The following is a 56,827-nucleotide window of genomic DNA, read 5'->3' as shown; positions in this document are numbered from 1 at the left end:
CAAAGATACCAAATTCAGTGAAAGTAAAAACTGAAAATACCATAAAAAATAAAACAGAATTTCTTTGTGGGTTTGTCTTTGAAAATTCAAACAAAGTATTAGGATTAACAAAAACAGATGGGAAAACAGCATCATCAATTAATCAAGCTCTAAAAGATATGGATGGAAAGTTGGGAAAATTGAGCATAATTCCAACTCCAGAAGGAAGGTATGCAAAAAGAATGCTTCTTGCAGGGCTAGGAAAAAAAGAAGATCTGACAAACGATACCATCAGATATGTTTCAGGCAAAATTGCACAAAAAGCAAGAGAGTTAAAGTTGAGTCAATGTTCAATTATATCTCCTCCTAGTTTTGCATGCGATCCAATCTCCTCTGTTTCACAGATTGTAGAAGGCTACAAAATGGCCCTATACAAATTTGATAAATTCAAAGAAGAGAAAATAGAGAAATCACCAGATCTTACAATTATTGTTTCAAAATCTAACAACATTTCAAAGGCCATCAGAATCTCTGAAATTATTGCAGATGGAGCAATATTTACCAAAAGTATTGCAAATTTACCCCCAAACGAATGTACTCCAACAACTTTAGCAAATTTTGCAAAATATATTTCGAAAAAGAATAAAATGAAATGCACTGTAATTTCTAAACTTGAATTAAAAAAGAAAGGTTTTGGTGGAATTTCTGCTGTAGGACAAGGGAGTAAAAATGAACCTAAACTAATTATTTTAGAATATAATAATGGACGAAAAAATGAAAAGCCCATTGTTCTTGTTGGAAAAGCTGTTACATTTGATACAGGGGGAATTTCCTTAAAGCCGGGAGACAAAATGGATGAAATGAAATTTGACAAGTGTGGTGGTTGTACAGTTTTAGGAATAATGAAAGCAGTTTCAGAATTAAAATTACCAATCAATGTTGTAGGAATTATTCCCTCAGTTGAAAATATGCCAGGAGGAGAATCATACAGGCCGGGAGACATCATAAAATTGTATGGTGGTAAAACGGCCGAAATTCTAAATACTGATGCAGAAGGAAGATTGATTTTATCTGATGCGTTGTCATATGGAGAAAAACAATATTCACCAAAGGCAATAATTGATTTTGCAACTCTTACAGGTGCATGTATAGTCGCATTAGGAACTAATGTTGCGGCTATTATATCAAACAATGAAAAATTAACAAAGAAGATCAAAGATGCGTCAAAGAATACAAGTGAGGAAGTGTGGGAACTTCCACTTAATCAAAACTACATGGATATGATAAAATCAGATGTGGCAGATATGAAAAATGTGGGCATAGGAAGAGCTGCAGGAACTATAACAGCTGCTGCATTTTTGAGAAATGCAATTAATGACACACCATGGATACATTTTGATATTGCAGGTGTTGCTTGGACTCAAATAGCTACTAAAGAAAAATCATATAATCCAAAAGGAGCAACAGGTTTTGGTGTAAGATTAATCTTAGATTATTTGCAAAAATTATAAAATTAGTATCCTCTACTATTTCTATCAGGGGTTCCAACGTTTGGATTTCTCCAACCATGTTTATCCATCATGTGATTCAATAATCTAATGTCATTATCACACATTTCTCCACAAACGCTACAATTAGGCATTGAATTCATTTCAATCCAAGTTTCTAGATATTAAAAGATTGATTATAAATTAGAAAATGCCAGCACTGTTGCTTCCCAAAGGCTCTCGCATTTTAGTAGCACAACAGCGACGTCAGGTTTGACTTCCAAGTTCGGAATGGGATTGGGTCGCACCCTAACGCTATGGCCGGCTTGAAAATTAATGAAGAATTCTCATCTATTAACCTAACGCCAGATTTCAAATACGCTCAAAATAGGTATAAAACAAAGAAAATACGGGATAAAAGCATGACTCACAGAGTAGCCGTTTTAGATCAAGACCTGTGTCAACCACAAAAATGTGGTTTAGAGTGCATAAAGTATTGTCCGGTTAACAAATCAGGGGCAGAATGTATTGTTATCAATGAGGAATCAAAGAAAGCCAAGATTGATGAAGAAATCTGTAACGGATGTGGAATTTGTGTTAAAGTATGTCCTTTTGATGCAATAACTATTGTAAATCTAGCAAGTGAGTTGGCTACTGATAAAATTCACCAGTATGGGGATAATTCATTTAGATTATTCAAATTACCTACTCCAAAAAAAGGCGAAGTAGTGGGTCTACTGGGAAGAAACGGTATGGGCAAAAGTACAGTTGTCAATATTCTATCAGGAAATTTAAAACCAAACCTGGGAAGATATGAAAATCCTCCAGAATGGGATGAAATTTTAAAACATTATAGTGGTACTGAACTTAAACAACATTTTGAAAAAATTGAGCAAAAACAAATTCGCGCATCAATCAAACCACAGCAAGTTCATCATATTGCACAAGCATTTGAGGGAACAGGAAAAGAACTTCTTGATAAATATGACGAAAGAGGCGTATCAAGAGAATTAATCAAAGAATTAGGATTAGAAAATTCTATGGAACAGAGATTAAAAGAATTAAGTGGTGGAGAGTTACAAAGAATTGCAGTAGCAGCTGCTGCATCAAAAGATACAGAATTTTACTTCTTTGATGAACCATCGTCATACAATGATGTTTTTCAAAGAACAGGTGTTGCCAGAGTAATTCAGAACTTGGCAAAAATTGGAAAAAGTGTGATGGTTGTAGAGCACGATCTAACATTACTTGATTTTCTTAGTGACTATATTGAAGTTCTATATGGTGAACCAGGAGCATATGGAATTGTATCTACAATTCTATCTACAAAAATTGGGATCAATGTATTCCTTGATGGATATTTACCAAATGAGAATGTAAGATTTAGAGACAAGAAATTTTCTTTTGATGTATCATCATCTACCACAGATATTTTTGAAGAGGGAAGTACAATAGTTACATATCCAAAATTAGTAAAAAAATATCCAACATTTTTGGTAACAGTTGAAGCAGGAGAGGTAAGAAAAGGTGAAGTTTTAGGCATAATGGGTGCTAATGCTCTTGGAAAAACAACCATGATGAAGATGATAGCAGGAGTTGAAAATCCAGATTCAGGTACTGTTAATAAAAAAATCAAGATTGCATACAAACCCCAATATCTACAAAACGATATTGATGTAGAAGTAATATCAGTATTAGATAAAGCGAATGGTAATTCTGTAGAAGGGAGTATGGAGGAAGAGCAAATACTCGAACCGCTTAAAATTAAAAAACTATACAATAAATCAATCAAAAATCTTTCTGGAGGAGAATTGCAAAAAGTTGCAGTTGCATCGTGTTTATTACAAAAAGTAGATTTGTATGCGTTAGATGAACCATCAGCATTTTTAGATGTTGAAGATAGAATTGCAATTGCAAAGTTTATTCAAAAATTTGTACGTTCGTTTGGAAAATCAGCAATAATTATTGATCATGATTTACAGCTAATGGATTTAATTTCAGATTCCATAGTAATTTTTGAAGGAGAGTCAGGAGTTTCAGGAACAGCTACTACTCCAATGCGAAAGGCTGAAGCAATGAACAGATTTCTAAAATCCCTCGATATGTCATTTAGAAGAGACGAAAGAAGCCTCAGACCTCGTGTGAACAAACTAGAGAGTAGATTAGACAAGGATCAAAAATCATCAGGTAATTTCTATTACAAGCATTGACTCGAATGCTTAAAAAATCACTTGCGAGTGTGCTTTCTGAAAAAGAAAGTGAGGATTTAATCTCAGCTTTTGATCAAATTGGCGACATAATTATTGTGAGAATTCCAAAGACCTTGCTATCAAAGAAGAAAATCATTGGGGAGACCCTGCTAAATGAAGTAAAAATTGTCCGTAGTGTATATTATCAAGCATCAGATGTTGAGGGGGATTTTCGTACTCGAAATCTAGAGATAATAGCAGGAGAAGACAATACCGAAACCGAATACAAAGAATTCGGATGTAAATTTATTGTAGATGTGGAAAAAGCGTTTTTTTCACCTAGGCTTTCAACAGAAAGGGACAGAATTGCAAATTTGATTCAAGAAGGAGAAACTGTGACTAACATGTTTGCTGGAGTTGGAATGTTTTCAATAATTGCTGCAAAAAAGAAAAAATGTACAGTTTACAGTTTAGATATCAATCCGGTTGCCTCAAAACTCTGTGAAAAAAATATTGGATTAAACAAGTTAGTTGGAAAAATAATATCAATTAATGGAGATGCCTCAAATATCATTAAGGAGCAATTAGAGAACAAATCAGATAGAACCTTGATGTTATTACCAGAAAGATCTGATGAATTCTTAAAATCTGCAATTAATGCAACAAAAAGTGAGGGAATAATTCATTACTACTCACATATTCATGCAGATAAAAAATCAGACGCTGGAAAATTATCTGAAGAACATTATCTTAAAGTATCCCCGGTCAAATCAGAAATTCTAAATTCAAAAATTGTCAGGGCAGTTGGTCCTAGATACTATCAAACAGTTGTAGATGTTAAAATTTTCAAATAGTTAATCTTCAGAAGTGATTGATGCAGGAGATGGCTTGGTTGTTGCCATAACATATCCAATCCATGCAATTACTCCAAGAATACCACCTGCAATCATCAATACAGATAGTTGTAATACAATAGGACTCCATTCAGAGAGCATTAACAAATACGCATAAAGAAAAAAACCACCAATGCAAAGAACAAAAATTGTAACACCCATACCTTTACGCTTATCCATGGCGAAGAATTTTTTGAGAGTTATTTATTGGTTTGAACTAATTTAATTCAATTGCCATAAGGTATGCATCTTCGCCATCTCGATAATATGCGTTTAATTGTTGTCTAATTACAAATCCTAATTTCTCATAGAGTCTAACAGCTTCATTGTTACTACATCGAACTTCTAAATAAAATTCATCACATTTTCTTAATTTTACACCATTTACGGATTCCTCGACAAGAGCATTTCCAATTCCTCTTTTTCGGTATTCATTGAGAACTGCAATGGATACCACATGACCTTTTTTAACAAACCCTAATTTTTTAAAATTCGAAAAACCATATTCAGTTTTACACATTATATATCCCACATGTTTTCCTCCAATTTCTGCAACAATGAATGCTTCTGGAAGTTCTGCAAGTAGGCTTTCATAGAAATAATCAGAATAATGTTCTGGTAGTGTTTTCAAATTAATTTCCATCACAGAAATAAGATCGCTTGGTTCAGCTCGTCTAATATTACAATCTCCCAATTGTCTAAGAATTACTTGCATACTTTAGATTAAGAGCATCAATATTTATTTTTAAACCAAAAGACCATTTAATGGAAAGGTACGCCAATTAAGAGATGGAAGACGCCTCACAAGAAGAGATCATCTCATTAGTCAAATCTATATTCGAGGTAAGTGATTTTACAAAGACTGAATTTTCTTTAGAGTTTAGAATAGAAGACTTTGATTTTAAATTAAAGTTTGAAGATTTAGCTAGAAAATTAGAAAATATGAGTTATGCGGGAAAATTAGAAGCCAGGAATGATAGTAAATACGTAGTCATTCAGAAATTTTCACCAAGAAAACAAAGAAGATGGATGAGTTCCTCATGGACTCCCAGAATATTGTTTGCAGTTGTTATTTCATTTGTAATGATTGATGGGTATTATAGAACATCAGGAACTAATTCCATAATAGAAATTGGAGATCCTCTAGAGATGGCAGGAGTCTACACATTATCATTATTAGGAATTTTAGGGATTCATGAACTTGGCCATATTATTGCTGCAAAAATACACAGTCTAAAAACGACTTGGCCATATTTTATTCCAGGATTACCAGTAATTGGAATCCCAACATTTGGTGCGTTTATTCAATCAAGAGGATTGACAATTAATCGTGAAATTTTGTTTGATGTTGCTATTGCAGGACCCATTGCAGGATTAGTAATTGCAGTGATAGTTTCAATTTATGGTGCATACACTGCACCAGTATTAGAACAAGATATTGCAGCAGGATTATTTGCAGAATCGAAATTAATAGAATGGAATCAGGGCGAGCCATTACTCATGACTGCTAGTTTGGCTCTATTTGGAAAAGGAGGAGAGGGTCATGAGGTAATTATGACACCAGTTATGTTTGCAGCATGGATTGGATTTTTAATCACATTTTTGAATTTACTTCCAGCATGGCAATTAGATGGAGGGCATATGGCAAGAACATTGCTTGGTCCAAAACTACACAGATATGCAACTTTTGGAAGTATGGCAATCCTTGTTTTGTTAAATTATTGGTTAATGGCTTTGCTAATTCTCTTTATGAGTTCAAGAAACCCCGGAGCAACTCCACTTGATGACATCTCTCCTCTTTCTAGAAACAGAAAACTTGCATATATTGGAATTATAGGATTAGCAATTTTGTGTGCACCATTGCCATCAGATTTCTTACCTTATCTTTTACCTTAGTAAAAGTCTAGCACCGTCTAAAACGACTGAAACCTTTTGTCTTCCTCCTTGTGTTTTTAAAATATAATCCATAGAATATTTAATACCGGGCAGTGATATCATGTTTAGTTTCTTTGCATAAAATTCAGGCAATATTGAAACCAGTCCAATTTGAAAATTCTTTTGTATTTCTGAAAGAAATAACAAATCTTCCATTCCATCAATGTATTTGGTAGGATTTTTTAATTGATCCAAAGTCAATCTGTCTTCAATATATTGTTGAATTGCATCAGATCCTAAACCACCTTTGCATTCAGCCACTAAAATTGCAAGACCATCTTTTTTAATTGCATTAGAGCAATTCCAGAGGGATGATAGTGATGTCCCTAAATCAAAGTTACTGGCATCCTTACCCGTACTAATCACCATAGTTTTATGCTCCCCAACATCTTTGATTGAGTTGGATTCCAATTTTTTTGTGGAAGTAACTGTTTCAGATGGATGACCAATTGAAAAATCAAGTATGCCTTGGGAATTTGCAATTATTTCAATCCCTTGAATTTCAAAATTGTCAGTGAATTTTTTTGCTTCAGATAAACTTTCAGGATGCTGTCCAGGTACTGGCAGATTTCCTTGTCTTTTGGCATATGCAGAAAGCATAGAATCTGAACCAAATTTTTTGATTAAACGTGTTGAAATAGTCTCGTAACCGAATAACCCATCAAATTCCATCTCACCCATAAATACAAGATTTGAATTGGAAATATCGACATCATCAAATTCATTAATTGAACTTCCTTCAGGAAGTCCTGCTTTGACTAAATTTAGTATTTTTTTCTCAGCAAAAATTTTTGGAAAAGGTTTTGATTTTTGCTCACATAGGGTAAACAGAGAAGAGATTATTTTTTGGACAGATTTTGAATTATGTAAGACTACGATTTCCATAGGTTTTGACAAATCAAGAGAATTTAGTTTTTCATTGATCGCTGAATCCTCCAAAACTTTTCCATCAGAATCAATTTTTTGCTCTAAATTTTCGGCCCTTATATCTAAAACAACGTCTGTAACACCATAATTTAACCAGATTTCAGGCATAATTCATTGATAATACAAACCAAAATAAATCCAGTGTAGTTAATTTTGGTATGGAATTTGTAAAAGAGTTTGCGACCTTTTTGCATGAAAAAGGCATAATAAAATTTGGAGAATTCACTCTTGCAAGTGGGAAAAAGAGTTCTTACTATGTGGATTTAAGACTAGTTCCAAGCTATCCACATGAATTTAGAAAAATGGTAAAATATCTTGAAAATGAAATTGCTCAAAATGTTGGATTAACTAATTTTGATTCTATAGTTTCTGTTCCAACAGGAGGTTTGGTGATTGCTTCAGCATTAGCAATAGAAACGGTAAAACCTCTAATTTATGTGAGAAGCAAACCAAAAGATTATGGTACTTCAAAATCAGTAGAAGGGAAAATTCATGATGGAATGAAAGTAGTTATGATAGATGATGTCGCAACAACTGGAGGTTCAGTAGTAAATGCAATTAAATCATTAAAAGAAGTCAACATTTCAGTAAAAGATGCATATGTAATTGTCAATAGAATGGAAGGTGCAGATAAAGCATTATCTGAATTGGGAGTTAGTATGCATTCAATTCTAAATATTTTACAAATTACAGAAGCGTTGTATGAGCAAAATTTAGTAGATGAAAATGTTCTGGAAAAAGTGAAAAAGCAAATTAGCAAATGAGTATTGGCAGCTCAGACAAATGCCTTCCAATCACCATTCAGATATAACTCTGATTCTTCATTGCGGCCAATGAATTTTGGATTGGCTTATTTTAAAACTAATTGAAAAGATATGGGCCCGAAGGGCTTCGATCCCTTGGCTCACCGGTTATGAGCCGGTTACTCTACCAAGCTGAGTTACGGGCCCTAAGCAGATGAATCTAGTCTTAGGTTTAAAATGTTATGAGATTAACAGTATTCTTCATAACAACTATCAAGTAACAAATTTTGTGCAGAAATGGATTTGTCTGCAATTTCAATCAGGTTACTTGTGTCAGTTGAAGATTTTTCCAAGATATTTCTCCAGGATGCAGCATGACGGATATCAGCTTCTGTGTGAAGTGTAAAGTATTCTGTAGCATCATGACTTGTTAGTTCATAAAACTCAGCCAACCCATCAAGTTTTGTCTGACTAATTTTAGGGATTTCTTTTTCAAAAGCATACATAGCACATGCACCACCTTCAAAGGTATCCATTAGTGCAGTAAGATCAGATACTGCTTTGTTCGTTTTTGATGTTCCTGAATATGAAATTAATTCATCCTCAGAAATACCAAGTTCTCCTGCAAAGGAGATCCAGGGTTTAATATGATCAGATTCTTCTTGCTGATTTTCAATTAATTCACTAACAACTGTTTCTGGAGCGTTCTCTATAATTGGAGTCATAAATTTTGGAACAGCTTTTACAAGTTGAAAATATTCTTTTGAATAACCTGCCAAAGATACTTGGGTTAACTTACCATCAGACCACATTTGGTAAAATGGATGTTTTAGTAAACTTCTTTCTTCAATCATTTCATCAATTTTTTTAATTATACTCATAACTCAACTCCTAAATTGCCAATAAAAAAATCTTTGTTGTTTACAAAAGATTTTATGGTCAAAACACAGAATTTTCATGGGTTCCAGTGGTGTAGACCGGTCAAGCATACTGCCCTTTCAAGGCAGTGATCCCGGGTTCAAAATCTATCGATGAAAATCCCGGCTGGAGCACCAAGATTTATTTACTAATGACAAAGTTTTTTGATCAGGCAATTTTGGACAGGAAAAATATTGAAATTAATCCATTACTTGAAACCTATGGAAAATATATTGAAAAAATTGATGAAGCATTAAAAAATGAGTTGTCTCTTTATTCAGAATCAGAATTCATTGAACCTTTGAAATATTCATTAGATGGTGGAAAGCGAATTAGGCCGATAATTTTGACATTAGCAGCTGAGAGTGTAGGCAAGGTTGATGAAAATACATTGTCTGCATCTTGTGCTGTTGAATTTTTACATATGGAATCAATCATCCATGACGATATTATTGATAATGAAACAATGAGAAGACAAAAAGATCCATTTCATATAAAATATGGTTACAATACTAGTGTTCTCACAGGGGACTTTGTTTTAGGGTTAATCCTTGCAATATCTTCAAGATTAGACAATGCCAGAATTACAAAAGATTTAGCCACAACTGCCATGCTGATGAGTGAAGGAGAAATGATTGAAAACAGGTTAGAAACAAGTGAGGATGTCACTTTTGATGATTATCTCAAGGTAATTGAATACAAAACTGCAACTGCATTTGAGGTAGCAGCTAGAATAGGTGCAATTATTGCAAACGGTTCTGAAGAACAAATTGAAGCATTAACTGAATACGGAAAAAATATTGGAATTGCATATCAGATTAGAGATGATTTATTGGATTGGAAAAATGAGGACAAGTTGTTTAATTTATTGATAAAGAAAAGCTCTGATCCAAGAGATGTTTTTAATAAAATGGAAGAGTTGTTAAAGGAATATTCTGAAAAAGCAAGAGTTGGTTTAAGAAAAATTCCGGATAATGAAGCAAAAATAAATTTAGATAATTTAATAAAATTTACTTCGTTTAAGGCATAAGACCTAAACTAATTACAGGTGTTGCAAACTCTACCAATTTAATTAACGGATCTGGATATACACCAAATCCTACCAAGAAGATTGTAGAGAAGATCATAATTGCCATTATAGATTTTGGTTCTGCAACTCTTTTTTCAGTTTCACCTTCAAAGTACATTTTTCTTGTAATCCAACCATAGTAAGCAAGAGATAATGCACTGTTTAGAACTCCAGCGATTGCAAGCCATGGTGCCCACCACAAAGCAGAACTTGCATCTAATGCACTACCAAATAACATGAGTTTACTCCAGAATCCTGAAAGTGGAGGAATTCCAGCTAATGCAAACAAAGCAATTACCAATCCTAGAGCAGTGATTGGCATTCTTCTTCCAAGTCCTTTTAATTTATCAATATTAGTTACAGCAAGAGTTGTCACAATTCCAGCAATTGCAATAAAGGCTGCTCCTTTCATTACTGCATGATTCATAATCTGATACAAAGAACCTTGTAATCCAAGTGAGCTGTGTGGGGCAACAGCAAGTCCAATCAAAATGTATCCTGCATGTGCAATACTAGAATATGCTAACATTCTTGATAGATTCTTTTGCATAATTGCAGCAACATTTCCAACAGTCATGGTCATCACAGCAATGATACCAAGAGCTAATGTCCAATCAAGATTTAGAACCACCATTCCCAGAATTACAATTCTAATTGTTGCTGCAAAACCAGCTTTCTTTGTTGCTGCTGCAAGAAGTGCAGTGATTGGTGAGGGTGCACCTTCATAGGTATCAGGAAGCCATTGATGGAAAGGTACAAGTCCCATCTTGAACCCGAATCCTGCAATAAACATTCCAACAGAAAGTAATGCGAGAGGCAATAATGAAGGATCAAGTGTAGAGTAACCTTGAATCACTTCTTCGATATTTGTTGAACCAGTTAATCCATAGGAAATTGAAATTCCGTATACGATAATTGCTGATGATAATGCACCAAACAAGAAATATTTTAGAGCAGCTTCATTTGAGCTTGGATTCTTTTTCATAAATCCAACTAAAACATAAGTTGGAATACTCATGAGTTCCCATGCAACAAATAACATTACCAAATCGGTAGAGTATGCCACTAACACCATACCAATAGTGGCAAGTAAAATTAGAGAATAGTATACTGCAGGGGAATTATGTTTTCTCATGTAATTGAATGATCCAACTGTTGTGAACAACGCAACAATTAACATTGCAATTGCAAAGAATCCACCAAATGCATCATCAACTATAACATCATCAGAAAAAAGAGCAGATGGAGAAACACTTTCACTAATGAATTGATATCCAACATATCCCATAGATACAATTAATGCAGCAAATGCAATTACAGCATAAAATGAATTAGAGCCTTTTTCTTTTCTAGCAATACTGATGATCGGAAGAATGACTCCTACAGTACCCAATATTGCAATTAATACCAATGGGGTTGAGGTAATTTCTAACAAATCATCAATCTCCTACATCAACAATATCAAGACTACGAATAGTAATCCTGCTCCAAATACGAAAAGATATGATTGAGACACACCAGTTTGAGTTCCTTGCACAACTTTTGCACCCCAGCCAGCTGCTTTCTGAACTCCATCATTCATACCATAATCGATAGCCGTCTTTTCAAAGTATCTGAATACTCCTCTTGCCAACCATAATGGTGCAACAACAAAACACCAATAGATAATGGCATTTAGATACCATCTGTTTAAGATAACTTTGTGAATTGCATAAAAGAAGATATTTGAATTTACAAATCTTACAGGGTCAACCCACCTTCCAATATAGAATATGTAACCAAGTCCAATTCCCGTAGCAAATGCTACTAATGATGAACCTAATGCTACAGGATTAAGTCCTTGTAAGAACTCTGGAAGAATAGAAGCTTCTGCTGCTGTATGTTCAGAATGAATTCCAAATGAATGTTCAAGGTAATCAGTAAATACATGATGTAGACCCTCTTCTGCAGATAATCCAATAAGACCAATTCCAATTGTAAGTACTGCAAGAATTCCATAAGGAACCCACATTGATAATGAGGCTTCGTGTATATGATGTCCTTCCTCTTCCATTTTTTCAATATGCTTACTCTTCTTTCCAAAGAAGACCATTCCAATCATTCTAGTAGTATAAAATGCTGTTATTACTGCAGTTAAGACTGCAATTGCATAAAGTGGTAATGCCCATTCATTTCCTGATTCATAGACTGCTGCAAATATTGCATCTTTACTCCAAAAGCCCGTAGTGATAAATGGTGCACCCATTAAGCCAAGTCCAGCTGCCCACATGAATGCATATGTTTTCTTCATTTGTTTTCTAAGCCCACCCATATCAGTCATAAATCTAGAACCTACTATGTGCAACAAAGAACCCGCTGCCATGAATAATGAAGCTTTGAACATTGCATGAGAAATAAGATGGAAGAAACCTGCAGTGTATCCATCAACGTATTGATGAGACAATCCTGCAACACCTAAGGCCATCATCATATAACCAATTTGGGAACCAGTTGAATAAGCAAGTACTTTCTTTATTTCAGGGTTTACCATTCCTTGTGTTGCAAGTAATAATGCAGTAATCGCACCAACCCAAGCAACAATCTCAAAGAACTGGTCTGCCATAATTCCAGCAGCTCCTAATGCAAATACAAGTGGACCAATTCTTGCAACTAAGAACACTCCTGCTTTAACCATTGTTGCGGCGTGAATTAATGCAGAAACAGCAGTAGGTCCAGTCATTGCTTCTAAGAGCCATTCGTTTAGTGGGAATTGAGCTGATTTTCCTATCGCACCTCCAAAGAGTAAAACAAAGGCAGGAACTAAAAGTCCTTGAGCAGCCATTGAAGTAGCCCATTGAGTATCACTCATTAGTTCTTTAAATCCAAATGTACCTGCAAACAAAAATATCAAAAGCATCCCTGCAATCATCATTACATCACCTACTTTGGTCATGATGAATGCCTTCATACCTGCGTGTGTGGGTGCATAGTAATCTAACATTCCAAGAACAGTTCTGCCTTCAACACCAACATGATCTTTTTTCTTGTCGCGATACCAAAAGCTGATCAAAGCGTATGATGCAAGTCCAACGCCTTCCCATCCAAAGAATACTTGAAGTAAATTATCAGATAAAACAATTAATTGCATTGAACCAATAAAGAACATCATCCAGAACCAGAATCTTGTAATGTCTTTATCGCCTTTCATGTATCCAGTACTGTAAATCATAATGAGGAATGAAATCCAACCTACAACGTTTGCCATAATTATTGAAAGAGGATCTGCTAAGACACCACCTTTTAGTCCAATTGCCTCAATCCACATAACTTGATGGTGTAATTCGTGTGCCTCCAAAGCTACAGGAATCATTGTTGCTGCAGATAAAGCACTCATCAAAGCAAATGCTACTGCAACATATCCAGTTGCGTGTTTTGATAATTTTCCAATACCAGGAATTATCATTGCAGCTGCAAATGGTAATATCCAAACTAACCAAGCACTTAAGGCTCCAACTTCAAATGGTAATCCAAAAGATTCAGTTGCCATTGTCTAAACTCCTAGTACTCCATTCATGTATGGAATTATTGTTTTCAAGAAGATATCTGGATAAATTCCAACTACAATTGAGAATCCTGCTAATACCATCATTGGTGCAGTCATGTACCAACTTCCTTCTTTCACATTTTCAAGATGTTCAGGAGTTTTTCCAAAGAACACACGCTTTAGCATCCAAAGCATGTAAGACATCGTAAGAGCAGTTGCTACAAGACCCAGACCAAAAGTTACTGCTCTAAGTGTTGAGCCTTCTTCAATTGCAGTCTCTAATGCACCGTAAAACAAAATCCATTCACCCATAAATCCACTTGTTGGTGGAACACCCATTATTGTTAATGCACCAATAACTGCACAAACTGCCGTGATGGGCATCTTTCCTGCTAATCCTCCAAGTTTTGAGATACTTCTAGTTCCAACTTTAACAATAATTATTCCAGCCATCATGAAGAGAATACCTTTTCCAATGGCGTGAGTAACATACATCATCTCTGCACCAGTAAGTCCTAATGCAGACATCGAACCAATACCAAACAAAAGATAGCCCATTTGGCTGATACTTGAATATGCTAGAAGACGTTTAAGATCATCTTGCATTAATGCCATTGCACCACCATAAATCATTGTAACAAGTCCCCAAATGTGGAACCATATTGAAAGCTCTGCAAATGTTGCAGGTAAGAATTCAATAATTAATCTGAAAATACCATAAGCGCCAATTCCGATCATAGCAGGTGACAATAACGCACTGATTGGTGTTGGGGCAGAGCCGTGAACATATGGAAGCCAAATATGGAACATGAAAACTGCCAGTTTAACTCCCAGTCCAATTGCAATTGCAACTGCTGAAATCATTACTACGTCTTGAGGAATCTCAGATTCACGAATATCTGCAAAATCAAAACTTCCCAAAGATAGACCAATCATCAAAAATCCTAAGAGTAAAACAACTGCACCAGCATGAGTCCAGAATAAGAACATTAAACCGATTTTTCTTCTTGGACCATCACCCCAAAGTGCAACTAAGAAGAAACCAGGAATCAACATTACCTCAAAGAAAATATAGAATTCGATTAGATTTGTTGATAGAACAGTTCCAAGCATCCCCATTGCAAAAACAAGATACAATGCAAAGTAAAGACCAGATTTAGCATTAACATAATTTGAAAGTGATGATGATTCAACTACTGAAGTTTGAGCACCTGAAGATGAATTCATTTTATGTTCTTCTTCAAATTGTTCATGGAATTTGTGAATCATGTATGGTTTTGAATAAAGTGCCAAGATTGTAGATAACACATAGATCATTATTGCAAATGGTGATGCCAAACCATCTAGCAAGAATCCAAATTCTCCAAACTGGTCAGTCCATGGATAATGTTCCTCTACTGTTCCAGATAATGCTGCATTGATTACTAAGATTGTAGTGTAAAGTAAAATAGCAAATGTAAACCACATTGCGGGTGTTGGGCCCATTTTTCTTCCAATAATGTATGCAATTGGGGATAAGAGTAACGGCAAGAATACTGCCTGTAATAGTGCATATTCCATTATCCTTTCAAACTCCTAAAGTCTGCAATATCGACATTATGATACATTCTATATGCTACAATAATCAAAGATAATCCAACTGCCACTTCTGCTGCTGCGATTGCAATTGAGAATAATGCCAAAGTCTGACCTCCACTATGAGGTAAAAATCTACCAAATGCTACAAGATTAAGATTTGCTGCATTGATGATAATTTCAACTGCAAACAACATTCGAATAAAATTACGTTTTACTGCAAGACCGTAAATTCCTATGCCCAACAGAGCAACAGATACAAGTGTAAAATCAACTAGTTCGTTGGTCATTCTCCACATCCTCTCGTTTGGCTAAAACTAATGCACCAGTTACAGAACCAGCTAAAATCAATCCCATCAAAATCAATGCAGGCCAATAATATGTTACAAAGTCTGTACCGATATCTCTGAAATTAACTGGAGGTTCATCAGTAGTTATTGTTTTTATTCCTGAATCAAGGAATACTGCCCCTAGTGCCACCATAACTACTAACATTAACCCAATACCTGCAAATTTTCTTCTCTTATCTTCAATTTTTTTGAAAATTAATTCTCTTTTCACTAGCATAACGGTAAACAAAATCAGAACAGCAATTGAGCCAACATATACAGCTAATTGGAATAATGCAACAAATGGAGAATCAAGTAAGAAGAAAAAGCCAGCTATACCACCTAACGTTCCCATCAAAGCAATTGAGCCATAAATCAATGATCTCAATTCAAGTGCTGCGATTGCAGAACCAATTGTAATTACAGTTAATGCAAGAAACGCTGCATCAGCCATGTGATGCACCTCTATCAGTAATTTGGATTTCACTATCTTGTGCCACATATGGTTTTACAGCAAGTTGAGCAGGAGTATAGATCAACCCTTCTTTTGAAAATGAAGAAAGTTCGTAATCGTTTGTCATGTATAGAGCATAAAACGGACATGCATCAACACAGAGTCCACAAAAGACACATTTTCCATAATCAATTTGTGGCATGATGGATTTTTTATTTTGTTTTTGCTCTTCTGGAACTTTGACCATTGCAATTGCCTCTGCAACTCCTTCACATGCAATAGAACATAATTGACAACCAGTACAATGATCATGGAATAACATGTGACGACCTTTTAATCCAGCAATTCCAACACCAGTAGAAGGATCAAACTGATAACCATCACCTACAAATTTTAGTTTCTCTTCAGGATAACGAAGAGTAAATCGCTTTACTGCAATATGTTTAATTCCAGAGTTTAATGCGCGAATGATACCTGTTGCAGTTCCCATTATTGTAAACCTCCTGGTCCTAACACTCCAGCGTAAAGCAATCCTAGAGCAATAAAGATGTTAACGAATGCTAGTCCAATAAGCTTGGTCCAACCAAGACTTAACAACATATCAATTCTAATTCTTGGAAATACACCTCTTGGCAATAATATAAAAAAGATGACGCCTACAGTTTTAAGAACAAACCAAAGTGTTCCATTAAGCATTTCTTGTGTAAATACAGGTAAACCAGCAATATTAGCAGTAACAGGTCCCAGTTCAATACCATCAGAAATAATTTCTGCTGGGAATGGAGGTACTACCATTGGACCATTCCATCCACCTAGGAATAATACTACAAACAAAGCTGCAAATGCATAAAGTTTCAGGTAAGTTCCTAATTGAACAAGCCCATACATCATTCCAGATAGTTCAGTAAGCCATCCAGCGACAATTTCACTTTCTGCCTCCGGTAGATCAAATGGGATTCTTTCTAATTCTGCCAACATTGTAATGAAAAATACAATAGCCCCAACTGGTAAAAATACAATCCAAGGGAAACTTGATTGACTAGCTGCAATTTCAGATAAGTTTAGAGTTCCAGTTAGAATTACAACTCCTAACAAAGAAAGAATTAGAGGAATTTCAAATGAAACCATTTGGAACAAAGCTCTGATACCCCCAATGAATGGGAATTTACTGTTTGCAGACCATGCAGAAAGAATCGTGATGATTGGAAAAAATCCAATTACTGCAAAGACGCCTAGCAATCCCAAGTCCACATCAGCTACTACCCAACCAGGGGCAACAGGAATTAGTGCTACAAATGAAGCAGCTGCTGCAACAAACATCACTGGTGCTGCCCAGAAAATTGGCTTGTCAGCTTTTGCAGGAATAATAATTTCTTTTGAAATTAATTTTAATCCATCACCCATTAATTGTAAAATACCTTCAAATTTTCCACAGTAAAATGGACCAACTCTTAATTGTAATTTTGCAAGCATTTTTCTTTCAACAAATATGGTTCCTGCTGCAAGTAGTGCTGCAAAACCAAATCCTGGAAATGCCATTACTCTAAACATATCAGTTGCCATGAATGCTTTGATAATTGGAAGAGTTCGCGATGGATCTGCTATCCATGTTAAGGCCAAAAATGGTGTAAGTAATTCACCATTGATTACAGGCATTTCAATTCCAAATAAAATGACCTGAACTAATGGAATTCCAATTAAAACCAAAATGAAAAGTATCCAAAATACATTATCAAGAAGTGATTTGATAAATTCACTTAGTTTGAATTTTGGTGCAATTACAGACATTTATCGGTCTGCCTCCACTGGCCAATAGTTAAGACTCCAATAAACGGATGGCATGTTACCAAGTTTTTCACCTTTTAGAAGATATGGTAATGCAATTAAATTTCTAAAAGAACCAACACTCATCTTTAGTCGGTAGGGCTCAGTTTTTCCATCAGATACAATATAACATCCTAAAGAACCTCTTCCAGATTCAACTCGTTTGTAAACTGAATCTAGTCCTTTTCCTTTTGGATTAGGTTTAAGTTTAGTTCTAACAGAACCAGACTTTGGCATTTTTTGTAATGCTTGACGGATAATATTACAACTTTCAAGCATATCAAGCCATGGAACTTTTGATCTTGCATAAGAATCCCCTTCTTTCATAACGTTAGTGTGAACATCTAATTCATCATAAACATCATAAGGTTCCTTTATTCGAAGATCATAATCTACACCACTTGCACGAAGAACAGAACCGGTTGTGCCAAGTCGAATTGCATCTTCACGTGAAAGAACTCCAGTATCACGAGTTCTAGAAATCAGAATCGGGTTATCATAAAATACTGCAGCATATTCTTTGATTCGTTTTTCAAAGTAATTGACTTGACGTAGGCAAACATCCTCAAAGTTTGGTGGTAAATCATTTCTTACTCCACCTGGAACAAAATGAGCATGTGTTACTCTTGCACCAGTCATTTTTTCCATTAGATCAATTAAGAGTTCACGGTCACCTGCAGGCCACATAAACATTGTAGAATGTCCTAAGAAAATTCCATAAATGGCAAGCCAATACATTGTGTAAATACATCGGTTTAGTTCAGAGGCAATAACTCGAACATATTTTGCACGTTCAGGAACTTCAATACCAACAATCTCTTCTACGCCCAAAACATATGGATAAAGAACATTACATGAATCATGAATAACTGGTCTTTCTAAGTGAGGAATGTTCAAAATGTAGTTTCTGTATTCTGCCATTTTTTCCTCTCCGCGGTGAACATAGCCAGGATCAGGATCACATGCAACAATATAATCACCATCAATTTGAACAATAATTCTCATGTGACCAGAACCTGGATGTTGAGGCCCTACATTGAGAGTCATTATTCTCTCATCAACTTTTTGGAGTGCTAATCCTGGAGGTAATTCAGTAGTCATTTTATCTTCCTTTTATTGCAAAGTCCTTTCTAAGTGGTGGTAAATCTGCCCAATCTTCTGGCAAAAGTAATCGTCTATTATCAGGATGTCCTTCAAAGAAAACTCCAAACATTTCAAAAACTTCTCTTTCATGAAATTCAACACTGTAAAATACATCTCTAAGAGTCGGTAGTTTAGTAGCATCATTTCCAGGAATTGGGTTTTCTTCTCTTTGTGCCCTAGTGGACAAAACTAGAATTTGACTTGCTAGTGATGAGTCAGTATAAGATCCTATATGATAAACAACCTCAATTTCTTTCTCTTGAGGAAAATCTACACCTGAAACAGATTCTACATGATCAAAATTTAATCCATCACGAATGAATTCAGCTACATCATGAATATTTTCTTTTCCAACTTTTATCCCAATTCTATCTTCTTTCACAAATGTGGATTCTACTTTGTCTCCAAATTTTTCAATAATTTTATCAGAGATACCTTTTTCAAAGGCAGGTAAATCTATAGACTTTTCTTCAGGTTTTTTTGTTGGAGGAGGGGCTTTTTTCTCTTCAGGTTTAACATCTGCAGAAGGTTTATCAGAATCAGTACTCATTATACAAACTTCCTAGCCTTCATTCTCTTAATTTTCTCTTGCAATAACATACATCCTTGAATCAGAGTTTCAGGTCTAGGTGGGCAACCTGGAACATATACATCAACTGGAATAACTCCATCAATTCCTGGAAGTACATTATATGAATCAAAATACAATCCCCCAGTAATTGCACAAGCTCCCATAGCAATAACATATTTTGGTTCTGGCATTTGATCATAAACTAATCTAAGACGTGGTGCCATTTTTCGTGTAATAGTTCCCTGAACTACAACTAGATCACATTGTCTAAGTGAACCAAATGCTTCAATGATACCAAATCTTTCAACATCATATCTAGGACTGGATGCTGCGCCAAATTCAACACTGCAACAAGCTGTTTCAATGTGGACAGGCCAGAGTGACCAAATTCTACCCCAATTGATGGCATAGCCCAATGGTTTATCAATTGCTTTTTCTAAAATGTCCCCTAGTTTTCCGACAAAGACATTTGCGTTTTCTGGTGTAACTAAATCTTTAAGCAATTTTATCCCCTATCCTCGTAAATGCAATTTATATAAAAAACTACCATATTCTTCTCCTCCCTGATTGATATAATGCAAATGCCATTGCGCCAAACATAATTGCTAAAAATCCCATCATAGGAAGTGTTGCACTCTTGGGAAGCTCCAAAAGAGCACTACCCCACGCATACAAGAATATTGCCATTACATCAAAAACAACAAACATCAGAATGTAAGGATAATACTGCATCATGAAATGAGTTCTTCCTTCACCAGTTGGAACTTGGCCACATTCCATTGGTAAAAATTTTACAGGATTACTTCTTTTTCTCGGAGAAATCATTCTTGAAATAATTAGTGCCGGAGCCATTGCTACCACAGCAAAGCCAAACATCAATACAACGGTACTATAATTGCCCGCTAATTCCCCGACCAATTTATCTTCTGACTCTGATTTTTGTATAAAAAGGTATTCTTCCTTTTTTCCGATCAAGTTTTGAAAAAAATTATTTTCTAAAGTACTTTATAGACCATTAACTTACTGCGATCATGACTTTGAACATTGGAGATACAGCTCCTAACTTTGAACTTCCAGATACAGAATTGAAATTGCGGACTTTGGATGAATTTAAGGGTAAAAAAATTGTTTTATCATTCATAGTTGCTGCTAGTTCACCAGTTTGTGAAGCCGAATTGTGTACTTTACGAGACTCATGGCAAGAAATTGCAGATCAAGGTGCTCAAGTAATTGCAATCAGTAACGATGGCCCATTTGCTAATAAAGCATTTGCAGAAAAAAATAACTTCAAATTTCCTTTATTGGGAGATTATTCAAGTAAAACAATTCGCGACTACGACATATTGATGCCAGATCTACTTCACATTAAAGGATACAATGCTGCAAAACGTTCTGTATTCATCATCATGGAAGATGGAAAAATTGGTTACAAATGGGTTTCAGAAGATCCATTGAAAGAACCAAACTATGAAGAAATTAAAAATTTCCTAAAATAGGAAAATTTCTTTTTTATTCTATATCAGCTATAGCATCGCCTTTAGCGACAGATGCGGTTTCTTTAACTTTAATTGATTTTATAACTCCGTCTTTGTGAGCTTTTACAGAAACCTGCATCTTCATTGATTCCAGGGTACATATCACATCGCCTTTTTTAACGGAATCTCCTTCTGCAACTGCAATCGAAACAACCTTGCCAGGAATTTGACTTTTTAGTGACAACTGTGCATTACCAGAGCCAGCACCACCAGAATGCTTGTAAACAACTTCATCAAGGTGAGAGTTGCGATTAATAACAATTGGAACATTATCAATTACAATATTCATTTCATTAGTCGATTGTTCAAGATATTTTGCTTTGTGATATTTTTGATCAAAAATAAATTCAATTCCACGAGAATTCATATTTATGATTTTCAAGTTGTGTTCATTGTCATTTATTTTAATAATGTAATCATTATTTCCAAGATTTTGAAGAATCTTTCCTTCAAATGATTTTTCAATGTCAGATATTTTATAATCCATTTTTCATCAATCCAGTTTATATTTCCAATTAGAACTTGAGTTAGAATCATTTTGTATACGGCTCTTAAAATATTCAGAATGAATTATTGCAGCTGCAATAGCTTCTTCACTCTTTTCAATTTTCTCATTCTTTAGATCGTCAGTTAATTTATCAATTATTCCATATCTCTTTAAGAAATCAGTAGACAGCTCACCTTTTTTGTATTCTTCAGTATTCAAAATTGTTTTGTAAAGTGGGATTGATGTTTCTACTCCTTGTATGTAAAAGTCATTAAGAGCTGAAAGCATTCTAGTTCTAGATTCTTCAAAAGTTTGACCCCATGTACATAATTTAGCCATTAAAGAGTCATAAAATGGTGAAACAGTGCATCCTGGATACAAGTAAGTATCACATCTAACACTTGGTCCAGATGGAATTGTTACATCTGGAACAGGCCCTGTTGAAGGAGCAAAATCTAAGAAGGTGTCTTCGGCATTAATTCTGCATTCAATTGCATAACCATTCATTTTAAGATCTTTTTGTTTGAAGGGTAATGGTTCGCCATTTGCAATATCAATTTGGAGTTTAACAAAGTCCAATCCTGAGACCATCTCAGAGATTGGATGTTCTACTTGTAATCTAGCATTAATTTCAATAAAATAAAATTCACCATTATCTGCTCGTAAAAATTCAGCAGTCCCCAAGTTAGTATAATCTACTGCTTCAGATGCTTTAACAACTAATTCACCCACTCGATCTCGTGTTTCTTGATCAACTACGGGAGAAGGTGTTTGTTCAATAAGTTTTTGATTTCTTCTTTGAATAGAACATTCTCTTTCAAATATATGAACTGCATTTCCATGTTTATCTCTACACATTTGGTATTCAATATGTCTAGTTTTTTCAAGGAATTTTTCAACAATGATTGCAGATTTACCTACTGCAGAAATAGATTCACTTGTAACAGTTTCAAATCCTTCACGTAATTCTTGATCATTTGTAACAATTCTAATTCCACGACCTCCTCCACCATAAACTGATTTTAACATTACAGGGTATTGAATATCATTTGCAATGTTTAATGCCTCTTCAACATCTTTTACGAGTCCTGGACTTCCAGGAACTGTTGGTACTTTAGCTTTAAGCATTGCAGCTTTGCATTGCATTTTATCACCACAAAGATCCATAGATTTTCCTGTTGGCCCGATAAAGTTTATGTTATTTTTTTCACAAGTAGTTGCAAAATCAGAATTTTCTGAAAGAAATCCATATCCTGGATGAATTGCATCTGCACCAGAAGACAAAATGGTTTCAAGAATTTTTTCTTGATTGAGATATGATTTTGCAGGAGCTGCTTCTCCAATATAGTATGCTTCAGATGCTTGTTTAACATGCATAGAATCATAATCTTCATCAGAATAAACAGCAACTGTTTTGATTCCAAGTCTCTTACATGTTCGAATAACACGTAAAGCAATTTCTCCTCTATTTGCAATTAGTACTTTTTCAATCATGTTTAATCACAGGTTGATATTTCCATGTTTTCTTGGTAGTTGTTTTTCTCTCTTATTTGCAAGCATATGTAATGCTTTGATAAGCATAGGTCTTGTTTCAGCTGGATCAATTACATTATCTACAGTTCCATGTGATGCTGCTACGTATGGATTTTCAAATTTTTCGGCAAATTCGTCAATTAATTGTTTTTTTAGTGCTTCAGGATCATCTGCACTTGCAAGTTCTTTTCTATACATGATTTTCACTGCAGCTTCTCCTCCCAAAACTGCACATCTTGCAGTTGGCCATGCATAATTTACATCAGTTCTTAGATTTTTACTTCCCATGGCAATGTATGCACCACCATATGCTTTTCCAATAACTAAAGTAATTCTTGGTACAGTTGCTTCACAATATGCATACAACAACTTACTTCCATGTCTAATAATTCCATTATGTTCTTGATTTGAACCTGGCATATATCCAGGAGTATCAACTAGAGTGATTATTGGGATGTTAAATGCATCACAAAATCGAATAAATCTTGCTGCTTTATTTGATGAGTCAATATCAAGTGCACCCGCAAGATGTATTGGTTGATTTGCTATTATTCCAACTACTTGACCATCCATTCTTCCATAACCCACCACAACATTTGGTGCAAAGAGTTCATGCACTTCAAAGAATTCATGATTATCTACAATTGAATTAATTATTTCTTTCATGTCATAAGGTTGCAGAGGATTTTCGGGGATAATGTTAATCAAATTATGATCCATTCTATTAGGATCATCGTCAGTTTTTATTTTTGGTGGTGATTCAGTATTATTTTGAGGAAGATAGGAGATTAATTTTTTGATATAATCCATACACTCGTATTCATTTTGTGCAACAAAATGTGCAACTCCACTTTTTGAACCATGTGTCATAGCCCCACCAAGTTCATCAAATGAGATTTCTTCACCTAGAACTGTTTTAACAACATCAGGTCCAGTAACAAACATTGTTCCAACTTTTTCAACCATAATAACAAAGTCAGTCATGGCAGGTGAATATACAGAACCACCTGCAGAAGGACCTATACTTGCAGTTATTTGTGGAATTACTCCTGAAGCTAATTGATTATGATAAAATATGTCTGCAAAACCATCAAGACTCATAATTCCTTCTTGAATTCTTGCACCACCAGAATCCATTATTCCAATAATAGGACAGCCATTTCGTACTGCATGATCCATGAGTTTAGTAATTTTTTTAGATCCCATTTGACTAAGTGTTCCACCAAGTACAGTGAAATCATAAGCAAAGACAAAGATTTGTCTACCATTTACATTTCCGTAACCGCCAACTACACCATCGGTGAAAAATTTCTTTTTCTGCATATCATATTCATGGTAATGATGCGTGGTCAAAGGATCAATTTCAGTAAAAGTACCTTCATCAAGTAAAAGACTTATTCTTTCACGAGCTGTTAATTTGCCTTTTTCATGCTGAGCCTTAATTCTATCTTGTCCACCGCCTTGAAATGCAGTATTGTTATTTTTAGAATATCGCTCAATCTTTTCAGAATGCATAACAGTAATCTAAGTCTGAAACGGTTTCATATATTAATTTAGTTTGAGAATTAAAAATCATGGAATTTTTAAAAAAAATCATAGATCATTGTTTTTTTTAGAATTTCATGAGTTAAGAATTGGAAATTTCTTGTTTGTTGATTTTTGATATGAGTAAAAAGCATCTTTTTCTTCACTACATTTCTTACAAATGCATAATTGAGAAACATTAGAAATATCACAAGTTTCCTGAAATTCACACTGAAGACAACCAGCAGGACCACCACAAACACTACATTGTAATTCATTGATTTGAGCACATTTTTCATGTTTTACTCCCAATCCTTTTGCCCATAAACCAATCTCATTAATTTCAATTTTTTCATTACAAACTATACAAGTACCAGGAAATTTCATCGGTATTTTTCTCCAACTCATTGAATCATCTCAATCTCCTTTTCAATAATATCTCCAAAAGTTTCCTGCAGTTCCAATTCAAGAGTTTTATTTTTGATACAATGTAAAACAAATGGTAAACATAAAGTTATAAAAGCACTTGAAGACATGTGTAATTTTCTTGCCATTATAGATGACAGTGCTTTAATTTTTGCACCATCCCAGCGGATTCTATTAAGTAATGGCCACGATAGATTGTATTGTGCATATCTTATTCTATCATCATTTTGATATAATTTAATCAAAATATCATTAAGATAACGTAAAAGTCTCCAGTTCTGAGTTTTCATAATTTTTCCAAAAAGCATATCAGCATTTGAAATAGTTTCTAGATATTTTGCCAGACTTGAATTATCTAAATTACTTGTCATAATACTAGAATAAAATGCATTAATTTTTTCTCTAGGATCAATCTGCATAGAGTATAAAACAATTCTAGCTTCTTCAATTGAATTTGCTTTAAAGAAAGCATTAACACCATCTTCAACATTAATATTTTCAAAAGTTGTTTCTGTTTGTGGATTAAATCCAGTAACTAATGATTGTGTGAAATTTATCATTGAACGAATATCTCCTTTAGATTTATCAATGACTTTAATTAGAGAACCAGGACTTAATTTTGCATTTTCTTTTTTTAAAATATTTTCAAGATAAACTCTAAGTAATCGAGGAGGAATTTTTTTAAATGATATTGTCTTTACAACTTTTTTGATATTTTTCATTTTATCTAATGTGTCATTATTTGCTGCAAGAATTATCGGTACTGTGGGTTCTTTTAGAATATCAACAAGTGCTGAAGCACCACCATAATCACCTCGTCCATGAATTCCATCAACTTCATCAACAAAAATCATTGGAGTTCCTAAGACACTTACATTACTCAAAACAGGCATAAGGATTTCATTTATTCGAGATTTACTTCTAACATCACTTGCATTAAGTCCAATCATATCATATCCAAATTGCTTGGCTACAAGATATGCAATAGTAGTTTTCCCAATGCCTGGAGGACCAACTAAAAGAAGCGGTTTTGTACCTTTTTTCCATTTAGCAAACCACTCCATAATTGCTGCTCGTTGTTCTTCATTTCCCACCATATCAGAAATAATCTGAGGTCGGTATTTTTCAGACCACATCAATTTTATCACTTAGGAAGCTTTGATTGGAATTCAGACCACTTGTTAGCCTTTTGTAATTTATTATACCAAAATTGATTGTAATGTTCCACAGTCAAAAATAAAAATTCTAAAAATTCTTTATGTGAGAATTTCTCAGGCAATAAATCCAGAGTAAGCCTAGCATCTTGTAAATACAAATTACTTTTTTCCATGGTAACATCAAATCCTTTTTTCACATCATTTGCCAATAAAGAATAGTATAGTGGCCAAGAAGGGATTTTCACAAAACCATTTTTTATCGAATCTTCGATTTCGTTTCCACATCCAACACCTTCAGCAGCTCGTGCCATTCCTAAATAGAAAATCTCTCCTAAGGGTCGTTCTGCCAGAGCCATGTTTCTACCTGCTGTACCCATTACGGCTCGGTATTTTTTGTAAGACAAAGTCATTTCTTCTTCAGTGATTGTTGTAGGCTTTGATTTTAATTTCTCATCCAAATATTGCCCAATTCGCGCATCCTTAAATCCATCTTCAAATTCTTTTAGAACTTTTTCTCCTCCTTTTGAAATTTTATCTCTAGCTAATTTGAGAATATATGGGTTCATGAGTTTATAATCATCAAGAAAGTCTAAGTCTTCATCTTTATCTACAATTCGATCCATAGGTTCACTCAAATCAATTGCTAGAATATGTCCTTCAACCATATCCTGTTTTAGTTGTGGATCGTTTCTTTCAGAAAATTCTGCTGCAGCATCAAACAATCCATTGAAAACAGGAAATGTCATTTTTACAAAATTAGAATTTAGAATTCGATTGACTCTATCTTGTAATACTTCAAGGCTCTCTAATTTTGATTTTATTGGTTCAATTTCAGAGGAATTTAGAATGATTTCAGATGAACCTACTTCATCTCCAAATGCCTGTTGGGTAGAATTAGGGTTTGTATCAGATTTAATTTCATTCAGTAAACCCTTAGCAAATCTTTCTGCGAAGTTTGGAAATTCATTTTCTGTTTCTTCCTTGTATTTATTAAATAATTTGTAACCTTTAGATTTGAATAATGCTTGTTTCATTATTTGTTTTCCAGGTTTTGTACTCATCAAAGCTTCTTTGCTTACGACAGATTGATCTTTTCCACTCACAAACGTAAGCTACTTTATTGTTATTTATGCTTTCAATACAAAAATTTTCTTCACTTAAATTACGAAGTGGTAAATATTCAATGTGGAAGTAATAGAAATTCTTCAAGAAGCATCAAATAGAATTTATGAAAATGTAAAAGATCTTGCCGGAACTGAACATGCAGCTGGAGATTTTGGTAGAGGTGCAGGGGGAGATATTTCTAGAAACATAGACATTATTGCAGAAAAAACAGTAATAGAATTTCTCAAGGAAATTAATTTTGAGTGTATTGTTTTAGGTGAAGAATGTGGACGCATCGAATTATCAGATAATCCTAAAGGATATTTAATTATGGATGCAATTGATGGTTCTGCAAATGCTGTAAGAGGAGTTCCTTTTTTCTGTAGTTCATTAGCCTTTGCAACAGAAAATAAACTTAGTTCAATTACAGACGGAGTGATTAAAAATCTAGCAAATGGGGAAATGTATTGGGCCTCAAAAAACAAAGGTTCATTTTTTAACGGAAAACGAATCAATGTGCATAAAAATATTCCAATCTATAAAATAATAGGAATCAATATTTCAGGGGCATCAAGTGATCTGGTTAAACGATTTCTTCCAATTTTTGAAAAAAATGAACATCTAAGACACTTTGGAGCAAATGCTCTAGAAATGGCATTTTTTTCAAGAGGATTGATGGACATTTTTATTGATCTTAGAGGAAAAATCAGAATTCAAGATATTGCTGCAGGGTATTTGATTGTCAAAGAAGCTGGAGGACTATTAATGGATACAAATTTGAATTCACTTGATTCAGATCTTAGTTATGAGACAAGAGTTTCTTTCATTGCAGCTGCAAACAAGAAAATTCTTGATGAAATAACATCACTGATCGATCAATAATTTAATGAATCATTTTTGCAAATTTTATGATTAATTTAACTAGTATTTTACCAAATTAGAACAATTATGTAATTTTTGAATTAAATTCTAACAGAAATATATTTATCCAAAGTCACAAAAAAACATCTAGTATGGTAACTGAGATGAAAGCAAAAGTAGTCTATAGAGAGTTACTAAAAGAAGATCTTGTAATTATTAGATTGGTACCAGAAAATGGAATGCCTCAATACAAAACAGGTCAATTTTTAACAATAGGGCTTCCAATCCCATCAGAAAAAAAAATTGTTAGAAGAGCATATTCAATTGCATCACACGCTGAAAATAGAGACTATTTTGAATTTGTGATTAGATGGGTTAGAAAACCACTTCCAGGTAGAGTAACTACTGAATTATTTTATCTAAGTGTGGGTGATGAGGTATCTCTTGGTGAACCTACAGGAGCAGCATTACAAATTAGTGACAAATTACCAAACGGTCAAAAAGATAACAGAAGAGTGATTTGTGTCGGAGGAGGAACTGGATTAGCACCATTTATTGCATTTGCAAAACATTTTCACGATACAAATGATAAAAGAGAAGTCGTAATACTACACGGTGCAAGTTATGTTGATGAATTAAGTTACAAACGTCTCTTAACGGACTTAGAATTAGAAAGTGAAAGGAGAGGAAGAGACAAATGGAATTTCAGATACAGAGCAGCTATTAGCAGACCAAAAGAATATTTCAATAGATCATGGAATGGTCATGTAGGAAGGGTAGAATCATTTTTCAAGCCCGATAAAAAGACGGGTTTATCTCCCGTCGAAGAGATGGTAGGTGAAGAAATAACTCCTGATAATACTATCATCTATATCTGTGGCTATCAAGGAACAATAGACGGAGTAATCGAATTTTTAGGGCCAAAAGGATTTGTAACTGAACATGAAAAAAAGCCCGATGGGAGTTTTGGTATTAAATACGAATCCTACGGATAGAATTTTCATTAAATAATTATCAATTAGAGTTTAGTCTTTATGAATATCAAATTAGTGTATTTGAATTTGTTACACACCTGTGGATTTTTATATTGATAATCTTTCAGCAAAGTATGGCACAACTAAAATGCAGAGATTATGGTTTTGAGTGTGATTTTGTTGCAGATGGGGAAATGGAACAAGTAATTGAAGATTTTCGAACACACACCGATGAGGAACATGGAATTGATTATTCCAAAGAAGCAGTAATGCAATTTCTCTTAAGAAAACAAGGTTTATAGAAAATTAAGCATCTAATCTTTTCATTCTAGCAGATAATACAGGAAGTTCTTTTTCAATAATTTTCTCAACTGCAGGAATTATACCTGTTCTAGTTCGTACACTTTCTTCATAAATTTCTGCAATTTGATCTCTGAACAATAATTTAATTCCAGGAAGAGCTGTTATTCCTTCATCCACAGTTCTAGGTTCTGATAAATCTAAAACAAGTGTACCTTTTTTCTTTTCTTCCATTACTAATCTAATTCTATCATACGTGATTAAGAAATAATCACACGTAGTTGCAACAAAAATAATATCATATTTATCAAAACCTGTTAAAACATCATTAAAATCTACAGGAGTTCCACCTAGAATTGTTGTAAAACCAGTTGCACGTTCAAGTGTTCTACTAGCGACATCAAAAGAGATATTTTTTTTATCCAAAGCTTTTACAAGCGTTGCAGCAGATTCACCAGTTCCAATTACCAAAACTTTTTTCTTAGAATCAAGACCGGCTTTTTCATCCACAAGTTTTACAGCAACATCACCAAGTGAAACTACATCTTTTGCAATTCCGGTTGTTTCTCTCATTCTAGTAGATAATCGAATTACACTTTCAAATAATTTGTTTAATATTGGACCAGTTGTTCCTGCATTTTTTGCATTTGCTAATGACTTAACCACATCATCGAAAACATTTTGCCATCCAACAACTAGTGCATCTAATCCAGAGGCCAATCTTAAAAGATTGAGATAAACATCATCACCCTTGTAAACTTCTAAGGTTTGATCAAAATGATCAATGTCAATTTGCTCTAATGATGATAAAGAAACCCAAGTATCCTTAATTTGATTTAACACTAGTGTTTTACCTTCAGGTCTTCTTGCATCTGGTGAATCAGTAGTTTCAACATTACTAACTGTGAAGATTTCCACTCTAGTTGCAGATTGAATAATTACACATTCTTCTACGCCAGGAATTTTTTTAAATTCTTGACATGCTGCTGAAACATCTTTGAAAGAAAATTTTGCCAATGTATGTATAGGAACATTTTTGAAAGTTACTCTCGCATTCATTACATCAAAAGATACTTGTCCCACATCATTCACCTATTATGCCTTAACTTTATCCCGTCCACCTTTAGCAGTTCTAAAAACATTCATCCCAATATAGAAATTTTCATGTAATGATTCCAAGTAAATGATTTCATTTTCAGTGTCTTGAATTTCTTTTTGAGATGATTCTGGATTATTTTTTAATTTTTCTAGTTTTAGTTTTGCTTCTTCTAAAAATGAATCAACACCACGTTCATAATTTGAAACCCCACCAAATTCTGGACTTAGAACATGTTCAGGAACATATGCAGGAGTTTGATCCTGCGGAATTTCAGCTTGTCTAGTTAAAGACTCTTGTTCATCTTGAGAAAGAATTGGTCTTGGGAATCTATCTTTTTTATCTAAGAAAAATTCAGGTTCACCCATTTCCCTTCTAAAGATTTCTTCACCTTGTCGCTTGAATGTAAAATCATCTTTCTTAGCTGCATCGGCTTTGACTTCTGCAGCTATTGCCTTGTATTCTTCTTCGGCTGCAGCTTCTGCTTCTGCTTTGGCAGCTTCTGCTTTAGCAAGAGCATCTTTTACTGCAGCTTCTGCTTCTTCTGCAGCTTTTGCAGCGGCTTCAGCTTTTAAAATTGCTTCTTCAGCTACGTTTGCTTCTTCGGCTTTTTTTGCTGAAGCTTCTGCAGCTTCTGTAGATGCCTCTACTTTTTCAATTACTTTATCAACCGCATTTGAATCGACTTTTGGTTCTTCAATAGATGCTTTTTCAGAGGATGAATCTTCTGTAGATTTTGCGTCTACTTTAGATTCTTTTTTCTCTTCAGACATCAAATTTTACTAAAATTGCCTGAATTTTAATATTCTTGTAGACAAACAAGTGATCACGAATTTTTCATCAACAAACACGGAAAGTCAAATTGATCGCTATATAGTTTTGAAATTATAAAAATAATGGCGCCCTCGGCGGGATTTGAACACGCGTCTCAGCCGTGACAGGGCCGAATTCTAGACCGGGCTATACTACAAGGGCACAAGTTGTTTGAACAAAATTGCCAGATTAAAAGTTTCTGTCATAAGAAAATATTTTGTAAAAGACTAAATTATACACGAAAAGCATTTTTGATGAGGGTCTATGGCGCAGCCAGGTAGCGCACCGGACTTTTAATCCGGTTGTCAAGGGTCCGAATCCCTTTAGACCCGCTACTTTTTTTATTTATTTTATAATTTCGTCGACTTGCTTTGTCAAGGATTCAATTGAAGAACTAATTTTATTTTCTCTTTTAGTCACAAATGTTCTATATTCGTTGATCTTTTGAATTCTATCAGAAATCATTCTCTTTTGTTCATCATATCCTGAAGAACCCAAAGATTTTCTATTTTTAAGGGAGGATACAACAGATGTACTTGAAATGATTTTAGATACAATGTTTGGATCTACTTTAGTATCAGAGACAGATTTTTTTATTTGTTCTAAAGTTAATTTTGAGATGGGTTTTTTTGATTGGTATGCTAATTGAACTAAGACGCCTGAAATTTTATGAGTTACTCTAAATGGAATTCCTTCCTGTACTAATTTTTCTGCAATATCAAGTGCAATAAGATTACTGGATTCTGTAACTTTTTTCATTTGTTTTTCATTTACTTTTAACGTAAGAAGAATGGATTTTAAAATCAATAATGCGCTAATAGAGATTTTTGATGTATTCCATATTGAAGATTTTATCTGTTGTAAATCACGTCCATAACCTGAAGCTAATCCTTTAATGGTTGTAAGAATTGCAGTAAGATTTCCAATAATTTCAGATGTTTTACCACGAGTTAATTCTAAGATATCCGGATTTTTTTTTTGTGGCATTACACTTGAAGGAGATGTGAATTCATCAGATAGTTCAATAAATGAAAATTCAGATGTTGACCATATCACAAAATCTTCAGAGATCTTACTTAGATTTGTCATTAAAATTGAAATCATGGCAACATATTCTGCTACAAAATCACGGGTACTTGTAGCATCAATTGAATTTTCAACAATACCATCAAAACCTAGCATTTTTGCAGTACTTTGTCTATCGATTGGAATGCTAGTTCCTCCAACAGGACCTGCACCTAATGGGCTTTGATTAACTCTTTCAAAGGTTCCATAGAGTCTTTGAAAGTCTCTAAGCAACACATCTGCATGGGCCAATAGATAATGAGAAAATAAACCAGCTTGAGCTTGTTGAAGATGAGTGTAAAGTGGCATGATTGTTTTTTGATGATTTTTTGCTATAGAGACTAGGGCTTCAATAGTATCTAAAAGACAATTACAGATAATGTTTACATCATCTCTAATTTTCATTCTAATATCTAAAGCAACTTGATCATTTCTAGATCTTGCAGTATGCATCTTTCCACCACTTGCCATACCAGCCTTTTTGATTACAAGTGATTCAATTAATTCATGAATATCTTCAGCTCCAGAAGATGTATCAAATTTTTCATTTTTTAAAATATCCAGAGATGATAGAATCTTTTTTGCATCATTTTTGGTAATTATATTATTTTGGTACAACATCAAAGTGTGAGCTTGACTTCCAATAATATCATAATAAGCGATTTCAGAATCATCGTTAATAGATGAAACATAGTCTAAAGTAATATCACTCAAATCAGTACCTAGACGTGAACGATACATTATCTAAGGTTCTAGAATGGTTATATATAGCATCGACGCTTTTGCCGACATGAGTCAAGATATCAAACTGCTTAGAGTGAAAATCTTTGATGAATTATCAAAGATTGTGGATCCAGAAATTAATACTTCGATCGTAGAATTAGAATTGATTGATGAAGTAGATATCAATGACAGTAATGTCAAAGTTGATTTGCATCTTACCAGTCCATTCTGTCCTGCTGTATTTGGTTTTAAGATTTGTCAAGATGTTCATGATAATCTCTTGAAAGTAGATGGAGTTAATGATGTTAAAGTGAATGTTTCAAATCACTTTATGGCAGAGCAGATTAACAATCAAGTGAATAACAGTCCAAACCCAAAGAAATTAGGTTAATCTCTAAAACCTAGCAAATAACCTCTAAGAAGCTGAATACCCATTGCTGGATCAACACCCTTTGGACATACCTGACTACAAGAGCCAGCAAAGTGACACCTCCAAATTCCGTGAGACTCATCAATAATTTTTAGTCTTGAATCTTTTCCTTTATCTCTACTATCAGCAACATATCGATATGCTTGAGCTAATGCTTGAGGTCCAACAAAGGAAGAATCAGTTGCCATCGTAGGACATGCAGAATTACACAACCCACATTTGATACAATTTGCAAATTGAATATATTGCTCTACTTCTTCAGGAGATTGTAAAAATTCTTTTTCATCAGATTCTAACTCAGTATCATCTCGAATAAGAAATGGTTTGATTTTTTGATGAGTGTCAAATAATCTTTCAAATTTTACTGCAAGATCTCGAATTACAGGGAAATTATTCATAGGTTCTACTGTAACAACGTTGGAGTTTAATTCACTGATTTTTGTAAAACATGCCAATCGAGGTTTTCCATTAATCATCATTCCACATGAACCACATGTAGCTTGTCTACATGAATAACGAACTGCAACTGAATGATCAAAATGTTTTTTGACCTCTAAAATTGCTTCTAAAACAGTTGTCCAGCGTTCATAAGGAATTGTGAATTCCATGAATTGACTAGAATCATCATGTTCTGGATTGTATCGTGCAATTCTGAGTGTAATTGATTTTGATGAGGATACTGGAGAGGATGCTTGCTCATCTGCAATGTGAGATACTTGTGCCATCTCTATATCATCCCCATGTTAGTCATAATAATTGTTCTCGAACCGTATGCTATTAAACCAAACATTGCTGCAAGACAACCATATGAGACAGCTTTTTCATAAACACGTCCTTGTTTTAATTCTAATAGTATAACTCTCAATCCATTAAATCCATGAACAGAAAGTAGAATCAATATCAACTCTAACATTATTGCATATGGAATGAATTTGTAATTTGCTAAAACAGTTTCATATTCTAAAGACTCGGCAAATCCCATTGTAAGTCGCATTAAAATGTGAACTGCAACTAAACCTACTGCTGCAAGAGCGGTCCCATAGTGAATTTTCATAATTGTGCTTTCTCTCATTTTATTCACCAAACATTACAGCTAATCCATACATCATAGCAATTGCAGCAAGAACTATTGCAGAGTAGATACCAATTTTGTGTCTGTAGTTTTGTGATGCTGGATCATATGGGTAATCAGGTCTTGCAGGTTTTCCTACACCAACACCACCATGTCCCAACATCACTCTAATTCCATTAACAGTATGAAATACACACATAGCAATTACAATTGCCAAGAAAACATGTCCTTCAGTAGTTTGAGTTAATTCTAGAAATTCATCCCATCCAACTTGACCTCTCAAAATATTACTTGTTTCATAAATGTGAGCTACAAAATATGCTAAAAGCCCCAATCCACTTAATCGCATTAACCAATAAGCTACTCGTTCAATCCCATATCGGCCAGGATTAGCCATCCCTTTGATTCCTTCTTTATGTTCGTCTCGCGTCATCTAATATTTCCTCTCAACTGGTTGATATTTTGTAATTGTTACAGGATGTGTTTTCATAATTGGTTCTTTAGGATCATAATATGCAAGTGTATGATGTAAAAAGTTTGCATCATCACGTTTGGTATAGTCAGTTCTTGCGTGGGCACCACGAGATTCTTTTCTATTAATTGCCCCAAGTAAAACAATTTCTGCTACTCTAAACATTGAATCAAGTTCCATCACATTTGCAAAATTAGTATTGTATTCTTTGGCTTTATCATCCACATGTTTCCAAGTCTGTGTCTTTAATTCACGAATTTTTTTAAGACCAGCAATAAGATCAGTTTCATTTCTGTAGACATATGCTTTTTCATTCATGGTGTCAGTGAGTTCCTGTCTAATCTCATATGGATTAACATCACCATTTCCTCTAAATATTCCATCATAGATTCTCTTTTCTTCAGCAGCAACTAAATGATGTGGCCAAGGATTTGACGAGGTATCATTCATTGCATATTCTGCAGCTAATTCACCAGTGATTTTTCCCCAAACGATGCATTCAGATGTGGAATTTGCACCCAATCTATTTGATCCGTGAACACTATTGCAAGCTGCTTCTCCAGCAGCCCAAACACCTTGGATTTCTGTTGCACCATCAATATCAGTATGAAGCCCACCCATCATATAATGACAAACAGGTCTAATATCAAGTAAATCCGTAGCAGGATCAATGCCAGAAAATTTAATAGAAATTTCTCTTATTCCTCCTAACTTCTCTTTAATTTTTTCATCACCAATATGCCTCAAATCAAGTTTCATACAATCAACACCGGTTTCATGTTTGAATCCACGTCCTTCTTGAATTTCTGTCATAATAGATCTAGATACAATATCTCGTGGTGCCAATTCCATTTTTCCAGCTGCATAAGTTTTCATAAATCGCTCACCTTTGTTATTTAGAAGATAACCACCTTCTCCTCTGGCACCTTCTGTAATCAAAATTCCAGAAGGCATAATTCCTGTCGGATGAAATTGTACAAATTCCATGTCTTTGAGTGCCATGCCAGCACGTAATCCCATATCCAATCCATCGGGAGTTGATGAAAGAGCATAAGTTGAGAAACTGTATAATCGCCCAGCTCCACCAGTTGCGATAATGAGAGACTTTCCTTTTATTGTATAAAATGTTCCTGAAGATAATTCAATTGCAGTTACACCCATGAATTTTTTTCCATCGTGTATAATAGATGTAACAAACCATTCATTGAGATACTCAATATTTTCGAATTTTTGACATGTGTCATACAAAGTTTGCATTTCAAAGAAACCAACTTTATCAGATGCATATGTTGCTCTTGGAAAACTATAGCCTCCAAAGTTTCGTTGATCAATTCTACCATCAGATCTTCTAGACCAAGGCATTCCCCAATGGTCTAATTGATGAATTTCCTTTGGCATTTCAACACAAAGTCTTTCAGCAACATCTTGGTCTGCAAGAAAGTCACTTCCTTTTACAGTATCATAAACATGAGATTCAATGGTATCACCTTCATCCTCAAAAAGAACTGCTGCAGTTCCTCCTTCTGCTGAGACAGAATGAGAACGCATGACTTGTACTTTTGAAACAACACCAATTTTGAGATGAGGTCCCTTTTTTGCTGCAGAAATGGCAGCCCTTAATCCAGCAAGACCTGAACCACAAATAATCAAATCAAATTCTAAGGAATCAACCATTTTCAGACAAACTTGCTTGATGTGGGATAAATATGTAGTAATTGTTAGGCACAACACAAAAAATTAAAATATATCGCTAGTGATATCACTAGTGATGGTATCTGAATGGTTTCAAAGAGTTGGAAGTTCAGTACCCAGAGGATTTTCACGGTATTTCATACTAGAGTTATTGAAGAAAAAATCTCACACAGGTAAGGAGATTATAGATTATGCAGTAGAACAAAGCAATGGGATTTGGAAACCATCTCCAGGATTAATCTATCCATTATTAGGTAGATTACTAGATGAGGAGCTTATTGAAGAAACAAAAGATGGAAGATACAAACTAACAAAAAAAGGATCAGATACTGCCGAAGATGTAGATAAGATTAATGATATTGTGAAAAAACAGTTAGAAGTTCTTTTTCGATTAGGAAATGTTGGAAGATTTGTTGCTTTAGATTTGTTAGAGAAGATCTCGACTATTGGATCTATTCTAAGTTCCAACTTATCAAATATGACAGATGATGAAACTCAAAAATATAGAAAATTCCTTCAAGATGAACTAAAGAATATGGATGAAAGAAGTTCAAAAAAGAAAGGAAAAGAAATCAAGATAGAATAATTATTTGATTAAAATCATAAATAATCTAGAAAAAGAATACAGATATGAAAAACTTGAAAAGTATGTTAAAATCTAATGAATCCATCGTAATTCCTGGAGTTTATGATGCAATTGGTGCAAAGATTGCAGAGAAAGTGGGATTTGATGCTATGTTCCAAACTGGTTATGGAACATCTGCAACGTTATTTGGAATGCCAGATTATGGTTTTATCGGGGCATCTGAAACAGTAGATAATGCAAGAAGAATTTGTAGTGCAGTTACCGTTCCAGTAATTGTTGATTCTGATACAGGTTATGGAAATGCATTAAGTGTTTGGAAGCTAGTTAAAGAACTAGAATCTGCAGGAGCATCTGGAATTTTTCTAGAAGATCAAAGATGGCCGAAAAGATGTGGGCATATGCAAGGAAAAGAAGTTGTACCACAAGAAGAATATACAGAAAAATTGGGAGCTGCAATTGATGCAAGAGAAAGTAAAGATTTTTTCATTGTTGCTAGAACAGATGCAAGAGCAACAGAAGGATTAGATGCAGCAATTGAACGAGGACTTGAAAATAAAAAAACAGGAGCTGATGCAGTGTTTATTGAAGCACCAAGATCATTAAATGAAATGAGAAAAATTGGTAAAGCAATCAATGCACCTCTTGTTGCAAATATGATTGAGGGAGGAGCAACACCACTTAGTTCTGCTCAAACATTACATAAAATAGGATTTAAAATAATACTATACCCACTATCTGTACTATTTGCAAATACATTTGCTACAATGAACATTTTACAAGAGTTAAAGAAAACGGGAACCACTGCAAAATTCAAACAAAAAGTTGTAAATTTTGATCAGTTCAATGACTTAGTAGAACTTCCAAAATTTAGAAAGATGGAAAAGAAGTACGGATTTTCAAAGAGAAGATAAAAGAAAAAATTTCAAGTAAAGTATACAGTTATGCTGTATTTCTCTTTACTTCAATTTCTATTGTTGAAACGTTTCTGGTTCTACCGTCTTGTGACTCTAGTGATTCTGAGCCTATTTTGATTTCTCCGATAGAGTAGCCTGCATTTTCCGTTTTTCTTGCAATGATTTGAGCTACATCTACAGCACGACCAATGCTGAGTCCTCTAGCTTTGATGTTGACGGCCGGTAAGTTTGCCAGTTGAATTAGCGTTGATGTTACATATGCCATCAATGGTTTCTTACCAATGAATATGGTGTCTCTGGCTTCGTTTGACATAGAAAATTTACTATTTAAGGATAATTTAAAGCTAAAAGTGTTTTTTTGAATTTGTTGAAAAAATATTGAAAAATTTTAACTATTATTAACCAGAAAAGAGGATTTCTAGCCAACTTGGAAAACATTTCAAAAATTTTAGAATCAGGGAGCAGTCAAGAGAAAATCAAGATTTTAGAAACTATGGATAAAATAAACAATCCAAGAATTTTAGAAAAAATTATTTTAAAATTAGATGATGATGATATTCAAGTAAGAGGTGAAGCTTTTAGTTCACTTATTTTAAATGAAAATAATATTTCTGATTTTTTAATTAAAAGCTTAAAATCTTCAAGCAAAAACATTAGAGGTTTTTCATCCCTAGTATTGGCAAACAGAAATGAAATAAATTCAATCCCAGAAATAATCAAACTTACAAAAGATAAGCGTTCTATGGTTAGATCTTGTGCAATAGGTGCATTAGGGCACCTAAAGGCAAAAAATGCAAAAAAGATTTTTTTAGAATCACTTCTAGATTCAAATTTAGAAGTAAGAAAGAGTGCACTTCATGCAATAATTAATCTAAAAATTTCAGTTTCTGAAGAGAGAAAAAAGGAAATTATTAAACAGGACGATCCTGATATTAAAAAATTACTTTTAAAATTATAGTGGACCGGAAGGGATTTGAACCCTTGATCCGATGCATGCCATGCACCTATCCTACCAGACTAGACGACCGGCCCAATTATCAGAAATCTGATTGAATAGGATTTTTTAAATTGGTTATTAACGTTTAGCGGTTTTGTTGTAATCCACCTGTAAAATTAACACAATATATTTAACCTTGATAATGATGGTTCAATCGTTATGGTAGTAGATAACAAAGCAACTGTCACTTATGTCCAATTACTAAAAGAGGATCTTGTCATAATTAGATTAGTTCCAAAAGAAGGACCAGTTCCAGATTATCAAGCAGGTCAATTTATCACATTAGGATTACCAAATCCTGCAGAAGGGGGCAAAATAGTTAGAAGGGCATATTCAATTGCATCTCATCCAGAAAATAGAGAATACATTGAGCTTGTAATTAGATGGGTAAGAAAACCACTTCCAGGCAGATTAACTACTCAAATATTTAATGCAAAAGAGGGAGATGAGATCCTCTGGTTAAAACCTACAGGTAGAGCATTGTTAATTAATGAAGAACTGCCAAACGGGGAAAAAGATAACAGAAGAATTATTTGTATTGGTGGTGGAACAGGTCTTGCACCATTTGTGAGTTTTGCACAACATCTTCATGATACTGGCGATAAGAGAGAAATCATAGTTTTACACGGTGCAAGTTATGTTGATGAATTAAGTTACAAAGATTTGTTAACGAATCTTGAAAATGAAAGTATAGCAAGAGGCAAAGATGAATGGAATTTCAAATATAGGGCAGCAATCAGTAGACCTCAAGAATGGTTTAACAGATCATGGGCAGGTCAAATTGGTAGGGTTGAAACATTTTTGAGACCTAGAGAGAATGGAATGTCACCTCTAGAAGAATTGATTGGTGACACTATCACTAAAGAAAACACAATGTTCTATGTTTGTGGTTGGCAGGGAACAATAGATGGAGTAATGGACTTTTTGAAACCAAAAGGCTTTGTCACAGAACACGATAAACGTGAGGATGGAAGCTTTGAAGTCAAATACGAATCATACGGATAATTTTTTAAAAAGACAAGTCTAAAAATCAATCATTGAAATAGAAGATTCATTTAGGAAAATCAATTGATTACTGCTCTATATCTTGCACACCTAAATCCTGTAACTAATGCTCATGTTGAAATAATTTCTGAGTTAAAAAAAGAGGCAGATATTGTTAAAGTCATGCCAGTAGTTTTCAAAGATGGAGAAAAAGAAGTCAACAGTAAAAGTTTCCCTTTTAATTTTGAAACTAGAAAGAACATGCTTTTGTCAGTTTTTGGGGATTCAATTCAAATAACTGATGATTATGCTTTTTGCTCTCCATTCAAGAAATACTTGCCACCACTACTAGCACCTAGATCATGGAGATTAAGGAAGCAAATTCTTAGAGGAGTGGAGGGAAAATTTTTTTCATACACAGGTGATAAGGCAGAAGGGTATATGTTGAAAATCTATAGATTGAAACCCAAAATAGGGGAAAGAAAAGCACTTTCTGCTGCTTCTGTAAAAGAGAAATTATATGATGCTGCTCTTGGAAAAGAGCCTTCATGGAAAGAGCACGTTCCAGAAAACATTGCCAAAATAATTGAGGATAATTGGAAAACAGTTGAGAAATATGCAAATTCAGAAGATTTGACTACCAGAGTTGTAGGTATGAAATTTCCTAAAGAAGGATGGTCAAAAAAATCTCAATAAAGAAGAAATCCGTACATTCCAATTACCAAAATGGTGGATTCATTAGATTGAAAATAGATTAATACGCAACTGCTAAAATTTTTCTATGAAACTCCCACTTTCAAAATATGTCTGGTTTGATGGAAAGTATGTCATTTTAGAAAAAGCCCAAGTTCCAATTACGACACATGCAATTCATTACGGGACATCAATCTTTGAAGGAATTAGGGCATACTGGAATGGAAAAAATCTTTTCATATTTAGACTAGATGAGCATGTCAAGCGGTTTAGAAGATCGGGACAATTTTACAATATTTTACTTAATTTCTCAGACAAAGAAATCACAAACGCCATCATAGGAATTTGTAGAAAAAATAAGATAAAAAAATCATGTTACATCAGACCATTTTATTTTGTAGGAGATTATGGAATTAATCTACACGTAACTGAAAAGGCACCAACAAATGTTGCAATTTTTACATTTCCTTTCGGAGATTTATTTAACAAAAATGGAATCACCGCAGGAGTTGTATCTTGGAGAAAATTCTCAGACATGTCTACACCTCCACAAGCAAAAATGGGTGGGAATTATCTCAATTCAATTATTGCAACACAGGAAGCAAAAAGAAATGGTTTTGATGAGGCAATTTTACTAGATCATAATGGAAATGTAAGTGAGGCACCTGGGGAAAATATCTTTATTGTTAGAGAGGGGCAATTGATAACACCAACATTATCATCATCTGCACTTGAAGGAATTACCAGAGATGCAATATTAAAAATTGCAAAGGATTTGGATATGGACGTAGTAGAGAGAGATCTTAGTAGAAGTGAGTTAATTATTTCAGAAGAAATTTTTCTTACAGGTACTGCAGCTGAGATTACGCCAATTATATCAATGGATTCAAAAAAGATTGGAAATGGTAAACCAGGAAACATCACAAAGAAAATGATGCAAGAGTATACAGATATTGTAATGAACGAAAATATCGATTATGCGCATTGGTTGACGGAAGTGTATTAGATGAAAATTATTCAAATTGGAACTGGAGGATGGGGTAAAAACCACACAAGAATTTTATCTCAATTGGGCGTGCTTTCAGCAATATGTGATGCGGATCTTAAAAAAAGCAAAGAGTATGGAGAAAAATATTCTGTCAACTATTATGATTCATTAGATGAATTGCTAAAATCTGAAGAATTTGATGGTGCATTTGTTGTAACTCCTACATCAACACACACACAAATTGCAAAAAAATTGTTAGAGGCAAAAAAACATGTATTTGTTGAAAAACCAATGACCTACAAATCTGAGGATGGAGAAGTACTTGTAAAACTTGCAGAAAAAAATAAAGTGATTCTTACATGTGGGTATATTGAACGATTTAATCCAGCAGTGGATGTTGTAAAAAAATATGTCAAAGAAAAAAAATTTGGGGATTTAGTAATGCTAGAATTTCACCGTGAAAATAGAATGCCTCTCCATATCAAAGATGTAGGAATAATTTATGATACATCAGTTCATGACATTGATACTGCTAATTGGTTATTTGACGACATGCCTCATGTTGTATTTGCAAGAGCAGGTAAAATTAGACATGAGCATGAAGATTTTGCAAGCATCATGTTAGGATACAAAGATGACAAGGTTGCAATTATTTCATCAAATTGGATTACTCCAAAAAAACTAAGAAAATTTAATGCTGTGTGTACTGATGCAATCATCTCATCAGATTTTATTACTCAAGAAATAACAATAGAAAAAGATGAAGATAATGAAACGATTCAAAATGAGAAACAAGAGCCATTATTTTTAGAAATTAAGAGTTTCCTTGGAGCAATTGAAGGCAAAAATGAGCACATTGTAAAATCACAAGAAGCAGTAAACGTGACAAAAATAGCAGAAGCGGCACTTTTATCTAGTTTAAAGGGAATTCCAATTTATCTGGATTTAAAATGAATAAAACAATGATGGACATATTGGCATGTCCAATTGATAAAAATCATCCTTTAGAATTATTTGAGATCAAAGAAAAAGATGATGTGGTTTCAGAAGGGGCATTATTTTGTAAAAAATGTTCAAGATTTTATCCAATCATAGAGGGAATTCCAATAATGCTTCCTGATGAATTAAGAGATAAAAAACAAGAGATTAATTTTCTACAAAATTACAAAGAGAGATTACCTGAAAAAATTATAACACAAGGAAATCCATGGCATTTGTAAGATAATGGTTACAAATTTTGTTTCAGATAAGGCAAAAATTGGTGAGAATGTTCAGATATGGCATTTCTCATATGTAGGAGATAATGTAGAGATTGGCAATAATGTCAAGATAGGTTCTCTTGCACACATTGATTATGATGTAAAAATAGGTGAGAATACAAAGATAGAAGGGCAGGCATACATTCCACCATTGTCTAGAATTGGAAAGAATGTTTTCATTGGTCCTGCAGCTGCACTAACGAATGATCCATATCCAATGTGTGATAAAATGGTAGGAGTGATAATTGAAGACAATGTAATAATTGGTGCACGTGCAGTAATCAAAGCAGGAGTTACTGTAAGAAAAAATAGTGTTGTTGCAATGGGGGCAGTAGTAACTAGAGATGTTCCTGAAAACTCAGTTGTGATTGGTTCGCCTGCAACCATTAGATATAGTAGAGAAGAATACGATAAGAAGCAGAGAGAGTGGAAAGAAAATTAAGATTTAATTTCTTTTCTAAAAATCCAGTTTTTTAATTTTGCCAAAATTAGAATCCAAACTACAACAAGTACTAGAGCAATAATAGCTTTAATGATTGATGAAATGAAAAGATCTAACTGACCAAATCCAGAAATTGAGATTGGTCCTAAAATTGTAACAAGAATTCCACCACCAAGTAGAATCAAAATCCACATTGCAAACAAAAATCCATACAAGTCAGATTTCATATGGACACTCCCATCAAAAATGCAGTAATAATTGCCAAGATTCCTGAAAATATGGCTAGCCTGAATATTGCAAATCCAACCTGTTTTTCAGTAAGTGGTCCTCCAGCAAGAATTAATCTGACCAAAGTTACAGGAGCTGTTTTGTCATCAGTTGCTTTTAGTTTAAAATCATCGGTATGCTCTACAGGTTTCCCCTTTACTTGTCTGTGTTCTACTATTCGTTTTACGCTTGAAAGAAACAAAAACGAGTTGATAACAGCAGGCAATAGTGCAACAGCTGCTATAATTTCAACTCCTCCTACAATAGCAATTGCACCATACATTGCACCCAAAGTTAATGCGCCAGAATCTCCAGGAAATATTTTACTTGGTACTTTATGGTATTTGTAAAATGCCAAGGAAACAAATCCTAATGGCAAACTAATAATTGCAATTTCATAATTTTGTATCACAAACAAGCATACTGACAAGGAAAAACTTGCGATAACCATAAAGCCACTAGCAACTCCATTTAGGACATCAATTGAATTTATTGTGTTTCCAGTAATTGGAATCATAAAAATAATCAAACCAAGATATAATGCAGGAATTTGAACTGTACCAAATATAGGAAAAGCAAGATCTGTATCATAAACACCAAATGCAATGATTGGAAGTGCAGCGATTGCAAGTGCTACAGGTTTGAACCAACCACCCATGACTTTTCTGTCATCTACATATCCTATTAGAAAAGCTGCAAATGTTGTAATGATTATTGCAAGAATTTCATTTAGTTGTAAAAATGCATAAAGAATAATTTCTGACGCAATTATTCCTGCAATAATCGATATCCCTCCAGGTCTTACAACCATTACATCTTCTTTTTTATTAACATCTTTTACTGCAAAATTTCTTTTTTCAAGGAATTTAATTAAAGGAGGAGTCGTTACAAAAACTACAAAAAATGCAACAATACAAGAGACTGATGCTGGCAGTATTAATTCAATCAATTATCTAACCTTTCGTAACTCTGCCTTTATGTTATCCGCAATGGTTGAACCAATTTTATCAATCTCTGCCAATTTATTCACAGGAATTTTTGACAAATCATCTAAATTCTTTATTCCATGTTTGTATAGAATTCTAGCTCTTACCCTTCCAATTCCTTTAACTTTAACCAAATCAAGTAATTCCCTCCGAATTCCATATACAATTCTTGTTCGTATATCAGCCAATTCATCAAGCAAATCAGCTCTCTCTACGTGTTTTGAAATCTCTCTTAAGCAATATGTAAGCCAATTAGCATTTTCAGCCATTCTATGCATATCTCCAGACTCTATTCCAAGGCTATCAGCGAGAGATAATTCTGAAGACTCGGTAATCCATGACTGCAAGGCCAAAAGGCTTCTTGAACAGTCATATTCGGAAATTGGCTCTAGGAGTTCTGAAGAATTATTTTCTATCATCAAACTAGCTGATTCATAGTCTTTTTGTCGTAGTGAAAATTTTGGAAAAAATTCATTACAATTTGAAATTAAATGTAAAAATCCAAAAGTATGATTTCTTTCTTTTGATACATTTTCAATTGCATCTCTAAAATATGTTGCAGTTAAAGGATCAATATACAACATCGATGTCTTTTTTCCAAATTCAGTAGCTGCATATCTTTCTCCTTTTTTGATTATCAGATATTTGCTAGAAAGAAAGCGCAAAGAAATATCAATTGCAAATTTCAATGTAGGTTTTCTTGATTGCAATCCCCCCAAGGTTTGCAAAAAGAATTCCAAAATTTCTTCTTTTTTAATTCCCGGATGCGTTACTATTACACTAAGAATATGGGTTCTCAAAGATTTATCATCAGTTATCTTTGAAACAATTGGTTCTGGTTCTCCGTTAATGTAATATTCGATAAGATCTTCAGTGTTTCCGTTTCCAACAATGATTGATTCACCATAATCGTCGTATTGAGGCCTGCCAGCTCTACCACATAGTTGTTTGTACTCCAAGATGCTAATTGGTCTATTTGCTCCAACCTTTGCATTATATCGATTAATATTTGAAATTACAACTCGTCTTGCAGGAAGATTAACCCCTGCAGCTAAAGTTGGGGTAGATGACAATAGTTTGATTGTTCCTTTACGGAATTCAGTCTCTATTATTTCTCTACATTTTTGATTCAAGCCTGCATGATGAAATGCAACTCCTTTTTTAACAAGAACTGCTAAAGTTTTTACTAATTCAGTATGTTCATTTTCAGAGAGAATTTTTTTTGATGTTTTTTCTAAATCATTTAATTCATTTTTTTTTAAAATCTGAAAAATTGCATCAGCAGCCTTTGTTGCTAAGGATTTTGAGCGAGTTCTAGTTTCGGCAAATACTAGGGATTGACCCCCTTGTTGGACTGATTGCACGCCTAAATCAATAGGAGTTCCACGTAGACTACGGTCAACTTGAAAGGTTTTACCATCACTCATAGTAACCTCTCCTCCATCACATACACCTTCAGAGAGAGGTACTGGTCTCCAGTCATTTTTTACTAGTTTACAATTTAGCCAATCTGCAATCTCGTCAGAATTTGTAATTGTAGCACTAAGACCTACAAGTTGGGGTTTTGTCTCCAAAAGTTTTAGCTGAGTCAAAATCATTTCAAGCGTTGGACCTCTGCTTTCATCTCCTATCAAATGTACTTCATCTGAAATTACTAGACCAATTTCTTCAACCCATTCTATACCATGTCTAATAATCGAATCCATCTTTTCATTTGTTAGAATCAATACGTTACTTTTCTCTAGATTTTTTTCAATATTTTCAAAGTCACCAGTAGAGATTCCAACTTTGATTTTTTTACCTAATGATACTTTTTCTAATTTTTTAAATTCAGAAAACTTTTCAGCAGCAAGTGCTCGTAATGGACTAAGATAAACTACCTTTCCACCATTTTTTGAAAGATAACTAATCATTGCAAGCATTGCAATCAGAGTCTTTCCACTTGCAGTCGGAGCAGATACTAGAATACTTTTACCATCTAACAATCCAGACTTTACACTGTCAGCTTGTGGAGGGTATAATTTTTCAAAACCTTGTGATTGTAAAAAATCAATTGCTGATTTTGGAAGATCTAATTTTTCAATTTTCATACTCGGTTATAGTGACCGGGTTTTGATTCATAAATAGATGCTTCTCTGAGCATTCTTCGAATATAGTTTCTTGCTTCCTCTTCAGTGAATTTTTCGCTCTTTTCAAGTTCTTGAACAAATGTTCTTTCTTCTACTGGAACTTTATTGTCACCTTCTAGACTTTTTAGCACATCCATGAATAGTTGCATCTTTGAGACCTCACTTCTTGGCTTTCCTTGTAAGACACCAAGATCGACCTTTCCAGTATTGACATCAACTCCTGCATCTTGAAGCATGCTCTGAATTAGGAAGATTGCACGCTCAGCATCTTCTTCTTCTACCTTATCTTTCATGAGTAGTCTTGCTCTAGCAGTAGAGAGTCGAATAATTCCTTCTAACTGCCTTGGAGTTACAGTAATCATTTCTTCAGACTCTACATTTCTCATCTGGAGATAGTATGATAGAATTTTCTCTTCTGCTTCTTTTGTTAATTCAGGAATTCCACGTTTTGCATATGATAGATATTTTGTAAGTAAATCAACTTCAATAACAGATTTTTTATCGGTTCCCTGTGTTGTGTTTCTTTGAATAATGTGTCTTGCAATCTTTTCATCTCTTTCTTTGGTTGGAATATCTCGTACAACAAAGATCAAGTCAAATCTAGTAAGTAATGGAATTGGCAAGTTTACATTTTCTGTGATATTTTTGAATGGATCATATTTTCCATACATTGGGTTTGCAGCTGCTAAAATTGAAGTTCTAGCATTTAGTGTAGCAACTATACCTCCCTTTGCAATGCTTGCTGATTGCTGCTCCATGACTTCGTGCAGGGCACTTCTATCTTCAGGTTTCATCTTGTCAAATTCGTCTATACTTACAAGACCTTGATCACCAAGCACTACTGCACCAGCTTCCAACATCATAATTCCTGTTTTATCACGTACTACAGCAGCTGTAAGTCCTGCAGCAGTTGAACCTCTACCAGAAGTATACAAACCTCTAGGTGCAATTCTTGCACAGAATTTTAGCATCTCACTTTTTGCAGTACCAGGATCTCCAACTAGAAATACGTTAATGTCTCCCCTAATCTTACTTCCATCACCAAGTAATCTCTGATTAGAACCTACAATTAGTAACAAAATGGCTTCTTTGATTAAGGCTTGTCCTTGAATGTGTGGTGCAAATGAATCAATCAGTCTTTGATATACATCAGAGCTCTGACCAAGAGATTTGATCAGTTTTTCTTCTTCAGGTGAAATTTCTTCTCTTCCAATTTTTCTATCAGTTTTGGAACCACGTCCACTCAAAAATTCAATATTATTTCCTTCAATTCTTAATCGATATAATCCACTATGACCCCTCTGAATTCCTGCTACTGATTCTTGCTCTACTCTCACAACACCTGTAAGAATAATTCTATCACCAGGCCTCGAATTATCTACTAAATCCTGCCTAATTGTGACATCAATATAGTGAGGAAGTTGTCCTGGAGGTAAATCTTCAGGAAGTTCTTGCAATCTAAGAATTTGAAAATCAATAAACTTACTTGCTTCAGGTTTTAATTCAAAGTCACGTTGTTTACAATTTGGGTTATCACATACAACTGGAATTTTTACATCCATGCCTTTTAGTTGAATTACTTTGGTAGTATGTTCATCAGGACATACAAAGACTAATTCTTTTGCTAGTGGTTTTACTTCAGATGCTCTAACTACCATTCCGGAAACACTAGTGATATGTCCAATTGTCTCAGCATTGATTTGTCTCAAACTTCGTTCTAATGGAAAATTAATTAATCTTACACGAACTTCATCTTTGATTTTTTCAGCATAATCAGGAAATCTTGTTTGTAGAGCTTCTTTGATGGCTCTAGAAAATGCATCAAATATCCTATCAGGGTTTGAAGAGAAAATTACTTCGATTTGTGGTTCTACTACCAAATCATTATAATCTACGATGATGTATTTGGTATTCTTTGGCATCATCTCATCAATTGCGTCTACGTACTTGTAGACACCATTCTTGTCTTTGAATCTAGTTAGAAATTCTTTTACTTTATCAGATAAAGCAGAATCAGTAAAAGTACTAGTTTGTTTGGTGCTCATTTATGCCTCCTGTTATTTGTTTTTCAAATTCTTTGCTGTTATCATAGATAGTTTTGTAGAAAATATTTTCTTCAACGGTAAGTTTGTTGTATAATTCAGAATTAAGTTTGATAGAGTCTGCCATCTTTACGAGTTTACCTCTTCGCATTCTAAATAATTCAAGCATCATACTTTCAACTTTATCAAAATCATCACGATTCAATTCTTTCAATGATTCTCTTAATTTAATGTAAAAGTGCGGATCAAGTGTTGATATTTGATATTCTCCAACCATCTTTTCTTTTGATAGTGCTTGTTTTAATTCAGTAATCATATCAGGAGAATCTAATACTCCCAAATTATTGTCAGATAGAATCTTTCCAACCCACTGAGGGATATTGTTTGTATCACCCTGAGTTGCTTCAATTTTTACTCCAGTAACATTAAACTTAAAATCCTGATTTACTGTAAATTTAGCATCCTTTAGGCGGTATCCAATAGAATGAACTTTTTCAACTTTATCAATTTCCATGCGAGATCACTTATCCTCTTTTAGATCCTCAAGTATCGGATCGATCAATTCTGTTAACAATTTGGTGAGATCAATTGATCCTAATTAATTTCAGGCTGATCGCAAGAGAATTGACCAGATTTTGATTTTAAGATATGGTATGATACTATAACCAATTCGGATTTATTAATGGGGATTAGCCCTTAGGACTCATGTTGGATAGTGGAATGTGGGTTGAAAAGTATAGGCCAACAAAACTATCAGAAATTGTAAATCAAACTGAAATTATTGGTAGTTTGGAGGCATTAATCAAAGATCCAACTGATATGCCACATCTGATGTTTTCAGGTTCTGCTGGAGTTGGAAAGACAACTGCTGCATTATGTATCGCAAACCAAATTTTGGGAGAAAATTTCAAAGATTACACGTTAGAGCTAAACGCATCTGATGAGAGAGGAATCGGTATGGTTAGAGAGAAAGTAAAGAAATTTTCAAGATTTGCTGGAATGGGAGAAGTTCCATTCAAGATAATAATTTTAGATGAAGCAGATGAGATGACTGCAGATGCTCAAACAGCACTTAGAAGAATTATAGAAGACACTGCAAAATATTGTAGATTTATTTTCATTGCAAACAACATATCAAAAATCATCGATCCAATTCAAAGTAGATGTGCTACCTTCAAGTTTACAACAATTCCTGAAGAGGATCTTATCAAAAGATTAGAAGAGATTGCAAAAAAAGAGAAAGTCAAATTTGATAAAAAAGGACTCAAGGCAATTTATGATTATTCTGAAGGAGATATGAGACACGCAATTAATTTAATGCAAGCAACTGCTAGTCTTGGAGGGATTACCGAGGAGTATGTCAAGAGTTCAGCAGGTCTGACTAAAACCACTGATGTAGATGATGTTCTAAAGATTGCTTTATCAGGCAAGATCGGAGAAGCAAGAGAGAAGATGATTGAGTTAATCAAGGTTTATGGAATGTCAGAATCAGATTTTCTAAAATATCTCAACTCGGCTGTTTTCAAATCAAAACATAAAAAATTATCAGATATTTTAGAGATTATTGCAAAATATGATTATAGAGTCCTAGTTGGTGCTAATTCTGAAATTCAGCTATCAGCAATGCTAGCAGAACTTGGAAAAATAGAAAATTAAAACGCAGAGAGAGGGATTTGAACCCCCGTATGCTTGCGCACACAGGCTCTCAAGGCCCGCGCCCTACCGAGCTAGGCGACCTCTGCGAAAACTCTTCGATAGAAGTGATTAAAATTTGTTGATGTAGAATAGAAAAATAAGAAAAAAGAAAAAATTTCTTTAATCGTGTGCGTGTGGGTTTTCAGAACCAGATTTCATAATTACATATGTTCCGGCTGCTTTCTCGTGCCATTCTTGGTTAGCTGATTCGATACGAATAGCTCCTTCAGGACAGATTTCTTGACATGCCATACAAACAGTACAATCGTGTTCTCTGATTGGTTGTGATTTGTCCGTATAATCTAATCTTTCATCTTGTTCTGTTAGGCCAGTTCCTTCAAAAGTTTCTCCCAATACTTTTTCTGCTGGAATATCTTTTTCGGTTCTGTACCATTGGAATGTTTGAACTGGGCATACACTCATGCATGAACCAGCTGCTACACAAGAATCCCAATCGACTGCAACAGTAGTTCCATGAATTCCAAGAGGAACTTGTTTTTCTCCTCGAGCTTCATAGGCTGCTTTTACATCTTCATTTGAGAATGCTGCACCATCAGTTCTTCCCTCACCCCAAATCCAGTGGAAATTCTCACCATCTGCATGGCTTGTTTTTCCTTTTGGTTTTACATCGTTGTGACAAAAGTCTTCGGGTATTTGTAGATCTACCATAAACAGACTACCTCAAAATATTATTTAAATCTAGATATAATTAGTCGAGACTAAATAAAAAATAAAATAAAAATTTTTAGATATAATCGGGTCTTGAAATTCTAAAGGGTTTTGGCAGCTGCTTCATGTTTTTCAACATTTGATTGATCAACTTTGATTGCTTGAGGTGGACATACAGATACACATGCCATACACCAAATACAATCATGTTCTCTAATTGGATCTGCCTTATCAGTTAGATCTTTTCTTTGATCTTTTTCAGCTGAACCAGTTCCTGCAAAAGTTTGACCAACAACATCTTTGGCTGGAATATCTTTTTCAGTTCTATACCATTGGAATACTTGAACAGGACATGCTTCAATACATGCTCCATCTGCTACACATGAATCCCAATCTACTGCAACCATTGTTCCACTAACACCAAGAGGAACATGTTCTTCTCCTCTTGTAGTATATGCTGCTACTACATCAGAATCTGCAAATGCTTCAGCTGGTGAACCATCAGTGTTCTTTTCTTTACCTGGACCCCACATGATATGGAAATTTCCATCATCGAGATTTACTTTTCCAATAGGCTTTAGGCCTTCTGGGAAATTTTCTGCTATTGGCATGGTTTAATTTTTCAGGGTTATTATTTAAAGCTAGATAAGGTAAATTATGGATTCACAGTAAAAAATCGATCTACTAGGAATGATTTCCTTACGTTCATAACGCTGAACCATCAATTCTCTGGATATGGATATTATCAAATTTGATGTATATCGTGGTCCTAACATTGGGGTTTACACTAGAGTAAACGATAGTGTAATTTTACTTCCAATGGGATATGCACAATCAAAAGCAGACAAACTTGCAAAACATCTTGATGTGGAATGTCTATTCATGTCAATTGCAAACACAAGACTAATTGGATCATTATGTGTAATGAATAACAAAGGAATACTTATTCCGAAAACTGCATATCAAGATGAATATGATTTTCTAAAAAATGAAACGGGATTAGAAATAGGAGTTCTTGATTCAAAATTATCTGCCTTAGGAAATGTAATTTGTACAAATGATAAAGGAGCAATTGTTTCTCCATGGTTATCTTCTCAAGACTGTAAAAATATTTCAGATGTTTTAGGGGTCGAAGTAATTCAGAAAAAAATTGCAGGTTTTAATCAAACAGGTTCTGTAATGGTTGCAAATAATTCTGGTGCTGCCATCCATCCAGAAGCCGACGAGGAAGATATGAAGACATTTTCCAATTTATTAGGCGTAAAAATTGAGCAATGTTCCATTAATAATGGAATTCCATATGTTGCATCAGGGATATTAGCAAATAATCATTCCATAATTGTTGGATCACTAACCACAGGTCCTGAAATTATGATGTTGACTAGAGCTTTTCTAAATTAAGAACAGATTTAGGATCTTCTGTCAATTTCTCTAGCGGAATTGTCCCTTCTGTCCCATTAACCATATCTTTTAGAACAACATTTCCTTCTTCAAGTTCATCAGGTCCAACTATAATTGAAAACTTTGCATTGTTTGCAATATCCATTTGCTTTTTCAGATTCCTTCCTGCCAAGTCAATATCAGTGGGGATGTTATTGAGTCTTAATAGTGAGGTTATGGAATGAGCGACTTTTTGCATTTCCTCATTGATGTATAATACTGCAACTCTTTTTTGGAATATTTCTGGAATTATTTTTTGCTCTTGCATTGTAAGAATAATTCTCTCAACTCCACCTGCGACTCCAGTTGCACCAATATCTTCTCTTCCAAATGCTTTAGTTAGTGTATCATATCTACCACCACCTGCTAATGCTCCTAATGTGGAATTTTTATCAAATACTTCAAAAACAGTTCCTGAGTAGTAATCTAATCCTCTAACTATACCAAAATTAATTCTAACATTAGAAACACCTCTATTTTCAAGTGAATCAAATAGTTGTTTTAGTTCATCCCAGGAATCTAATTGTGTTGTATCAAATAATTTTTCAACTTCTGAAATTGTTCCTTTAATTTGTGAGAACTCTAGAATCTTTTCTATTTTTTCTGTTTCGTATCCTTTTGCTTGAAATTCTTTTAGAATTTCGTCTTTTGATTTTTTTGCAATTTTATCTACTGCTCTCAAAATATCAGCTACTAGTTCAGATTCTTTTGAATTGAAAATTTTGTTAATGTAAGACTCTACTAGATTTCTATGATTAATGTCAATTGTAATTCCTTTAAGTAAAAGTGAATCAAATAGTCTGGAGGTCAATTCAATGATTTCAGCTTCTGATTCAATTGAGGGTTTTCCATATACCTCAATATCCCATTGATGGAAATATCGATATCTTCCCTTTTGTGGCTCATCATATCTGAACACACCTCCAAAACTTGAGAGTTTTGCGGGTAGTTTCATAGATTTTTGCGAAGCTGCGTATCTTGTCAGACCCATTGTGAAATCAAATCTTAATGCGACTTCTCTGTCCCCCTTATCTTTAAAATAGTAAATTTCATCTCTAATTCCTGGACCTGACTTTGTTTCTAAAGTAGATAGTAGTTCAATTGGAGAAGGATCCATGAATGAGAACCCATACAAATTGGAAAGTTGCTTGAAATGATATCGAATATGTTCAAGATTTGCATTTTCTGCACCCTCAAAATCTTTCATCCCTCGTGGTAGTTCCAAGATGATTCTTTCTCAGATGGTTGTGATTTAGATATTTCTGTGAGAATACCAGTTTTTTAAAGAGATTTTTTCTAAGAAACTTGTGTCTATTGAGAAAATTACTCTTGCAAAGGATTTGGAAGTTTGTAGAATACTAAATGGAATGTGGCAAGTTGCAGGAGGCCATGGTCAGATTGAGAAGGATTTAGCGATTGCAGATATGATAGAATATCATAATTCAGGATTTACAACTTGGGATTTGGCAGACATTTACGGTCCTGCAGAATCATTGGTAGGAGAATTTAGAGAAAAAATTGACAAAGCTAAATCACAAGCATTAACAAAATTTGTTCCAAATCCAGGTCCAATGAGTAACAGTATTGTCACCCACTACATTGAGCAATCATTAAAAAAAATGAATACTGATTGTATTGATTTACTTCAATTTCACTGGTGGGATTATAATGATACAAGTTATCTTGATGCACTTCATCACTTGTCAAAATTGCAAAGCGAACAAAAAATCAAACATTTGGGATTGACAAACTTTGATACTGAGAGAATTAGAATAATGATTGAAAATGGATTTCATATAGTATCAAACCAAGTTCAGTTTTCTATTTTAGATCAGAGACCAGAAAAAATAATGATACCATTTTTTGTTAAAAACGGGATAAAGATTCTAACATATGGAACTCTGTTAGGGGGATTCTTTTCTGAAAAATATTTGGGAGTAGATGAACCACATAGATCGGAATTAACTACATCTAGCTTACAAAAATACAAGAATATGATAGATATTTGGGGAGGATGGCAGTTATTTCAAGAATTACTTTGTACCTTGGATGAAATTGCAAAAAAACATCAGTGCAGTATTTCAAATATTGCTACCAGATTTGTACTTGATAAACCTCAAGTTGCAGGAGTAATCATAGGAGCAAGGTTAGGAATTACTAATCACAGAAATGACAATGCCAAAGTTTTTGATGTGAAATTAGATAATGATGATATTTCATTGATTAATTTAGTTACAGTAAAATCAAATGATTTGTTTGAGAAAATCGGGGATTGTGGAGCCGAATACAGGTAGAAAAATTCATCCAAACTATGCAAAACTAGGCAGTTTTTTTAAAACTTTATTTTAATATGTTCGAGTTTACAGAATTATTTTAGAAATATGCGAAAAGAACTCATAATTGGAACAGGTGTTGGAATTCCCCTCATAATTTTAATGATTTTCATAGGCGGAGATGGTCATTCATCTTTTGATTTAGGAGAGTCAGAGATAACTCCAGGAGATCCAAAACAAATTGAATTAGAATCACCTCATAGTGAACAATCTTCATTAGATTGTTCTGGTACTGCTCAATGCTTTGAGGGTACAGTTACTAAAATTATTGATGGCGATACAATCATAGTAGATGGTCAATCAATTAGATTTTCATTATCTTCAGCTCCTGAACTAAAGATGTTTGAAGGTCAGGATTCAAAGAAGTTCATAGAAACGATTTGTCCAGTAGGATCTAAAGTTTTGGTAGATGAAGATGATGGACAAGTACTTGGAAGTTATGGAAGAATGGTTGGTGTAATAACATGCAATGGTATAAATCTCAATTCAGAATTGCTAGATGCTAATTTAGGATATCTACAAGACAGATTTTGTGATTCAAGTGAATTTGGAAAAGAATCTTGGGCCCAAAAACATGGATGTTCAAACTCTGGTTCAGAATTAGAGAATTCAAATAATAATCCAGAACCTGCCAAAAGTAATTGTGATACGTCATATCCAGACTTTTGTATTCCATCCAGTCCACCAGACTTGGATTGTAAAGACATTGAGAAAAAGGGATTTACAGTTTTACAGCCAGATCCACATAGATTTGATTCAGACAAAGACGGTATTGGTTGTGAATCCTAAGGGATTGTAAAATTACCATGCTTTCTAAATTTCTGTATGGATATATATCAGAAAATGCTATGAAGTGATATCCTTCAAGAATCCTGTTAAGAGAAATATTTGCAGGCTTGAAGAAAATTAATTTTAAATAAAATTTTTCAATTAAATGGGATTAAATGGTACAAAATAGAATTTTTTTAAAAATGAAAAAGAAAGATTAGTTAGTAGGAACAACAATTCCTCTATCTATCATCTTAAGAGCAGTATCTGCTTTGAGACACATTGGAACTCCGTTTGATGCTTTCATTACAAGGCTGAAACCTTCGCGACACTCGACTTCTGCAGCATCAATGCCTGCAGTAATTTGTGTACGTGGTGAAATCCATGCTAATTGCATGTCTTTTGCCTTTTGAATGAATTCTTCTCTAAGTTGTTGTTTTTCTTCATCAGTCATTTCAGATGCTTTCTCACGAAGTTCTGCCTTGAATGCTTTCATGTCAGATAATCTGTCATGAATTGCTGATCTTCGCTCATCAGAGATTTTGATTTTGACTTTTTCCATGTGATCTTTGAACTTCATCTTTAGTTCTGATTTTTTCTCATCAGTCAATTCACCGTATTTTTCTCTGTATTTCATCTTGATTTCTTCACGTTTCTCATCTGAAATTTCATGTTTGTCCATGATCATTGCCTTGAGTCGTGGAGACATATCAGACATTCTGATTCTCTCAGAAACTTTGTCTTTCATGTGATCTTTTAGATAGTCCTCTCGCTCTTCAGGTGTCATATCACACCACTTTGAAGCCTTTTCT

At 34.2% G+C, this 56,827-nt stretch carries 63 protein-coding genes, 6 tRNA genes and 1 rRNA gene (1 of these 70 only partly in view); 26 read left to right on the top strand and 44 right to left on the bottom strand.

Going from position 1 to position 56,827, the window contains the following annotated elements; genetic code table 11:
* Positions 1-17: 17 nt before the first annotated feature.
* Positions 18-1,490 (top strand): leucyl aminopeptidase, encoded by a 1,473-nt coding sequence (locus C6990_RS07415; RefSeq protein ID WP_182129966.1) that lies wholly within the window; start codon positions 18-20, stop codon positions 1,488-1,490.
* A gap of 2 nt (positions 1,491-1,492) precedes the next feature.
* On the opposite strand, the gene C6990_RS11050 is transcribed toward C6990_RS07415, so the two are convergent.
* Together C6990_RS11050 and rrf are read right to left on the bottom strand one after the other, a co-directional pair.
* Entirely contained in the window at positions 1,493-1,621 is a 129-nt protein-coding gene (locus C6990_RS11050) for a hypothetical protein (protein WP_255465311.1), read from the bottom strand.
* A 54-nt stretch (positions 1,622-1,675) separates the two neighbouring features.
* Positions 1,676-1,795: ribosomal RNA gene (gene rrf / locus C6990_RS07410) — 5S ribosomal RNA — on the bottom strand.
* Between the two features lie 93 nt (positions 1,796-1,888).
* Between rrf and C6990_RS07405 the strand changes: the two genes are divergently transcribed.
* Together C6990_RS07405 and C6990_RS07400 are read left to right on the top strand one after the other, a co-directional pair.
* Entirely contained in the window at positions 1,889-3,676 is a 1,788-nt protein-coding gene (locus tag C6990_RS07405) for a ribosome biogenesis/translation initiation ATPase RLI (protein ID WP_182129964.1), read from the top strand.
* Between the two features lie 5 nt (positions 3,677-3,681).
* Positions 3,682-4,509, top strand: a complete 828-nt coding sequence (locus C6990_RS07400; RefSeq protein WP_182130641.1) for a class I SAM-dependent methyltransferase — start codon at positions 3,682-3,684, stop codon at positions 4,507-4,509.
* Here C6990_RS07400 and C6990_RS07395 read toward each other — a convergent pair whose 3' ends face one another.
* Together C6990_RS07395 and rimI are read right to left on the bottom strand one after the other, a co-directional pair.
* Positions 4,510-4,728, bottom strand: a complete 219-nt coding sequence (locus tag C6990_RS07395; protein WP_182129962.1) for a transcriptional regulator — start codon at positions 4,726-4,728, stop codon at positions 4,510-4,512. It lies immediately after the preceding gene.
* 37 nt (positions 4,729-4,765) lie between these two features.
* Complete coding sequence (rimI, locus tag C6990_RS07390) at positions 4,766-5,263, bottom strand: ribosomal protein S18-alanine N-acetyltransferase (protein ID WP_182129959.1); 498 nt, start codon at positions 5,261-5,263, stop codon at positions 4,766-4,768.
* A gap of 74 nt (positions 5,264-5,337) precedes the next feature.
* On the opposite strand from rimI, the gene C6990_RS07385 reads away from it, so the two are divergent.
* Positions 5,338-6,444 (top strand): site-2 protease family protein, encoded by a 1,107-nt coding sequence (locus C6990_RS07385; RefSeq protein WP_182129957.1) that lies wholly within the window; start codon positions 5,338-5,340, stop codon positions 6,442-6,444.
* Here C6990_RS07385 and C6990_RS07380 read toward each other — a convergent pair.
* Entirely contained in the window at positions 6,436-7,518 is a 1,083-nt protein-coding gene (locus C6990_RS07380) for a nickel-dependent lactate racemase family protein (protein ID WP_182129954.1), read from the bottom strand. The two genes, C6990_RS07385 and C6990_RS07380, sit on opposite strands and share 9 nt — an antisense overlap.
* Before the next feature lie 50 nt (positions 7,519-7,568).
* Here C6990_RS07380 and pyrE point away from each other — a divergent pair, with 50 nt between their 5' ends.
* Positions 7,569-8,174 (top strand): orotate phosphoribosyltransferase, encoded by a 606-nt coding sequence (gene pyrE / locus C6990_RS07375; RefSeq protein WP_182129952.1) that lies wholly within the window; start codon positions 7,569-7,571, stop codon positions 8,172-8,174.
* A gap of 112 nt (positions 8,175-8,286) precedes the next feature.
* Here pyrE and C6990_RS07370 read toward each other — a convergent pair.
* Positions 8,287-8,360 (bottom strand) — tRNA-Ile (locus tag C6990_RS07370).
* A gap of 41 nt (positions 8,361-8,401) precedes the next feature.
* Positions 8,402-9,034 carry a TenA family transcriptional regulator gene (locus tag C6990_RS07365; protein ID WP_182129950.1) on the bottom strand — a complete coding sequence of 211 codons (633 nt, stop codon included), beginning with the start codon at positions 9,032-9,034 and terminating at the stop codon, positions 8,402-8,404.
* Between the two features lie 80 nt (positions 9,035-9,114).
* Here C6990_RS07365 and C6990_RS07360 point away from each other — a divergent pair.
* Positions 9,115-9,208: transfer RNA gene (locus C6990_RS07360), tRNA-Glu, on the top strand.
* Between the two features lie 14 nt (positions 9,209-9,222).
* On the top strand, positions 9,223-10,101 hold the full coding sequence (locus C6990_RS07355) for a polyprenyl synthetase family protein (protein ID WP_255465310.1): 879 nt from the start codon (positions 9,223-9,225) through the stop codon (positions 10,099-10,101).
* On the opposite strand, the gene C6990_RS07350 is transcribed toward C6990_RS07355, so the two are convergent.
* The 11 genes from C6990_RS07350 to C6990_RS07300 are packed head-to-tail and all read right to left on the bottom strand — an operon-like array spanning position 10,091 to position 20,435.
* A complete protein-coding gene (locus C6990_RS07350; protein ID WP_182129948.1) occupies positions 10,091-11,575 on the bottom strand; it encodes an NADH-quinone oxidoreductase subunit N in 1,485 nt (494 codons plus the stop codon). The two genes, C6990_RS07355 and C6990_RS07350, sit on opposite strands and share 11 nt — an antisense overlap.
* A 12-nt stretch (positions 11,576-11,587) precedes the next feature.
* Positions 11,588-13,666, bottom strand: coding sequence for an NADH-quinone oxidoreductase subunit 5 family protein (locus C6990_RS07345; protein ID WP_182129946.1), 2,079 nt, complete (start codon positions 13,664-13,666; stop codon positions 11,588-11,590).
* 3 nt (positions 13,667-13,669) lie between these two features.
* Complete coding sequence (locus C6990_RS07340) at positions 13,670-15,223, bottom strand: complex I subunit 4 family protein (protein ID WP_182129944.1); 1,554 nt, start codon at positions 15,221-15,223, stop codon at positions 13,670-13,672.
* Positions 15,223-15,528: an NADH-quinone oxidoreductase subunit NuoK gene (nuoK, locus tag C6990_RS07335; protein ID WP_182129942.1), complete on the bottom strand. Its 306-nt coding sequence runs from the start codon at positions 15,526-15,528 to the stop codon at positions 15,223-15,225. The genes C6990_RS07340 and nuoK overlap by 1 nt, the downstream gene beginning before the upstream one ends.
* The gene (locus C6990_RS07330) at positions 15,509-16,021 is read right to left on the bottom strand and encodes an NADH-quinone oxidoreductase subunit J family protein (RefSeq protein ID WP_182129940.1); all 513 of its coding nucleotides are present in this window, start codon (positions 16,019-16,021) and stop codon (positions 15,509-15,511) included. Before C6990_RS07330 ends, nuoK begins: the two co-directional genes overlap by 20 nt.
* The gene (locus tag C6990_RS07325; RefSeq protein WP_182129938.1) at positions 16,014-16,511 is read right to left on the bottom strand and encodes an NADH-quinone oxidoreductase subunit I; all 498 of its coding nucleotides are present in this window, start codon (positions 16,509-16,511) and stop codon (positions 16,014-16,016) included. The genes C6990_RS07330 and C6990_RS07325 overlap by 8 nt, the downstream gene beginning before the upstream one ends.
* Complete coding sequence (nuoH, locus tag C6990_RS07320) at positions 16,511-17,809, bottom strand: NADH-quinone oxidoreductase subunit NuoH (RefSeq protein WP_182129936.1); 1,299 nt, start codon at positions 17,807-17,809, stop codon at positions 16,511-16,513. The genes C6990_RS07325 and nuoH overlap by 1 nt, the downstream gene beginning before the upstream one ends.
* Positions 17,810-18,946, bottom strand: a complete 1,137-nt coding sequence (locus C6990_RS07315; RefSeq protein WP_048117920.1) for an NADH-quinone oxidoreductase subunit D — start codon at positions 18,944-18,946, stop codon at positions 17,810-17,812. It lies immediately after the preceding gene.
* Between the two features lies 1 nt (position 18,947).
* Positions 18,948-19,538, bottom strand: a complete 591-nt coding sequence (locus C6990_RS07310) for an NADH-quinone oxidoreductase subunit C (RefSeq protein WP_182129934.1) — start codon at positions 19,536-19,538, stop codon at positions 18,948-18,950.
* Positions 19,538-20,062 carry an NADH-quinone oxidoreductase subunit B gene (gene nuoB / locus C6990_RS07305; protein ID WP_014964441.1) on the bottom strand — a complete coding sequence of 175 codons (525 nt, stop codon included), beginning with the start codon at positions 20,060-20,062 and terminating at the stop codon, positions 19,538-19,540. Before nuoB ends, C6990_RS07310 begins: the two co-directional genes overlap by 1 nt.
* A 40-nt stretch (positions 20,063-20,102) precedes the next feature.
* On the bottom strand, positions 20,103-20,435 hold the full coding sequence (locus tag C6990_RS07300; protein ID WP_048119539.1) for an NADH-quinone oxidoreductase subunit A: 333 nt from the start codon (positions 20,433-20,435) through the stop codon (positions 20,103-20,105).
* Positions 20,436-20,590: 155 nt separating this feature from the next.
* On the opposite strand from C6990_RS07300, the gene C6990_RS07295 reads away from it, so the two are divergent.
* Positions 20,591-21,055: a redoxin domain-containing protein gene (locus C6990_RS07295; RefSeq protein ID WP_048117926.1), complete on the top strand. Its 465-nt coding sequence runs from the start codon at positions 20,591-20,593 to the stop codon at positions 21,053-21,055.
* A gap of 13 nt (positions 21,056-21,068) precedes the next feature.
* Here C6990_RS07295 and C6990_RS07290 read toward each other — a convergent pair whose 3' ends face one another.
* The 6 genes from C6990_RS07290 to C6990_RS11045 all read right to left on the bottom strand — a co-directional run bounded on the left by C6990_RS07290 (position 21,069) and on the right by C6990_RS11045 (position 27,324).
* The gene (locus C6990_RS07290) at positions 21,069-21,581 is read right to left on the bottom strand and encodes an acyl-CoA carboxylase biotin carboxyl carrier protein subunit (protein ID WP_182129932.1); all 513 of its coding nucleotides are present in this window, start codon (positions 21,579-21,581) and stop codon (positions 21,069-21,071) included.
* Positions 21,582-21,587: 6 nt separating this feature from the next.
* Complete coding sequence (locus C6990_RS07285; RefSeq protein WP_182129930.1) at positions 21,588-23,075, bottom strand: acetyl-CoA carboxylase biotin carboxylase subunit; 1,488 nt, start codon at positions 23,073-23,075, stop codon at positions 21,588-21,590.
* Positions 23,076-23,081: 6 nt separating this feature from the next.
* Positions 23,082-24,629: an acyl-CoA carboxylase subunit beta gene (locus tag C6990_RS07280; RefSeq protein ID WP_182129928.1), complete on the bottom strand. Its 1,548-nt coding sequence runs from the start codon at positions 24,627-24,629 to the stop codon at positions 23,082-23,084.
* A 105-nt stretch (positions 24,630-24,734) separates the two neighbouring features.
* Positions 24,735-25,046, bottom strand: coding sequence for a hypothetical protein (locus C6990_RS07275; RefSeq protein WP_182129926.1), 312 nt, complete (start codon positions 25,044-25,046; stop codon positions 24,735-24,737).
* On the bottom strand, positions 25,043-26,200 hold the full coding sequence (locus C6990_RS07270) for an AAA family ATPase (protein WP_182129924.1): 1,158 nt from the start codon (positions 26,198-26,200) through the stop codon (positions 25,043-25,045). Before C6990_RS07270 ends, C6990_RS07275 begins: the two co-directional genes overlap by 4 nt.
* An 8-nt stretch (positions 26,201-26,208) precedes the next feature.
* On the bottom strand, positions 26,209-27,324 hold the full coding sequence (locus C6990_RS11045) for a hypothetical protein (protein WP_255465308.1): 1,116 nt from the start codon (positions 27,322-27,324) through the stop codon (positions 26,209-26,211).
* Between the two features lie 82 nt (positions 27,325-27,406).
* On the opposite strand from C6990_RS11045, the gene C6990_RS07260 reads away from it, so the two are divergent.
* The 3 genes from C6990_RS07260 (at position 27,407) to C6990_RS07250 (ending at position 29,462) form a co-directional block, all read left to right on the top strand.
* Entirely contained in the window at positions 27,407-28,207 is an 801-nt protein-coding gene (locus C6990_RS07260) for an inositol monophosphatase family protein (protein ID WP_182129922.1), read from the top strand.
* Between the two features lie 131 nt (positions 28,208-28,338).
* Positions 28,339-29,181 carry an FAD-binding oxidoreductase gene (locus C6990_RS07255; RefSeq protein ID WP_182129920.1) on the top strand — a complete coding sequence of 281 codons (843 nt, stop codon included), beginning with the start codon at positions 28,339-28,341 and terminating at the stop codon, positions 29,179-29,181.
* A gap of 113 nt (positions 29,182-29,294) precedes the next feature.
* Complete coding sequence (locus C6990_RS07250) at positions 29,295-29,462, top strand: DUF1059 domain-containing protein (RefSeq protein WP_182129918.1); 168 nt, start codon at positions 29,295-29,297, stop codon at positions 29,460-29,462.
* Between the two features lie 4 nt (positions 29,463-29,466).
* Here the strand turns inward: C6990_RS07250 and C6990_RS07245 are convergent, their stop codons facing one another.
* The 3 genes from C6990_RS07245 to C6990_RS07235 all read right to left on the bottom strand — a co-directional run bounded on the left by C6990_RS07245 (position 29,467) and on the right by C6990_RS07235 (position 31,531).
* A complete protein-coding gene (locus C6990_RS07245; protein ID WP_182129916.1) occupies positions 29,467-30,543 on the bottom strand; it encodes a glutamyl-tRNA reductase in 1,077 nt (358 codons plus the stop codon).
* 12 nt (positions 30,544-30,555) lie between these two features.
* Positions 30,556-31,329, bottom strand: coding sequence for a hypothetical protein (locus C6990_RS07240; RefSeq protein WP_182129914.1), 774 nt, complete (start codon positions 31,327-31,329; stop codon positions 30,556-30,558).
* Positions 31,330-31,453: 124 nt separating this feature from the next.
* Positions 31,454-31,531: transfer RNA gene (locus tag C6990_RS07235), tRNA-Asp, on the bottom strand.
* 96 nt (positions 31,532-31,627) lie between these two features.
* Here C6990_RS07235 and C6990_RS07230 point away from each other — a divergent pair.
* A tRNA-Lys gene (locus tag C6990_RS07230) sits at positions 31,628-31,701 on the top strand.
* 13 nt (positions 31,702-31,714) lie between these two features.
* Here the strand turns inward: C6990_RS07230 and argH are convergent.
* Complete coding sequence (argH, locus tag C6990_RS07225) at positions 31,715-33,175, bottom strand: argininosuccinate lyase (protein ID WP_182129912.1); 1,461 nt, start codon at positions 33,173-33,175, stop codon at positions 31,715-31,717.
* A gap of 49 nt (positions 33,176-33,224) precedes the next feature.
* Here argH and C6990_RS07220 point away from each other — a divergent pair, with 49 nt between their 5' ends.
* Positions 33,225-33,548 (top strand): metal-sulfur cluster assembly factor, encoded by a 324-nt coding sequence (locus C6990_RS07220; protein ID WP_182129910.1) that lies wholly within the window; start codon positions 33,225-33,227, stop codon positions 33,546-33,548.
* On the opposite strand, the gene C6990_RS07215 is transcribed toward C6990_RS07220, so the two are convergent.
* Genes C6990_RS07215 through C6990_RS07200 form a run of 4 tightly spaced genes read right to left on the bottom strand, consistent with a single transcriptional unit; the run spans position 33,545 to position 36,805 of the window.
* A complete protein-coding gene (locus C6990_RS07215) occupies positions 33,545-34,312 on the bottom strand; it encodes a succinate dehydrogenase/fumarate reductase iron-sulfur subunit (RefSeq protein WP_182129908.1) in 768 nt (255 codons plus the stop codon). The two genes, C6990_RS07220 and C6990_RS07215, sit on opposite strands and share 4 nt — an antisense overlap.
* Before the next feature lie 2 nt (positions 34,313-34,314).
* Positions 34,315-34,659 carry a succinate dehydrogenase/fumarate reductase transmembrane subunit gene (locus tag C6990_RS07210; RefSeq protein WP_182129907.1) on the bottom strand — a complete coding sequence of 115 codons (345 nt, stop codon included), beginning with the start codon at positions 34,657-34,659 and terminating at the stop codon, positions 34,315-34,317.
* A 1-nt stretch (position 34,660) separates the two neighbouring features.
* Positions 34,661-35,092, bottom strand: a complete 432-nt coding sequence (locus C6990_RS07205; RefSeq protein WP_182129905.1) for a succinate dehydrogenase/fumarate reductase transmembrane subunit — start codon at positions 35,090-35,092, stop codon at positions 34,661-34,663.
* On the bottom strand, positions 35,093-36,805 hold the full coding sequence (locus C6990_RS07200) for a succinate dehydrogenase/fumarate reductase flavoprotein subunit (protein WP_182129903.1): 1,713 nt from the start codon (positions 36,803-36,805) through the stop codon (positions 35,093-35,095).
* Between the two features lie 94 nt (positions 36,806-36,899).
* Between C6990_RS07200 and C6990_RS07195 the strand changes: the two genes are divergently transcribed.
* Positions 36,900-37,409: a PadR family transcriptional regulator gene (locus C6990_RS07195; protein ID WP_182130635.1), complete on the top strand. Its 510-nt coding sequence runs from the start codon at positions 36,900-36,902 to the stop codon at positions 37,407-37,409.
* Between the two features lie 62 nt (positions 37,410-37,471).
* Positions 37,472-38,320 carry an isocitrate lyase/PEP mutase family protein gene (locus tag C6990_RS07190; RefSeq protein WP_182130633.1) on the top strand — a complete coding sequence of 283 codons (849 nt, stop codon included), beginning with the start codon at positions 37,472-37,474 and terminating at the stop codon, positions 38,318-38,320.
* A gap of 28 nt (positions 38,321-38,348) precedes the next feature.
* On the opposite strand, the gene C6990_RS07185 is transcribed toward C6990_RS07190, so the two are convergent.
* Complete coding sequence (locus C6990_RS07185) at positions 38,349-38,636, bottom strand: AlbA family DNA/RNA-binding protein (protein WP_048117992.1); 288 nt, start codon at positions 38,634-38,636, stop codon at positions 38,349-38,351.
* A gap of 114 nt (positions 38,637-38,750) precedes the next feature.
* Here C6990_RS07185 and C6990_RS07180 point away from each other — a divergent pair, with 114 nt between their 5' ends.
* Positions 38,751-39,281 (top strand): HEAT repeat domain-containing protein, encoded by a 531-nt coding sequence (locus C6990_RS07180; protein WP_182129901.1) that lies wholly within the window; start codon positions 38,751-38,753, stop codon positions 39,279-39,281.
* On the opposite strand, the gene C6990_RS07175 is transcribed toward C6990_RS07180, so the two are convergent.
* A tRNA-Ala gene (locus tag C6990_RS07175) sits at positions 39,282-39,355 on the bottom strand.
* Between the two features lie 124 nt (positions 39,356-39,479).
* Between C6990_RS07175 and C6990_RS07170 the strand changes: the two genes are divergently transcribed.
* From C6990_RS07170 to C6990_RS07145, 6 genes are all read left to right on the top strand, one after another.
* Positions 39,480-40,325, top strand: coding sequence for a ferredoxin--NADP reductase (locus C6990_RS07170; protein ID WP_182129899.1), 846 nt, complete (start codon positions 39,480-39,482; stop codon positions 40,323-40,325).
* A 63-nt stretch (positions 40,326-40,388) separates the two neighbouring features.
* The gene (locus tag C6990_RS07165; protein WP_182129897.1) at positions 40,389-41,000 is read left to right on the top strand and encodes a hypothetical protein; all 612 of its coding nucleotides are present in this window, start codon (positions 40,389-40,391) and stop codon (positions 40,998-41,000) included.
* 85 nt (positions 41,001-41,085) lie between these two features.
* Positions 41,086-42,003 (top strand): branched-chain amino acid transaminase, encoded by a 918-nt coding sequence (locus C6990_RS07160; protein WP_182129895.1) that lies wholly within the window; start codon positions 41,086-41,088, stop codon positions 42,001-42,003.
* Positions 42,004-42,939: a Gfo/Idh/MocA family protein gene (locus tag C6990_RS07155; RefSeq protein ID WP_182129893.1), complete on the top strand. Its 936-nt coding sequence runs from the start codon at positions 42,004-42,006 to the stop codon at positions 42,937-42,939. It begins immediately after the preceding gene.
* Positions 42,936-43,205, top strand: coding sequence for a Trm112 family protein (locus tag C6990_RS07150; protein ID WP_182129891.1), 270 nt, complete (start codon positions 42,936-42,938; stop codon positions 43,203-43,205). Before C6990_RS07155 ends, C6990_RS07150 begins: the two co-directional genes overlap by 4 nt.
* A gap of 4 nt (positions 43,206-43,209) precedes the next feature.
* Positions 43,210-43,686 (top strand): acyltransferase, encoded by a 477-nt coding sequence (locus C6990_RS07145; protein ID WP_182129889.1) that lies wholly within the window; start codon positions 43,210-43,212, stop codon positions 43,684-43,686.
* Here C6990_RS07145 and C6990_RS07140 read toward each other — a convergent pair.
* From C6990_RS07140 to C6990_RS07120, 5 genes are read right to left on the bottom strand one after another with little or no spacing between them, the layout of a single operon-like run.
* Positions 43,683-43,913: a hypothetical protein gene (locus C6990_RS07140; RefSeq protein ID WP_182129887.1), complete on the bottom strand. Its 231-nt coding sequence runs from the start codon at positions 43,911-43,913 to the stop codon at positions 43,683-43,685. The two genes, C6990_RS07145 and C6990_RS07140, sit on opposite strands and share 4 nt — an antisense overlap.
* Positions 43,910-44,902: an MraY family glycosyltransferase gene (locus tag C6990_RS07135; RefSeq protein ID WP_182129885.1), complete on the bottom strand. Its 993-nt coding sequence runs from the start codon at positions 44,900-44,902 to the stop codon at positions 43,910-43,912. The genes C6990_RS07140 and C6990_RS07135 overlap by 4 nt, the downstream gene beginning before the upstream one ends.
* Positions 44,903-47,029, bottom strand: a complete 2,127-nt coding sequence (locus C6990_RS07130) for a DEAD/DEAH box helicase (protein ID WP_182129883.1) — start codon at positions 47,027-47,029, stop codon at positions 44,903-44,905.
* On the bottom strand, positions 47,026-49,113 hold the full coding sequence (locus C6990_RS07125; RefSeq protein WP_182129881.1) for a minichromosome maintenance protein MCM: 2,088 nt from the start codon (positions 49,111-49,113) through the stop codon (positions 47,026-47,028). Before C6990_RS07125 ends, C6990_RS07130 begins: the two co-directional genes overlap by 4 nt.
* Entirely contained in the window at positions 49,094-49,624 is a 531-nt protein-coding gene (locus tag C6990_RS07120; protein WP_182129879.1) for a DNA replication protein Gins23, read from the bottom strand. The genes C6990_RS07125 and C6990_RS07120 overlap by 20 nt, the downstream gene beginning before the upstream one ends.
* Before the next feature lie 191 nt (positions 49,625-49,815).
* Here C6990_RS07120 and C6990_RS07115 point away from each other — a divergent pair, with 191 nt between their 5' ends.
* The gene (locus tag C6990_RS07115; RefSeq protein WP_182129877.1) at positions 49,816-50,766 is read left to right on the top strand and encodes a replication factor C small subunit; all 951 of its coding nucleotides are present in this window, start codon (positions 49,816-49,818) and stop codon (positions 50,764-50,766) included.
* Between the two features lie 2 nt (positions 50,767-50,768).
* On the opposite strand, the gene C6990_RS07110 is transcribed toward C6990_RS07115, so the two are convergent.
* The 3 genes from C6990_RS07110 to C6990_RS07100 all read right to left on the bottom strand — a co-directional run bounded on the left by C6990_RS07110 (position 50,769) and on the right by C6990_RS07100 (position 52,085).
* Positions 50,769-50,852, bottom strand: a tRNA-Ser gene (locus C6990_RS07110).
* A 73-nt stretch (positions 50,853-50,925) separates the two neighbouring features.
* On the bottom strand, positions 50,926-51,474 hold the full coding sequence (locus C6990_RS07105) for a 4Fe-4S dicluster domain-containing protein (RefSeq protein WP_182129875.1): 549 nt from the start codon (positions 51,472-51,474) through the stop codon (positions 50,926-50,928).
* Positions 51,475-51,575: 101 nt separating this feature from the next.
* Positions 51,576-52,085: a 4Fe-4S dicluster domain-containing protein gene (locus tag C6990_RS07100; RefSeq protein ID WP_182129873.1), complete on the bottom strand. Its 510-nt coding sequence runs from the start codon at positions 52,083-52,085 to the stop codon at positions 51,576-51,578.
* A 124-nt stretch (positions 52,086-52,209) separates the two neighbouring features.
* On the opposite strand from C6990_RS07100, the gene C6990_RS07095 reads away from it, so the two are divergent.
* Positions 52,210-52,875, top strand: a complete 666-nt coding sequence (locus C6990_RS07095) for a translation initiation factor IF-6 (RefSeq protein ID WP_182129871.1) — start codon at positions 52,210-52,212, stop codon at positions 52,873-52,875.
* Here C6990_RS07095 and hisS read toward each other — a convergent pair.
* Positions 52,856-54,139, bottom strand: coding sequence for a histidine--tRNA ligase (gene hisS / locus C6990_RS07090; protein WP_182129869.1), 1,284 nt, complete (start codon positions 54,137-54,139; stop codon positions 52,856-52,858). The two genes, C6990_RS07095 and hisS, sit on opposite strands and share 20 nt — an antisense overlap.
* A gap of 82 nt (positions 54,140-54,221) precedes the next feature.
* On the opposite strand from hisS, the gene C6990_RS07085 reads away from it, so the two are divergent.
* Together C6990_RS07085 and C6990_RS07080 are read left to right on the top strand one after the other, a co-directional pair.
* Positions 54,222-55,208: an aldo/keto reductase gene (locus C6990_RS07085; protein ID WP_182129867.1), complete on the top strand. Its 987-nt coding sequence runs from the start codon at positions 54,222-54,224 to the stop codon at positions 55,206-55,208.
* Positions 55,209-55,295: 87 nt separating this feature from the next.
* On the top strand, positions 55,296-56,036 hold the full coding sequence (locus tag C6990_RS07080; protein ID WP_182129865.1) for a thermonuclease family protein: 741 nt from the start codon (positions 55,296-55,298) through the stop codon (positions 56,034-56,036).
* 196 nt (positions 56,037-56,232) lie between these two features.
* On the opposite strand, the gene C6990_RS07075 is transcribed toward C6990_RS07080, so the two are convergent.
* On the bottom strand, positions 56,233-56,827 hold the 3' end of the coding sequence (locus C6990_RS07075; RefSeq protein WP_182129863.1) for an ABC transporter substrate-binding protein. Its footprint extends 857 nt past the window's final position; only the last 595 of its 1,452 coding nucleotides appear in the window; its start codon lies off the right edge, out of view; it ends in the stop codon at positions 56,233-56,235.

Origin of the sequence: Nitrosopumilus sp. b3 (assembly GCF_014078525.1) — an archaeon.
GTDB lineage: Archaea > Thermoproteota > Nitrososphaeria > Nitrososphaerales > Nitrosopumilaceae > Nitrosopumilus.
The sequence above is the reverse complement of the archived record's forward strand: the minus strand, read 5'-3'. Positions and strand labels throughout refer to the sequence as shown.

Excerpts from the sequence above, each read along its gene's own strand:
- nuoK (WP_182129942.1), bottom strand. The coding sequence starts at position 15,528 with ATGACCAACGAACTAGTTGATTTTACACTTGTATCTGTTGCTCTGTTG.
- argH (WP_182129912.1), bottom strand. The coding sequence starts at position 33,175 with ATGTATCGTTCACGTCTAGGTACTGATTTGAGTGATATTACTTTAGAC.
- C6990_RS07250 (WP_182129918.1), top strand. The coding sequence starts at position 29,295 with ATGGCACAACTAAAATGCAGAGATTATGGTTTTGAGTGTGATTTTGTT.
- C6990_RS07200 (WP_182129903.1), bottom strand. The coding sequence starts at position 36,805 with ATGGTTGATTCCTTAGAATTTGATTTGATTATTTGTGGTTCAGGTCTT.
- C6990_RS07385 (WP_182129957.1), top strand. The coding sequence starts at position 5,338 with ATGGAAGACGCCTCACAAGAAGAGATCATCTCATTAGTCAAATCTATA.
- C6990_RS07185 (WP_048117992.1), bottom strand. The coding sequence starts at position 38,636 with ATGTCAAACGAAGCCAGAGACACCATATTCATTGGTAAGAAACCATTG.
- C6990_RS07195 (WP_182130635.1), top strand. The coding sequence starts at position 36,900 with ATGGTATCTGAATGGTTTCAAAGAGTTGGAAGTTCAGTACCCAGAGGA.
- C6990_RS07270 (WP_182129924.1), bottom strand. The coding sequence starts at position 26,200 with ATGTGGTCTGAAAAATACCGACCTCAGATTATTTCTGATATGGTGGGA.
- C6990_RS07130 (WP_182129883.1), bottom strand. The coding sequence starts at position 47,029 with ATGAAAATTGAAAAATTAGATCTTCCAAAATCAGCAATTGATTTTTTA.
- C6990_RS07155 (WP_182129893.1), top strand. The coding sequence starts at position 42,004 with ATGAAAATTATTCAAATTGGAACTGGAGGATGGGGTAAAAACCACACA.
- C6990_RS07255 (WP_182129920.1), top strand. The coding sequence starts at position 28,339 with ATGGTAACTGAGATGAAAGCAAAAGTAGTCTATAGAGAGTTACTAAAA.
- C6990_RS07295 (WP_048117926.1), top strand. The coding sequence starts at position 20,591 with ATGACTTTGAACATTGGAGATACAGCTCCTAACTTTGAACTTCCAGAT.
- C6990_RS07105 (WP_182129875.1), bottom strand. The coding sequence starts at position 51,474 with ATGGTAGATCTACAAATACCCGAAGACTTTTGTCACAACGATGTAAAA.
- C6990_RS11050 (WP_255465311.1), bottom strand. The coding sequence starts at position 1,621 with ATGCCTAATTGTAGCGTTTGTGGAGAAATGTGTGATAATGACATTAGA.
- C6990_RS07330 (WP_182129940.1), bottom strand. The coding sequence starts at position 16,021 with ATGGCTGATGCAGCGTTTCTTGCATTAACTGTAATTACAATTGGTTCT.
- C6990_RS07120 (WP_182129879.1), bottom strand. The coding sequence starts at position 49,624 with ATGGAAATTGATAAAGTTGAAAAAGTTCATTCTATTGGATACCGCCTA.
- C6990_RS07400 (WP_182130641.1), top strand. The coding sequence starts at position 3,682 with ATGCTTAAAAAATCACTTGCGAGTGTGCTTTCTGAAAAAGAAAGTGAG.
- C6990_RS07325 (WP_182129938.1), bottom strand. The coding sequence starts at position 16,511 with ATGGGAACTGCAACAGGTATCATTCGCGCATTAAACTCTGGAATTAAA.
- C6990_RS07100 (WP_182129873.1), bottom strand. The coding sequence starts at position 52,085 with ATGCCAATAGCAGAAAATTTCCCAGAAGGCCTAAAGCCTATTGGAAAA.
- C6990_RS07125 (WP_182129881.1), bottom strand. The coding sequence starts at position 49,113 with ATGAGCACCAAACAAACTAGTACTTTTACTGATTCTGCTTTATCTGAT.
- C6990_RS07380 (WP_182129954.1), bottom strand. The coding sequence starts at position 7,518 with ATGCCTGAAATCTGGTTAAATTATGGTGTTACAGACGTTGTTTTAGAT.
- C6990_RS07160 (WP_182129895.1), top strand. The coding sequence starts at position 41,086 with ATGAAACTCCCACTTTCAAAATATGTCTGGTTTGATGGAAAGTATGTC.
- C6990_RS07275 (WP_182129926.1), bottom strand. The coding sequence starts at position 25,046 with ATGAGTTGGAGAAAAATACCGATGAAATTTCCTGGTACTTGTATAGTT.
- C6990_RS07170 (WP_182129899.1), top strand. The coding sequence starts at position 39,480 with ATGGTAGTAGATAACAAAGCAACTGTCACTTATGTCCAATTACTAAAA.
- C6990_RS07340 (WP_182129944.1), bottom strand. The coding sequence starts at position 15,223 with ATGGAATATGCACTATTACAGGCAGTATTCTTGCCGTTACTCTTATCC.
- pyrE (WP_182129952.1), top strand. The coding sequence starts at position 7,569 with ATGGAATTTGTAAAAGAGTTTGCGACCTTTTTGCATGAAAAAGGCATA.
- C6990_RS07205 (WP_182129905.1), bottom strand. The coding sequence starts at position 35,092 with ATGACGCGAGACGAACATAAAGAAGGAATCAAAGGGATGGCTAATCCT.
- C6990_RS07290 (WP_182129932.1), bottom strand. The coding sequence starts at position 21,581 with ATGGATTATAAAATATCTGACATTGAAAAATCATTTGAAGGAAAGATT.
- C6990_RS07190 (WP_182130633.1), top strand. The coding sequence starts at position 37,472 with ATGTTAAAATCTAATGAATCCATCGTAATTCCTGGAGTTTATGATGCA.
- C6990_RS07365 (WP_182129950.1), bottom strand. The coding sequence starts at position 9,034 with ATGAGTATAATTAAAAAAATTGATGAAATGATTGAAGAAAGAAGTTTA.
- C6990_RS07140 (WP_182129887.1), bottom strand. The coding sequence starts at position 43,913 with ATGAAATCTGACTTGTATGGATTTTTGTTTGCAATGTGGATTTTGATT.
- C6990_RS07315 (WP_048117920.1), bottom strand. The coding sequence starts at position 18,946 with ATGACTACTGAATTACCTCCAGGATTAGCACTCCAAAAAGTTGATGAG.
- C6990_RS07115 (WP_182129877.1), top strand. The coding sequence starts at position 49,816 with ATGTTGGATAGTGGAATGTGGGTTGAAAAGTATAGGCCAACAAAACTA.
- C6990_RS07280 (WP_182129928.1), bottom strand. The coding sequence starts at position 24,629 with ATGCATTCTGAAAAGATTGAGCGATATTCTAAAAATAACAATACTGCA.
- C6990_RS07080 (WP_182129865.1), top strand. The coding sequence starts at position 55,296 with ATGCGAAAAGAACTCATAATTGGAACAGGTGTTGGAATTCCCCTCATA.
- C6990_RS07345 (WP_182129946.1), bottom strand. The coding sequence starts at position 13,666 with ATGGCAACTGAATCTTTTGGATTACCATTTGAAGTTGGAGCCTTAAGT.
- C6990_RS07150 (WP_182129891.1), top strand. The coding sequence starts at position 42,936 with ATGAATAAAACAATGATGGACATATTGGCATGTCCAATTGATAAAAAT.
- C6990_RS07285 (WP_182129930.1), bottom strand. The coding sequence starts at position 23,075 with ATGATTGAAAAAGTACTAATTGCAAATAGAGGAGAAATTGCTTTACGT.
- C6990_RS07220 (WP_182129910.1), top strand. The coding sequence starts at position 33,225 with ATGAGTCAAGATATCAAACTGCTTAGAGTGAAAATCTTTGATGAATTA.
- C6990_RS07395 (WP_182129962.1), bottom strand. The coding sequence starts at position 4,728 with ATGGATAAGCGTAAAGGTATGGGTGTTACAATTTTTGTTCTTTGCATT.
- nuoH (WP_182129936.1), bottom strand. The coding sequence starts at position 17,809 with ATGTCTGTAATTGCACCAAAATTCAAACTAAGTGAATTTATCAAATCA.
- C6990_RS07210 (WP_182129907.1), bottom strand. The coding sequence starts at position 34,659 with ATGAGAGAAAGCACAATTATGAAAATTCACTATGGGACCGCTCTTGCA.
- C6990_RS07240 (WP_182129914.1), bottom strand. The coding sequence starts at position 31,329 with ATGTCTGAAGAGAAAAAAGAATCTAAAGTAGACGCAAAATCTACAGAA.
- C6990_RS07145 (WP_182129889.1), top strand. The coding sequence starts at position 43,210 with ATGGTTACAAATTTTGTTTCAGATAAGGCAAAAATTGGTGAGAATGTT.
- rimI (WP_182129959.1), bottom strand. The coding sequence starts at position 5,263 with ATGCAAGTAATTCTTAGACAATTGGGAGATTGTAATATTAGACGAGCT.
- C6990_RS07095 (WP_182129871.1), top strand. The coding sequence starts at position 52,210 with ATGGATATTATCAAATTTGATGTATATCGTGGTCCTAACATTGGGGTT.
- C6990_RS07355 (WP_255465310.1), top strand. The coding sequence starts at position 9,223 with ATGACAAAGTTTTTTGATCAGGCAATTTTGGACAGGAAAAATATTGAA.
- C6990_RS07405 (WP_182129964.1), top strand. The coding sequence starts at position 1,889 with ATGACTCACAGAGTAGCCGTTTTAGATCAAGACCTGTGTCAACCACAA.
- C6990_RS07215 (WP_182129908.1), bottom strand. The coding sequence starts at position 34,312 with ATGGCACAAGTATCTCACATTGCAGATGAGCAAGCATCCTCTCCAGTA.
- C6990_RS07300 (WP_048119539.1), bottom strand. The coding sequence starts at position 20,435 with ATGTTTGGCTTTGCTGTGGTAGCAATGGCTCCGGCACTAATTATTTCA.
- C6990_RS07310 (WP_182129934.1), bottom strand. The coding sequence starts at position 19,538 with ATGAGTACTGATTCTGATAAACCTTCTGCAGATGTTAAACCTGAAGAG.